This is a genomic window from Solidesulfovibrio sp. C21, assembly GCF_047785625.1.
Lineage (GTDB): Bacteria > Desulfobacterota > Desulfovibrionia > Desulfovibrionales > Desulfovibrionaceae > Solidesulfovibrio.
The window spans coordinates 1-57,374 of record NZ_JBLODY010000019.1 but is presented as its reverse complement, the minus strand read 5'-3'; the positions used below and the strand labels follow the sequence as shown (position 1 = coordinate 57,374).

The window sequence follows — 57,374 nt, the reverse complement described above, 5'->3', positions numbered from 1 at the left end:
GCAGATGGGTCTTGAGCCAGGTGGCGCACTGGGCCAGGGGCTGGGGATGGGAATAGACGGTTTCGATCGCGCCGAGGTCGGTGGCCGTGGAGAGCAGGGCGTGGCTTATGCGGCAGGAGATTTCCGCCTGGATGAAGACCTCGTGGCGCTGGAAGTGGTCGAGGCTTTGGCCGACCGTGCCTTGCAGCGAGTTTTCCAGCGGCACGATGCCGAGGTCCGCCAGCCGGCTGGCGACCGCCGCGAACACGTCGCCGATGGTGGTCTGGGGCAGGAAGTCCGGGGAATGGCCCAGGGCGGCCATGGCCGCAAAGTGGGAGAAGGTGCCCTCGGGGCCGAGGTAGGCCACGCGCTCGGGGCGCTGGAGCCGGCGCGAGGAGGACAGTATTTCCCGGTAGATGGCGAGCAAATGGGGGACGGGCAGGGGACCGGGGTTTTTCGCGGCCAGCCGTTCCAGCACCTCCTGCTCGCGGAAGGGCTTGAACACGGCGCTTTGGCGGCCGGCCTTCCGGCGGCCGACCTCGAGGCTCAGGCCCGCGCGCTTGTTGAGCAGGGTGAGTATCTGCCCGTCCACGGCGTCGATGCCGTTTCGCAGTTCGAGCAGCGCCTCTTCCAGGGTCCCCGGGGCGTTTTGAGCGGCGTTTTTTGTCGTCTCCGGGGCCATCCTAACCTTCCTTGATGTCTTCGGCGATGCGCATGCCGAAATGGCGGCCGGCCACGTCGGTGCGCACGAGCACGGCGTCGCCTTCCTTTATGGTCACGACGCTGACGGGTTTGCCCTCGGGCGTCACCAGCCGGATGGTCTCGGCGTTTTGCAAAAACACCTTGCCTTCCCTGCCGTCCACTTCCGCCGTGATGAGCAGCATGGGCCGGATTTCGGTCTTGACCCGGCCGACCACCGCCGTCTTGGTGGCCCCGGTGTGGGAGACGACCAGCACTTCCGAGCCGGCGGCCAGCTCCTCCAGGTAGCGGGTCTTGTCCCCGGGCATCTGGCAGTAGGCGTGGACCGCGCCGGCATTGATGCGGAAAGGCCGCGCCGCCACGTAGGGGTTGGACTCGGTCTCGGCGTTGACCAGGAAGGTGAAGGCCGAGGAATTGCCGACGAGCATGCCTTCGCCTGTCTTAAGGATGCTGGTCGTGTCCACGCAGACCCGGTGTCCGAGGCCGGCGTGTTCGATCCTGGTGATGGTTGCCGGCGCGAGTTCCATGGTTCCCTGGGAAAGTTTCAGTTCGTTGACGATGGTCTTGAGATCGCACACGGCCTCGGGGGCGATGAGCAGCTTGTCCGCGCCGCGCTCCAGCACCCCGGCGGCGAGCCTGGCCCGGTCCAGGCTCTCGCACTCGAGCCCGAGCCCTTCGGTGCAGGCCAGGATGTTCTCCACCGGGATGATCTCCCAGCCTTTGGCCAGAAAGACCGGCCGGCAGGCTTTGAGCGCCTCGACGGCCGTGCCTTCGTCGTCCTTGCAGCCGATGGGGATCAGGTCCATCTCCTCGGGCGTCATGACCCTGGTGCGCCCGAGCGCCAGGATCTTTTCGGCGTCCGCCGCCTCGGCCACGAACCCGTCCACGCCGGATTCGAGGCCGAGGGTGACGAGCGTTTTGTCGAACGGAATGGCTTTGAGCCAGATTTCCTTGGTCATGACTAGTCCTTGAGCAGTTCGAGGGCCTGATCGACTTCCCAGTCGAGGTGCACGATGCCGTGCAGCGCCTGGACGATGCGGGCCGGCTGCTTGTGCTGGAAGATGTTGCGGCCGATGGAGAGCCCGGAGCCCCCGGCCTGGATGGAGTCGTGGGCCATCTGGAGCAGGTCGCGGTCGTTGTCCATCTTGGGGCCGCCGGCGATGACCACCGGGATGCAGCAGGCGTCGGTGACGCGGGAGAAGGTCTTGATGTCGCCGGTGTAGGGGACCTTGACCACGTCGGCGCCGAGCTCGGTGCCGACACGGGCGCAGTGGGCCACCACATCGGGGTCGTACTCGTTTGTCACCTTGGGGCCGCGGGCGTAGACCATGGCCAAAACCGGCATGCCCCATTCGGCGGCGCGGGAAGTGGCTTCGCCGAGGTGGCCGAGCATGTCGCGTTCGGTTTCGTCGCCGAGGTTGATGTGCAGCGACACGCCGTCGGCGCCGAGCTTGATGGCGTCCTCGACCGTGGCCACCAGGGCCTTGGCGTTGGGGAAGGGGGACAGCGAGGTGGAGGCGGACAGATGGATGATGAGCCCCACGTCGCGACCCCGGCCGCGATGGGAGCAGCGGGGCAGGCCCTTGTGCATGAGCACGGCGTTGGCCCCGCCCTCGGCCACCTGGTTGACGGCGTCGCGCATGTCGATGAGACCGGCGATGGGGCCGACGGTGACGCCGTGGTCCATGGGGACGATGATGGCGCGGTGCGTGTTGCGATTGAAGATGCGTTCGAGGCGGACGGCTTTACCCAACAGCATGATGGTCTCCTTGCGGTTTGGCCTTCCCGGGGAGGGGCAACGCCGGCGTCAGGAAACAAAAAGGGCCGCCGGCGTGATGCCCGCGGCCCTGGAGTGGCTCGTTGCGGTTTCGTTAGTTCGACCGCACCCCTCCCTGACCACAGGCGTGGCTAAACCAGAACCAAAAATAAAAACCGGTGGTGAAGTTGGTGAGGGATTGCATGGGCTAGAGAGCTACGCGGGGCCGCTTAAAGTTGTCAAGTATTTTTTAAGAAGGGATCGAGGGTCGGAAGCGGGCAACGTATTCTCTTTCGGGGGGAAAACGGAATCGTGTCTGAAAAGTAACAAGCGGCAAGGGGTTGGGCGGGTAGCCGGTGGAAACGGGGAAAAGGGCTTGCGAGGGGGCAGGCGTACTGATAGAAGGTGGGGAGCCTCCAGTCTTGGCGTTGCCGCATGTTTTCTTCCGGCTTACAGCCGCGAGGGCCTGTGTGTGCGGCGTCTGGAAGGTGGACGTGAAAAAAAGAACTTTCCTCTTGACGTGCCTTGCGGCGCTTGTTAAATCGTGCACAAGCTATCCGCTGGCAGGTCTAAAACGGTAGCGGTACCGGGGAATTGCCTACCTCGATAAGGTGGGCGGGGCATTTTTCGCCCCAAGGCCCCTGGCGACTTGTTCTCGGTGTCGGCACCAAGCGACGCCGGCGCGAGGGCAGGCCTGGATACGGCGGCGCGAAAGCGGCGCGGCCGGTCTGGCCCGCGGATGTCCTGTCGCGCAACGGCGTGTAGCTGTTAATGGATTTGGGCGCTGGGTGTACAACAACTAAACGTTTGGAGGACTAACTATGCCTACCTTTGTGGATCCGAGCAAGTGTGACGGATGCAAAGGCGGTGAGAAGACCGCGTGCATGTACATTTGCCCCAATGACCTGATGATCCTGGATCCTCAGGAAATGCGCGCCTTCAATCAGGAGCCGTCCGCTTGTTGGGAATGCTACTCCTGCGTGAAGATCTGCCCCCAGGGTGCAATCTCCGCTCGTCCGTACGCCGACTTCGCTCCCATGGGCGGCACCTCGATCCCCATGCGTTCGGCCGACTCCATCATGTGGACGGTGAAGTTCCGCAATGGCAACATCAAGCGGTTCAAGTTCCCCATCCGCACCACCCCTGAAGGTTCCATCAAGCCCTACGAGGGCAAGCCCGAAGGCGCCGACCTGAACAACGAGTTGCTGTTCACCGAGACCGCCCTGGCCGCCCCGAAGGAAGCCCTTGGCAAGAAGTTCGACGTCACCGGCATGGACACCGTGCAGTGCTGGCTCGACGGCTTCTGCCAATAGTCCGGAACCAACCTCGTTCGTTATCCATCCACCATACGGAGGAACCATATTATGCCGACGATTCCCGTGAAGGACGAGCCCAAAGGCGTTGCCCTCGCCGAGCCTGAACTGATTGAAAAAGACGTTGATATCCTGATGGTCGGCGGCGGCATGGGCTGCTGCGGCGCCGCCTTCGAAGCCTGCCGCTGGGCCGACAAGATTGGTGGCGTCAGCCTCATGCTGCTTGACAAGGCCGCCCTCGAGCGCTCCGGCGCCGTGGCCCAGGGCCTGTCCGCCATCAACACCTACATAGGTGAGAACGACCCCGACGACTACGTCAAGATGGTCCGCACCGACCTGATGGGCCTCGTGCGCGAAGACCTGATCTTCGACGTCGGCCGTCACGTCGACGATTCCGTCCACCTGTTCGAAGAGTGGGGCCTGCCCTGCTGGACCAAGGACGAAAGCGGTCACAACCTGGACGGCGCCCAGTCCAAGGCCAAGGGCGTCTCCCTGCGCACCGGCGCCAAGCCCGTCCGCTCCGGCCGCTGGCAGATCATGATCAACGGCGAGTCCTACAAGTGCATCGTGGCCGAGGCTGCCAAAAACGCCCTGGGCCAGGATCGCTACATGGAGCGCATCTTCGTCGTGAAGCTGCTCCTGGACGCCAAGGAGCCCAACCGCATCGCCGGTGCGGTTGGCTTCTCCACCCGCGAAAACAAAGTCTATGTCTTCAAGGCCAACGCCATCCTGGTGGCCTGCGGCGGCGCGGTCAACGTGTACCGTCCCCGCTCCACCGGTGAAGGCATGGGTCGCGCCTGGTACCCGGTTTGGAACGCTGGTTCCACCTACACCATGTGCGCCCAGGTCGGCGCCGAGATGACCATGATGGAAAACCGGTTCGTCCCCGCCCGTTTCAAGGACGGTTACGGCCCGGTCGGCGCCTGGTTCCTGCTCTTCAAGGCCAAGGCCACCAACGCCAAGGGCGAGGACTACTGCGCGACCAACAAGGCCATGCTGAAGCCCTACGAGGATCGCGGCTACGCCAAGGGCAACATCATCCCGACCTGCCTGCGTAACCACATGATGCTCCGTGAAATGCGCGAAGGTCGCGGTCCGATCTACATGGACACCAAGACCGCCCTGCAGAACACCTTCGCCAACCTGAACGCCGAGCAGCAGAAGCACCTCGAGGCCGAAGCCTGGGAAGACTTCCTCGACATGTGCGTCGGCCAGGCCAACCTGTGGGCCTGTCAGGACATCGAGCCCGAGAAAAAGGGTTCCGAGATCATGCCGACCGAGCCGTACCTGCTCGGTTCCCACTCCGGCTGCTGCGGCATCTGGGTCTCCGGCCCGGACGAAGCCTGGGTGCCGGACGAGTACAAGATCAAAGCCGACAACGGCAAGGTCTACAACCGCATGACCTCGGTCAACGGTCTGTTCACCTGCGCTGACGGCGTTGGCGCTTCCGGCCACAAGTTCTCCTCGGGCTCCCACGCCGAGGGCCGCATCGTCGGCAAGCAGCTTGTGCGTTGGGTCGTCGACCACAAGGGCTTCAAGCCCACCCTGAACGAAAAGGGTGCCGATCTCGCCAAAGAGATCTACCAGCCCTGGGAGACCTTCAAGGCCGGCGTCGGCGCTTCCACCGACCCGATCGTCAACCCCAACTACATCAGCCCGCATAACTTCATGATGCGTCTGGTCAAGTGCACGGACGAGTACGGCGGAGGTTGCATGACCATGTACACCACCTCCAAGTCCCTGCTCAACACCGGCTTCCAGCTGCTGCAGTACCTCGAAGAGGACAGCAAGAAGCTGGCCGCCCGCGACCTGCACGAGCTGATGCGTTGCTGGGAGCAGTACCACCGCCTGTGGACCGTTCGCCTGCACATGACCCACATCATGTTCCGCGAAGAGACCCGTTACCCGGGCTTCTACTACCGCGGCGACTTCCTGGGCCTGGACGACAGCAAATGGAAGTGCTTCGTCAACTCCAAGTACGATCCGGCCACCAAGGAGACCAAGGTCTTCAAGAAGGCCTACTATCAGATCATTCCCGCGTAGGAATGACCAGAGCGGCCGCGGGTTCCATGCCCGCGGCCGCTTTTTAACGGTCTTACCCGGGCGGATGGACCGTACTCAAGCGCCTGCGGCGGGGCGGTCTATCCTCGTGGATCAGGCCGTTTTCTTGCTGGCCTTAACCATTGCCGGGAGGTTGCGATGGGAAGCAACGCGATACTGGTCGTCGGCGGCGGCTTCAGCGGCATTACCGCCGCGCTCGAAGCCGCGGAAGTCGGCCACGAAGTCTACATAGTCGAGAAAAATCCTTTTCTCGGCGGCCGGGTGATGCAGCTCAACAAGTATTTCCCCAAGCTGTGCCCCCCGTCCTGCGGCCTGGAGATTCAGTTCCAGCGCATTAAGAATAATAAGAACGTCAGATTCTTCACCCTGGCCGAAGTGACCAAGGTCTCCGGAACCGCCGGCGATTACGAAGTCACCGTGTCCATCAAGCCTCGCTACGTCGAGCCCGGCAGCGTCAATCTTTCCGAGACGGTGGCAAAGCTCTCCAAGGACGTCAAAAGCGACTTCGAATTCGGGCTTGGACAGCGCAAGGCCCTGTATATGGATGTCCCCTTCGCCTTCCCCAATCGCTACGTCCTGGACAAGGAACGTTGCACCAAGGAAGACCTGGAGGCCCTGTCCGGCGAGGACGTCATCAATCTCGACGACGCCCCCAGGGAAATCGTGCTCAAGGTAGGCTCCATCATCTACGCCACCGGTTGGAAGCCCTATGATGTGACCCGGCTCACCAACCTCGGCGCGGGCGAAATCGCCAACTGCGTCACCAACATGCAGCTTGAACGCCTGGCTGCCCCGAGCGGACCGACCTGCGGCAAGATCGTGCGCCCCTCGGACGGCAAGGCCCCGCGCTCCGTGGCCTTCGTGCAGTGCGCCGGTTCGCGCGACGAAAACCACCTCAACTACTGCTCCTACATTTGCTGCATGGCGTCGCTCAAGCAGGCGGCCTACGTGCGCGACGCCTTCCCCGACGCCCGCGTCACCATCTACTACATCGATCTGCGCACCCCGGGGCGTTACGACAACTTCGCCAAGCGCATCCTGGCCGATGACCGCGTGAACGCGGTCAAGGGCAAGGTCGCCGCCGTGGCCGAGGACGCCGGCACGGGCGACGTCATCCTCACCGTGGAAGACGCGGTCTCCGGCATCAAGTCCGACAACCGCTTCGAACTGGTGGTGCTGGCCACGGGCATGCAGCCGAGCATTGCCGGCGAGCGCCTGCCGGTGGACGTGCCCGTCGACGAGATGGGCTTTATCGTGGGCGGCGAGGAAAAGGGCATTTTCGCCGCCGGTTGCGCCGCCACGCCGCTTGACGTCATGAAGTCGGCCCAGTCCGCGACCGGTGCGGCCATGAAAGCAATTGCTCTGGTGAGAGGGAGGTAGCGGCGATGGCCGAAAAAATCGGTGTTTATATCGACGAAGCTAGCGTCGCCCCGCTTCTTATAGCCGAGGAGTTGGTCGCGTTTGTCAAGGAAAAGTGCGGCGGGGCCTGCCCCATCGTCAAATCCCACAAGCGGTTGTCGAGCGAGAGCGGCGTGGCCATGATCAAGGCTGACGTCGACGCCGGCGAGATCGACGCGGTGCTCTTGTGCGGCACCTCGCCCCGCGTGGACTGGGACGTGTTCAACTTCGGGGACAAGGTCCTCGTCGAACGCGTCAACCTGCGCGAATTCGTGGTGCTGTCCTACAAGAATCCCGACGGTTCCGCCCCGGTTCCCGGACAGCCCGTCCCGGCGGAGCTCACCTCCATCGTCCATGACTACCTGCGCATGGGCGTGGTGAAGCTCCAGAAGATGAACCGGCCCCATCCGGAACTGCCCGAGACCACCAAGACCATCCTGGTGCTCGGCGGCGGTTTCGCGGGCCTCAACGCCGCCCTGTCCGCCGCCGCCGCCGGCGCGGAAGTGGTGTTGGTCGAAAAGGAAGGCAAGCTCGGCGGCAAGGCGGCCGGGCTCTACAAGACCTTCCCCATGAGCTACCCCTACCTCGAGGCCTCGGATACCGGCATCGAGATGCTTATTGCCAAGGTGAACGGCAGCCCGAAAATTTCGGTGCGCTTAAACACCACGCTCAAGGAGCTCGCCGGCGCGCCGGCGATGTACACGGCCACCCTTACTTCCGGCGGGAAGGAAGAAACGCTTCCCATCGGCGCCGTGGTCCTGGCCGCCGGCTGGTCGCCCATGGACGGCGACGCCCTGGCCCCCTTCGGCTACGGCAAGCTGCAAAACGTCGTGACCTCGGCCGAGTTCGAGGCCATGGTCAAGGCCGGCGAGATCAAGCGGCCTTCCGACGGCAAGGCCCCGTCCTCGGTGGCTTTCATCGTGGACGTGAAAAAGCTGCTCGACGACGCCCTGGCCACCGCCGCCCCGGTCGCGGACGCCCCGGCCGAGGAAGCCAAGCCCGCGGCCAAGAAAGAGGGCGAGGCCGAGGAAGCCGTCTCGCTCTTCGAGCCGATCAAGACGCCCAAGCACCTCATCTACGCTTCCGAGCTGACGAGCCTCGTGGCGCTCAAGCAGGCTAACTACGTCCGGGAAAAGCTCCCCGACGCCGTGGCCATGATCGTCTACGACTCCATGATGGTCCCGGGCATCAACGAACGCTACTACCGCGCCGCCCAGGACAACCCCGGCATCATGCTCACCAAGGGCACGGTGACCGGCGTGACCGCGGAAGGGTCGAGCCTTGTGGTCGCGGCCAAGGACACGCTCCTTGGCGGCGAGATCACCCTTGGCGCCGATCTGGTCGTCCTGCCCACGGGCATGGTGCCGGCCACGGCCCTCGATCCGACTATCAACCTGGTCTACCGGCAGGGCCCGGCCTTCCCGGACCTGGACCTCTTCGACGGGTTCGCGGATTCCAACTACATCTGCTTCCCGTACGAGACGCGGCGCACCGGCATCTATGCCGCCGGCTGCGTGCGCCAGCCCATGACCATGGCCCAGGCCAAGGAAGATGCGGCCGGCGCGGCGCTCAAGGCCCTCCAGTGCATCGAGTCCGCCGGGCACGGCGTGGCCGTGCATCCCCGCTCGGGCGACCTGTCCTACCCGGTGTTCAACTTCGTGCGTTGCACCCAGTGCAAGCGCTGCACCGAGGAATGTCCGTTCGGCGCCCTGGACGACGACGAGAAAGGCACGCCGAAGCCCAATCCCACGCGCTGCCGCCGCTGCGGCACCTGCATGGGCGCCTGCCCCGAGCGTGTCATCTCCTTTGACAACTACAACATCGACATGATCGGCTCCATGATCCGCGAGTGCGAGATTCCGCCCAAGATCGAAGAGGGCGGCCCGCGCGTGTTGATCCTGGCCTGCGAGAACGACGCCTACCCGGCGCTCGACATGGCGGCCATGCGCGGCAAGAAATGGAGCCCCTATGTGCGCATCATCCCGGTGCGCTGCCTGGGTTCGGTCAATGCCATCTGGGTGGCCGATGCCATGAGCAAGGGCGTCGACGGTGTCATGATGCTCGGCTGCAAATACGGCGACGACTACCAGTGCCACTTCGTCAAGGGGTCCGAGATCTGCAACCGCCGCAAGGAGAACATCGCCGAGTCGCTCAAGCGCCTTGGCGTCGAGCCCGAGCGCGTCGAGCAGTATCAGGTGGCCATTGACGAATACGACAAGGTCCCCGACATGATCGACCAATTCATGCATATGGTCCTCAAGATCGGTCCGAACCCGTTCAAAGGCTATTAGGAGGAAGGGTCCATGTCATACGCCGAGCGTATTAAACCCGATCTGCAGTTCGTCAAGGACCTGCAGGCGGCTGGTGGCGATGCTTGCAAGAAGTGCTACCAATGCGCCACCTGCAGCGTGGCCTGTCCTTTGGCCCCGCCCGAGAATCCCTTCCCCCGCAAGGAGATGGTTTGGGCCCAGTGGGGTCTCAAGGATCGTTTCGAGGGCGATATCGACATCTGGCTGTGCCACAACTGCCAGACCTGCTCCGAGCTGTGCCCCCGCGGGGCCCGGCCGGGCGATCTGATCGCCGCCATCCGCAACCTCACCTACCGGGATCTGGTCGAGCCGAAACGGATCGGCACCTGGATGAGTTCGGCCAAGCACCTGCCCAAGCTCATTGCCATCCCGGCCGTGCTGTACCTGTTCATCTGGCTCTTGAGCACTGGTTGGAGCCTGCCCGAAGGTGAAATCATCTACGGCAAGCTCTTCCCCGGTGATTTCACCATCGATCCCATCTTCGGTCTGGTCGCCCTGTTCGTGGCCTTCACCTTCTACAGGGGCGTGACGAAGTTGTGGAAGAGTTTCGGTAAAACCATCCCCACCACCCTGCATATCGGGGCGCCGACCAAAAAGCCGACCATCATCGAATCGATCAAGGCCGTCGTTTTGGACGAGATCGCCACCCACGTGAAGTGGAACGAGTGCGGTAACGATAACACCGAGCGGTACAAGGGACACTTGTCGTTGTTTTACGGCTTCGTGGCCCTGGCCATTGTCACCGGCATCGTGGCCGTGGCCCACTGGGGCGGCAAGATTGTGGAATTCATCGCGCCTATCGGGCATACGCCCATGCCGCTTTGGAGCCCGGTCAAGCTGCTGGCCAACGTCGGCGCCCTGGCGCTGCTCTACGGCCTGACCATGCTGACCCGTCGCCGGCTGGCGACCGATCCCAGCAAGGCCACCTCGTCGTACTACGACTGGTACCTGCTCGGCGTGATCTGGGCCGTGGCGCTGACCGGCATCGGTGCGGAACTGTTCCGTCTGGCCGGCGTGGCCGCCCTGGCCTACCCGACCTATTACCTGCATCTCATCGCGGTCTTCATGCTGTTTGCCTACCTGCCCTGGTCCAAGCTCGGGCACTTGGTCTACAGAACGACGGCATTGGTTTACGCCCATCAGGCTGGGCGGCTTCCCCTCAAACGTGAAGAAGAAAAGATTTTCATGGTCTAATGAAGGAGGATACCATGGCTGAAGCGCGCAAGGTCTTCCCGATGAACGCGTTCGTGTCGTACCTCAAAGGCGTCGACAAGGAAGGCAACAAGAAAGCCGTGGCCGAAATGGTCGGTTACATGGCCGGCATGGAAATCGATGCGGAGCTCGCTCCCTTCGCCGCCGCCCTGGCCAAGGCCTGGATATACGAACAACACCCCGAACTGGTGCGCATGAGCAGCGGCGAGCTGTCCTCCAGCGCCCAGAACGTGTCCGTGTCCATCATGCCCCCGGATGTCGTGGCCGAGGTCAACGCCATTTTCGCCAAGCTGACCGAGACGAAGAAGGCCCATGACGAGCTGGCCGCCAAGCTCGAAAAGGTCGAGGCGGAGCTGGCCGAAAAGACCGCCATCCTGAAGGACGTCGAAGTCCGCTGCAAGGCCGCCGAAGACAAGGCCGGCAAGCTCGAAGCCTCCATGAAGGACGAGGGCGAGAAGGTCATCGTGGCTTCCGAGGCCAAGGTCACCGAGTACATCGGCAAGGTCGACGAGCTGCTGAAAATGATCGAGGATGTCAAAAAGCACGGCGTGGTCACTGTTGCCGGCGGCGGCGCCCCGGCCGGTGAGGCTTCTTCCGGTTCCGGCGAACCGGAGGTCGGCGGTGAGCCGTCCTCCGATTTCGGCTTCGGTTCCGACGCCTTCGCCACCGACAAGTGGTAGTCTCCGGCTGAAAGCCGGTTTGGGAAGGGAGGTCCTTTGGCCTCCCTTTTTTTATGGTTCGTTGTGGTGCCCTGTGACCTGCTTTGGCGTAGCGCCCGGGAGGCGATCGATGGAATGCACGCGGGAAGCCTGGAAGGGTAATCCTTCTCGGATTGCTAAAATTGATAAAATAAATAATTCCAATACTAATTTCGTTGCAAAAAAATGCCAAGAAAATTACATTTTTTTAAACAAAGTGGGACAATCCACTTTGTGGACAAAAAAGAGAGGGTGGTTGCAATGCAAAAAATTATGGTCTGTTTGTTCGTTATGGCGCTGATCCTGGCGCCCGGGGCGCTCTGGGCCCAGACCGGCAAATACAGCGAAACCCCGTCGCGTACGGTTGATCCCATGACCTTGCGGGGCATGGTCACCTCGCCCAATTATCTGGCGACCCAGGCCGGGTTGGATATTTTGCGGGCCGGGGGCAACGCCGTCGACGCGGCCATTGCCGTGGCCTCCACCCTGGCCGTGGTCTATCCCCAGATGTGCACCCTTGGCGGCGATAATTTTTGGCTGATCTACAATGCCAAGACGGGCGAGCTGCGGGCGCTCAACGCCAGCGGGCGTTCGGGGGAAAAGGCCACCATTGCCTTTTACAAAAGTAAGGGCCTGGCCAAAATCCCGGCCCGTGGCTTCCTGGCGGCCAATACCGTGCCGGGCGTGGTTTCCGGCTGGGATGCCGCCTACAAGTACGCCAAGGACTCCATGGGCGGGAACCTGCCCTGGTCGCGCCTTCTCCAATCCGCCATCGGCTATGCCCGCGACGGCTTTCCCGTCAGCCCGAGCCTGGCCCGCTGGGAGGCGATCAACGTTGACCCCAAGGATAAGGAATTTCGCGACCTGCAGCGGTTCGACGCCTTCGCCGGCCTGTACCTGAAGCCCGGGGGCAAGGCCTATGCCACCGGCGAGATCATGAAACTCGCCCCCCTGGCGGCGACCCTGGAAATCCTTGCCAAGGATGGGGCGGACGCCTTTTACAAAGGGCCCATCGCGGACCGGATCGTGGCCTATCTGCAGGCCAACGGCGGCGTGTTGACCCGTGAGGATTTCGCCAGACATACGGCGGATTGGGTCAAGCCGATCCATGTGCCGTACAGGGACCTCGTCGCCTACAATTTCCCGCCGAACACCCAGGGCATGGCATCGCTTGAGATCCTCAACATCATGAACAACTTCGATGTGAAAAAGCTCGGGGAAGGCTCGGCCGACTACTACCACCTGCTCGTGGAGGCGACCAAGCAGGCCTTTGCCGACCGCGACCGCTACCTGACCGACCCGGACTTCTCGCCCATTCCCCTGGACTTCCTGCTCTCCGCCGCGCACAGCAAGGAACAGGCCGCCCGCATCGACCTGAAAAAAGCGGCCAAGGACGTCACCCCGCTCGATCCCAAGGGCGACACCGTCTGGCTCGGCGTGGTCGACAAGGACGGCAACGCCGTTTCGCTGATCCAGAGCATCTACCACGACTTCGGTTCGGGCATCGTGGCCGGCGACACAGGGGTGCTGCTGCAAAACCGGGGCAGCTTCTTCTCCCTTGACCCCAAGCACGTCAACCATCTCGAGCCGCGAAAGCGCACCTTCCATACGCTGAACCCTGCCATGCTCCTCAAGGACGGCAAGCCCTATCTCGTCTACGGCACCATGGGCGGCGAAGGCCAGCCGCAAACCCAGGCCGCCATCGTGACCCGGGTCGTGGATTTCGGCATGATGCCCCAGGACGCCATCAACGCTCCCCGCTGGCTGCATGGCCGCACCTGGGGCGCGTCGTCCAACGATCTGAAGCTGGAAAGCCGCATGGGCGGGGAGGTGGCGGAAGAGCTGCGCCGTCGCGGCCATCCGGTCAAGGTCGTGGACGCCTATACGGATACCATGGGCCATGCCGGCGCGATCCTGATCGATCCCAAGACCGGCGTTCGCTACGGTGCGACCGATCCCCGCGGCGACGGATCGGCGGCCGGATATTAGGCGCTCCCGCAACGGAAGGGGCGGTCCGCAGGGGCCGCCCTTTTTTTTGTGTCGCGACGTCCGCAAGACGCGTAGCCACAAGGGGTTGTGCCCAGGCAGGCCTTCCAGGGACTGCGGGGATATGTGATGATGCTTCACCCGGCAACCCGGGCGGGGCGTCGGGACGCCTGGCGGGATCAATGGCGGGAACAGGCCAGTGCCCACGGCAGCCAATCGGAGAGGAACGTGATCGAGCTTGAGGACGCCGATGCGGCGCGGCTGATTTCCCTTATGCGGGCCTTGCCGCTGTGGGACGATTTTTCGCAGGCGGACCTTGCCCGGCTCGTGACGAGCGGCGCGGTGCGGCGACGCCTGTTCGGCCAGGGCGAGGTCGTGGTGGAGCAGGGCAACTATGAAAAGACCTTTTTCCTGCTTCTTTCCGGCCGGGTGCGGGTGCTGCGGGACGGTCGGGAAATCGCCGTTCTGGCCGAGCCCGGCGCGGTCTTCGGGGAAATGAGCTTCGTGCTCGGCAAGGGCCGCACGGCCACGGTCATGGCCGATGTCCCGACCGATTGCCTGGTCGTGGATATGGGCTATGTGGATTTTCTGGAAAGCCCGGAACGCGAGGATTTTCTCATCCGCATCTTCCGCCGCCTGGCCGGAGTGGTGGCCCAGCGCCTGGGATCGGCCAATGCCCGCAAGGCGGAGCTTTTCACCGCTATCCGGGAGCGGCGCGAGAACCTCAGGTCCCACATCGCGGCCGAGCGGCAAACCATCGCCACCCTGCGGCACGAACTCGAACGCCTGGATACCACCGACGACGAGGCCGTCCTGCGTCAGCTGCTCGATAGGAGATTTTGAGGGGAGAATGGGGAAGGGGAGGAGGCGAAGAGCTTCCGGGGGAGGGGTTTTTTTGAAAAAAAACTCCCTCCCCCGGACCCCCACCCTCAAAAACTTCTATAAGGGGGAGAGTTGCGGCGGGATAACTCCTTGGAAAGAGACGTGAGGAGAAGGAGAAGCCGCATTCCCCATGGGATTCCAAAGGGCGGGAGCCCGTTGGCCGCCGGAGGCATTCCCCCTGCGATCGCTAGCCCTGGCGCTTGCTGGGCAACAGTTCGTTGAGCTCGTCGATGTAGTGCTTTTCCAGCTGGTTGACCCGGTCGATGTGGGTGCGGAAAATCATGTCCATGCGCGGGTCGAAAAAGCGGTGGCTGCTGTAGCTCGAAACCGAGACAAAGCCGCGCCGGGCCTTGTGCGCCCCGCCCATGCCCGGGTCGTAGCGCGTGATGCCGTTGGCGATGCCCCAGGCGATGGGAGCGTAGTAGCACAGTTCGAAATGGAGAAACGGGATGTCCTCGAAGGCACCCCAATAGCGGCCGAACAGGATGTCGTCCTTATGCGCCAGCAGGGCCAGGGCCACCGGATCGCGCCGGCCGGCCTTGAAGGCGGCGGCAAAGGCCAGGCGATGGCGGAAGGCGGCGGGCAGACCCTCGAAAAATTCCGGGGTCAGGTAGCGGCAGCCCCAGGGACCGAACTTGGCGTTGGTCTTGTCGTAGAGCTCGCGCATGATGGGGAAAAACGTGTCCGGGATGTCCGCGCCGGAAACGACCCGCACCTCGATGCCCGCTGCGGCCAGGGCCCGGCGTTCATGCCGTATGGCCTTGCGTCGATTGGTGTTCAGCGTGGCCAGGAAGTCCTCGAAATCGCCGTACTGCCGGTTGCGCCACAAATAGCCCTGATGCCGCCAGGCCGTGAAGCCGAAGTCCTCGGACGAGGCGGCGAACTCCGGTTCGGTAAAAAGCAACGCCGCGCCCTGGACGCCGTTGCCCAGGCAGTGTTGCTCGATGGTCTCGAAAAGCCGCCGCGACAACCGCACCTGGTTGCATTGCGGGTCCATCAGGAACCGGAGTCCCGTGGCCGGGGTGAAGGGGCTGGCCCCCACCAGGCGCGGATAATAGGGCAGGCCGAGCCGGCTGGCCGCCTCGCCCCACAGCTGGTCGAAAACGAATTCCCCGTCGGAATGCCATTTGAGGTAGAGTGGAATGGCCCCCACCAGCCTGCCCGAGGCATGGGCGAGCAAATGGTTGGGATACCACCCCTTGGCCGGCGAGGCGCTGCCGGAATCCTCCAGAAGCTTGAGCCAGGCCCACTCGAAAAAAGGCGTTTCCAGGGACGCGGCCAGGGCGTCCCATTCCGGCTGCGCGGTCTCGCTCATGGAGCGGACAAAGCGCAGGGTGAGTTGGTCGGCAGGAACGGTCATGGCGAAATCATACGCCGCTCCCCGCGTTCTGTCATCATGCGGCGGGACCGGGCGACGAGGATGATCACCGGCTGCGATCCGTGCCCAGCCACGCGCCAGAAGCGGGGGGGGCGGGAGCGCACGACAGCCCTCCGGGCAGTGGGCTGATGCGCCGTGCGCCGTCGCGGCAGGCATCCCCGGCGGATCGGCCTCGGGGGGGAAAGCGGCGATCAGGCGGTCAGAGCGGCCAACGCGGCATCGGCATCGTCGAAAATGGCGAATACCTTGCCAAGGTCGGTAATGCGCAGCACCTTGGCCACGCCGTCGGCTATGGAGCATAGCGCCACGCTGCCGCCTTCGGGCAGCAGCCGGTTGCGCACTGTGATCAGGGAGCCGATGGCGCTGGAGTCCAGAAACTCCACGCCGGAAAGGTCGATGACCAGAACCTTGGGCGCGGTCTCGATATGCGGGGCCAGACACCGCTGGAAATCGGGACACACGGTGTAGTCAAAGGTTTTGGGCAGTCCGGTCACCAGCGTGACCGGGCCGTGCTGGGTAGCGATCAAATCCATGGAGCCTCCGATGCGCCAGGAAGGCGACGCTTGGCGTTTACCATGGGGCCAGGGATGGGGCAACCCGGCATAAAGTTGCAAATATTTTTCTTCCGAACAGCAGCGCTTGTGTGTATCAGAGTAGAGCCGCGCAAGAAAACGGATCGGGCCGCCCAGAAGCCCCGACAGAGCGGCCGGAGGTGCAACACACACCATGAACAAGGCCCCCGGTCAACTCAAAGGCGGGTCTCCCCCCGAGGCCTGTTCCGACTCGGTCTGCGCCATGCTCGACCGGGTCGGCGTGCCCCGCGATTCCAAATGGCGGGGGCTCATCCTCTACATGCGCAGCATCAAGAACTACGATTTCCTGGACAACGAACAAAAAGAGCAGTTGCAGGCCCTGGGCATGGAAGTGCTCAAGGCCCGGGATTTTTCCGAGGCGAAATTCCAGGAAGTCATCAAGGCCAACGAGCGCATCCTGAGCGCCCCCTGGAACCTGGCCCTCACCCGGACGCTTAAGGAAACCGCCGCCCTGGTTCAGGAATTTCAGGACACGCTCTTCAAGCACAAGGGCGGCGTGCAGAAGCTCGAAAAAGTCACCGTCGAAGCCGTGGAATCCGGCGGCGACGTGGAACGCATGCTCGGCACCATCCGTCGCGGATTCCAGGAAATGGCCACTCTCATCGAAGAGGACGCCGAAAAAATGGTGGCCATGAGCCTGACCGATTCCCTCACCGGCATCCATAACCGCCGGTCCTTCGACAACCACATCGAAAGGGTCGTGGCCAGGGCCGAGGCCGAACAACGCCCCCTGTCCCTTTTCATGTGCGACATCGACCACTTCAAAAACTTCAACGACCAGCATGGCCACCGCATCGGTGACCAGGCCCTGGTCGTGGTCGGGGCCATCCTCAAAGGCTTTGCCGAGGAAATGAAACAGCTCGAGGACCGTGATATTTTCCCCGCCCGTTACGGCGGCGAGGAATTCGCTGTGGCCCTCTCCGATATCGGCAAGGAAGAAGCCGAGGAACTGGCCGAAATCATCCGACGCAAAATCGAACGCTACAACTTCGTCATCCGGGACCCCGACGGCCAGATCCTGGCCTCGGGCATCAAAATCAACGTCAGCATTGGCGTGGCCGAACTGCTCGTGGATTGCCCCGGATGCGGCGTCGCCCACCTTGTCGACGCCGCCGACAAAGCCCTCTATCTGGCCAAATCCTCCGGCCGCAACCAGGTTCGCGTCTACGTCAGGCCGTAGCGGGCGAGCGGGCCAGCGGGGTAGGACAGGACAGGACCGGACAGGGGCTCTGCCCCTGACCCCGCCGGAGGGCTTATGCCCTCCGGACCTCCCTTTACCGGGTTGGGATGGTGGGTGGCGGGGAAGGTGGATGGGCGGGTCGGGTCGATCTTGTTGCCGCAATCGGCCCGGCGGCACGAGGCGCTTTAGCGCCTCGACGCCGGACACGATTGCGGCAACAACCGCGCCAGCGGCGAAGCGCCGCATTGAAGAAAAATAGGGCAAGTTTTCTTAAGTTCGCCCCGAAGGGGCGACGGCGTGGTGGCGGCGGAATTTGCTTGGGACGAGCTTGTCGCGGAGCGACATGCACCGTCCCGACAAATTCCGCCGCCATCTTCTCCACACTCCGCCTTCCCGCCCGCCAACCCTGCTCCCGCCCAGCCAAAGCACACCGGAAGGGGGGGCCGGGGGGCCCGTGGCCTCCCGGCGGGGGCATGGGGGCAGAGCCCCCGCTTCTTCGCCTTACTTCCCGCTACCGCTTGCCAGGTAGTACCTGCCGTCCTTGAGGGTCGCGGTGGTGGTGACGTATTTGGCCAGGTCGCGCAGAGTGACGAAGGCGATTTCCTTGTGCTTGGCCAGCATGGGCAGCAGGGCTTCCCATTGTTCGTTGGTGAATTCGTCGGGGCCGTGGGAGTAAAGGCAGCCGACGCCGCCCACTTCGTCGAGTTTTTTGAGGAAAGCTTCGAGTTTGGCTTTGAATTCGGGGCTGGCTGGGTTTGTGCCGAAGAGGTCGCGGGGTTTCTCGGCGAAGACGCGGTAGAGGTTGTAGCCGTCGGGGGAGCCGAGGGCGACGTTGCCGGCCGGGCCGACGCGGCCGATGTTCATGTTCAGTTCGCTGGTGATCTTGCGGGAGACGGCGTCGGTGACCAGGAAGGGGTAGACCATGGAGGTGCAGGCGTAGCCGGGGAGTCCGGCCTCGATGTCTTTTTTCCCGTTTTCCATCTCGTAGCGGGCATTTTGGGGAATATCGACGTAGAGCGGCACCAGGCCGTTTTTGAAGAAGATGTCGATCTTGTCGTTTTTGGACAGGAAGGCGGCGTGGATATTGGCGTAGTAGGTGTCGCCGAGTTCGGCGGTGACGCCGCGGGTGTTGTTGAGGGCTTCGACGAGCGCCTTGAGGTTGGGGGTGGGGCCTTTTTCGGACAGATCGAATTCCGCCACGGGCTCGGGCTTGTTGTCGACGAAGATGCGCAGTTTGGCGGCGGCCGGGTCGACGGCGGCGAAGGCGGATTTGGCGGCTGGGTTGTAGTAGCGCAGCCGGATGACGTCGCCGGGGGCCACCGGCACGTGGTCGCGGGTGTGGTTGGCGATCTCGTGGCCGTTGGCCACGTGTTTGGCCATGACGGCGTAGTCGTCGGCCGTGGCCTTGGCGGTATTGACGGCCAGGGTGGTTTTGATGCCGTAGGCATCGCTGTCGCTGGCGAGTTTCGACCAGAGGGCCAGGTTGGGCAGGTCGTCGATGACGATGGCGAGGTAGGCCCGGGGGCCCTTGCCGGGCAGGGGCACGCCCTTGGTGGCGCTGGTGAGGCCCTGGGCGGCGGCCTGGGGCGGGCAGGCGGCCAGCAGGATGGACGCCATAAGGAAAAAGCCGCCAAGGGCGGCGGTAATGCGCGGTCGCATGGGTATATCCTCCGGTTCTGGGTATCCTTGAAACTAATTCATAGGGGCTGTTTTTCAAAAAACAAGCCGGAAGAAAGCCTTTTAAAAAAGCTTTGTCTCCCACAACCTGTTGAAAAGTTTAGGAAGGGGAGAGCGCGAGAGGGGAGAACCCTTTTTAAAGGGTTTCCCCTCTCGCACGTTCTTCCCCTCCCCTTACTTCAAGCTTTGCAGCCAGTCGAACAGGCCCGGGGCGTTGCCGCCGAGGCGCCAGATGGCCAGACGGGAAAAACCGGCGGCGCGGGCGGCCTGCCACAGGGTGGACAGGGTTTGCGCGTCGGCGTGCCAGATTTCGTGGGATTTGCCCTCGGCGTCGCGGTATTGGCTGACGAGGTAGCCGTCGGGGGCGGAGCGTGTGGAGGGGACTTTCTTGCGGGCCACCAGAGTCGCGGCGGCGGTTTCGTCGCGTTGGACGGCGGATTTGCCTTCGGTCCAGTCGAAGCCGCCGGTGGACAGCGCCAGCCCCGTGGCGGAAAGCGCCCCGATGGCGCGAAGCGCGTTCGCCTGATCGGCCAGGAAGGCCGGGGTGGCCTTGGGGCCGGGGCCGGAGTGGGAGCCGAAGAGGTTGTAGCCCATGAGCAGGTATTGGGGGCCCACGGGAAGAGGCTTGCCGAGGTAGCGGGCCTGGGGTTGGAGCAGCACGGACAGGGCGAGTCCTTCCCGGCTGGTGCGCTGGTAAAGCTCCCGGACGAAGTCCAGGAAGGCCGGCCAGTCATCGGCGGCGATATTTTCGTAATCGATTTCGAGGCCCGCGAAACGGGAGCGTTTGGCCAGGGCGATCAGGGCGTCGCCATGGGCCGCCCGGGCGGCCGGGGTGGAGACCAGCCGCTTGACCAACTCCGGGTCCTTGAGCCTGGCGTTTTTGCCCGAAGGCGGAGTCAGGTCGTTGACCACGGTCAAAAAGGCCGGGGTGCGGCCGAAGGCGCGCCCCACGTCGCCGTGAAAGAGCGCTTCCCATTCCGGGGCCAGGTACGGCCGGTCCTTGTCGTCAAACGATGCGGCGAACACCCGCACCGTGTCGAAAATGCCGGGGTGCGCCCGCCATTCGGCCATGCCCCGGGACAGGTCCCAGTAGGCTATCCAGGCCGTGAGCCTGTCGGTTGGCCCGGTCTGCCCCATGGCCGGCCGGGCCGGCCCGGCCAGAAGGACGAGGGCCAGGGCCAGCCCGGCCAGAAGGGTCGACGCGAGGGGGATTTTCCGGCTTTCGCCGGGATGTCCCCCTAGAATATATAGCTTATGCTGGCCCATGCTTCATTGAGGTTATAGGTGGGGGTGCTGAAGTAGGAGTACTTGAGTGAGAGCTTTAACCGCTCTTTCATGGTGATGTCCATGCCGGCGTTGACGCGCCAGATGTTGCGCCAGTCGTTGTCGCGGTCGCGCGAGGGGCCGTAGCCCACGCTGCCGTTGAGGTTGTACCAGCGGGTGGGGGAGTAGCCGAAGCTGGCGTAGGCCAGGTGGGTGGCCAGGTCGAGGGGCACCCAGTACTCGATGGGGTTGCGGTCGCTGTTGGCGAACTGGAAGGCGTAGCCCACCGAAAACATCGGATATTCGAACAGGCGGCGCAGCAGGCGGCCGTCCACGGAACCGGTTTCGTTGCCGTCGGTGCGAGAGATGGCGTGGCCGCTCACGAAGAGGTCCCAGAAGTCGAGGATGCGGGTGTGGGTGAGGAGGCTTACGCGGTTGGCCATGATCTGGGCGTAGATGGCCTCCACGGTGTCGATGCGCTCATGGGCGCCCTGCAGTTCCCAGATGCCGTCGACCTTGAGGCCCTTGGGCGCGATGGGGCCGTGGAGGGTGACCTGGCCGCCCGGGAACGTGCCGGGGCCGTCCTCGGTGTTCGTGAGCTGTCCCTGGGCTTCGATCCAGTATTCGGATCGGAAGAACCAGCGCGCGCCCAGGGTGAGGTCCTCGCCGTTTAGGTACTGGGTATGCCTCGAATTGAAGACGTTGTAGGCGTCCTGGGGATCGAGATAGCCGTTGGCATAGGTGTTGTTGACGGCTTTGATCAGCTGCCCGCGGCGCTGGTAGCTGTCGATGGACCATTCGATGCGGCCGGCGCGCACGTACACCATGACGTCGTCGCGCGGATGCACCTCGCCGCTTAAGCCATACCACCAGTAGCGGCGGTTGTCGCTGTCCCACCACGTGTCCATGGAGGCCTCGGCCCTGGGTCGGGTGCGCAGTTTGGCCCGAAAGAGCTGGGTCGCGGCGCGCTCGGAATCGGGGCTCAGGTCAACGGCCTTTTCGGCCAGTCGCACGGCCACAGGGTCGTCGTGCTCGTAGTAGGCGTTGACGGCGTGGTTGTAGGTCAGATCCTCGGGGTTGGCCTTGAGGTCCTTGGCTTCCTGGAAATAGTTGTCGGCCTGGCCGAGCTGTTCCTGCCAGGAATAGACCTTGGCCAGCTCCAGGGAGACCTGGTGCATGGGGTCGGCCCGGTTGAGGTAGTTTTCGAGGCCGGCCACGTCGAGGCGCGGCGAGACGGCCTTGGCGGCGGTCAGCCGGGGATTGGCCATGGGCGTCCAGAAACCCTCGGGCGCGAGGTTGAAGGCTCGGGGAAAGTGCTGGTCGACCACGGCCGTGTAGGCGTCGCGAGCGGCGGCATCGGCCACGAGTAGTTCGTCCGGGGCGCTGCCGCCGGGGTAGAAAAAGACCGGTTGCTTTTGCCCCAAAAGCTCGCCGCTGGGGTCCAGGGCCTTCAAGCGTTCGGTGAGCCGCGCCTCCATGGCCGCCTTGTCCGTCACGCCCCTGGCCGCGCCGGCCACGCTCCAAAGCGGGACGGCATAGCCGCCGGGGCCGGTGACATAGGGCGGATTGTGGTCGGTCAGGGCCAGGGACCAGCGGCCGGTGCCCACCAGCCGGGCCACTTCGGCCGCGTCCGGCAGATAGGGTGTTGCGGGCACCAGGGATTCGCCGCCGACCACGAGTACGGCCTTGCCGCCGACCTCGGCCAGCAGGATGTCGATCTTGTCCAGCACGGCCGCGTCGGTGCGGTCGACGAGGAGGAGCACCTGGGGCGCGGTGTCCGTGTTCTTGTGTTCGCGGGCGGCCTGTCCCGTCGGGCGCTCGGCCAGTTCCGCAAGGCTCAGGAACTGCCCCTTTTGTTCGGCCAGGGCGCGCAGATGTGCGGCCATCTGGGACAGGCGCACCTTGCCCGGCGCGTCGGCGTCGCGCACGTCGCTGTAATAGAGACACAACACGCCGCTGCCCGGGCCGAACTCGCGCAGCTTTTCCAGCGTGGGGTAGGCCGGGCGAAAGCGGTGGTCGGCGGCAGCGGCGATGGCGAACTTCATGCTGGCGGCGGCGTCGTCCGGCTCGGCGGCGTGGAGCCGCTTGGCCACCTTATAGGCCTCGGCTTCCTTGCCGGTCAGCTGGTAGACGCTCAGAAGGCCGCGAAGCGACGAGAGGTGGTCGGGATTCTTGGCCAGCATGGCCTCGAACTGTTCCTTGGCCTCGGGGAATTTCTCCTGGTCGAGGAGCACCCGGCCGAGCAGGTTTTGCAGGTTCAGGGAATCTGGGTCGATGGCCAGGCCGCGGCGGGCATAGTCCTCGCAGGCCGGCAGGTCCCGGGTGAATTCCGTGGCCTCGGCGGCGTAGCGCAGAAGCTCCCGGTCCTTGGGGTGGGCGGCGAGGCCGAGGGCCGCTTCGGTCGCCGCGTCCTCGTAGCGGCCAAGGCCCATGAGCGCCTCGCACACGATGGCCCCGAGCACCGGGGACTTGTTGGCGGCGTAGGCCTTGCCCAGGGCGTCCACGGTTTCCTGGTAGCGCGTCTGGCGGCTCAACGCCCGGCCGAGGCCGGCCAGATAGTCCGAGGAATTCGGCTCGCGGGCGAGCAGATCGCGATACAGCGATTCGGACCCGGCTGGATCGCCCATTTCCAGGCGCACTGCGGCCGCCGTGCCGAAGACGGCGCGGTCGCCCTTGGCCAGTCTGGCCTCGTACCAGGCGGCATACTCCCGGGCGGCGGTGAAATTGTTCCCGGCGGCGAGCAGGGAGATGACGCGCTGGCGCATGCGGTCGTCGTTGGGGGCCAGGGTCAGGGCCTGGCGGAAATGGACCAGGGCCTCCTTTTCCTTGCCGTCGAGGAACGCGAATTCACCCAGGGCGTATTCCCGGTCGAAGGGCGAGGCCTTGGCGATGGCCTCGGCCAGGAGACGGTCGGCGTCGTCGGAGCGCCCCTGGCGCTTGCGGGCCAGGGCCAGGTAGAGCCGGGCCTCGTTCTGGCCGGAATCGTCGGCCAGGGCGGCTTCCAGGAAGGTGGCGGCCTCCTCGATGCGGCCCACGTCCCACAGCACCTTGCCGGCGTCGGCCAAAATGGCGCCCATGGCTTTGGGCGGCAGGTTTTTGGCCCAGGCCGGGGGCGTCAGGAAGAAAAAGCCGTCCCCGAACTGGGCGTCGACCAGGGCGCGGCCGATGCGCAGATAGAGCTTGCCGGCAAGCTGGGGGGAGAGCGCCACGCGCACGAGCTTGCCGTCGGCATTGAACCCGGTCACGGCGGACTGGCCGAGCCCGTCCGCCGGCAGGACGGCCAGGGCGTGGAGTTTTTCGAGGGCCAGGTCTCCCTGGCCGTTGCGCAGGGCGGCAAGCCCCGCGAGCAATTCGCCGTACGGACCGTAATTTTTGCCCTGAAGCACGTTGCCGACCAGATCCCAGCGGTTGACCGCGCCGAGCGTCCAGGCCAGGCCCAGGGGCGAAATCTCGGGCGCATAGGTTTTGAGCAGGGCCATGGCGGCGTCCTGCTTGCCGCTTTCAAGCAGCAGCGGCACCACCCGGGCCAGGAGCGGATCGCCGGCGGGCAGCCCTTCCTTCAGGGAGACTTTCCAGAGGCCGAGGGCCGCGTCGGGGCGGTTGGCGGCCCACAGCCGCCAGCCCACGTCGCGCAGGATGGAGGCCCGGGTGTCGAGTCCTTCGGTTAGGGCCTCGACCTCCCTGACGGTCTTCTCCGCGTCGCCGGTCTTGCCGATGGTGGAGGTCATGGCGTCGGCCAGGTCGATGAACTGGCCGCGGAAGGGCCGGCGGTTCTTGATGCGCCGCATCTCTTCGGAGGCGACGGAAAGGTCGCCCTTGTTCCAGGCGGTCAGGGCCAGGCCGAAATGGAGTCCGTCCTGGTCGGGCCCGTCCCGCAGCTTGTCTTCGAAGGCGGTGGCGGCATCCGTCTGGTCCGAGGCGCGCAGGGCCATGATGTAGCGGCCCTGGAGCACGGGATTTTTGGGGTCGAACTGCAGGCTTGTGGCCAGAAACGCGCTGGCCTTTTTATACTCCTTGGCCGTCAGCCGGGCGTCGGCGATCCAGCTGGCCCACCGGCCCACATCCGGGGCGTTGCGCCAGTCCTTCTCCCACAGGTCGGCGGCCTTGGCCGGTTCGCCCCGGTCGAGAAACACCCAGCCCAGTTCGCCGGTAACGGCCACCTGGTCGTAGCCGCCGGCCAGGGCCTTTTCGAGCAGGGTTTGGGCCAGGGGGAGGTCGTTTTCCCCGAGCATCCGCTTTCCGGCGTAAAACTGGAGCGCGGCCAGGACGTCCTTTCGCGGCCCCGCATCGTCGGCCGCGGCCAGTTCGCCCATGGCCGTCGCGTCCCCGGCGGCGTAGCCGGCGGCGAGCCGCGCCACCTGCCTGTCCCGGTTCGTGGTCGGCTTCCAGGCGGCGAGAAAGCGCGTCAGGTCGGCCTTGGCATCTGGCCTGGACAGCAGGTCGAGGATGAGCGCGCCGCTGGTCTTTTCACTGACGCCGGCCAGGTAGCGGGCCAAATCCGTGTCCTTGCCCCCGGACTGCTCGTCCAGGCGCAGAAGCGCCGTCAACGTCAGGGTGTTGGCCATGACGTTGTCCGGCTCCACCTTGCGCGCCACGGCCAGGGTGTCGACGGCCCCGGCATAGTCCTTCCCGGCGATCTGCAACGAGGCTTTCTGGGTCCACAGGGGCGGATAGGCCGGGTCCTGGGACAAGGCCTTTTCCACGAGCTGCAAGGCCTGCTCGAACTGTCCACGGGCCTGGGCCTGCTGGGATTGCTGCAGCAGGGTCACCACCGAGGCGTCGGCGGCCAGGGCCGGGGTCGGGGCGGAGAGAAACAACGCCAGGAAGAGGAGAAACCGGATATGCATGGCCTTATCCCTTCACATCGTAATAGACGGCCCCTTTCGGATCCGGACCGGGGGTTCGAAAAAGCATCCGCGATTTGTCGAAGCGGTTGGCGAGCCGGGTCATGTTTTCGGCGTCGGAAAGCGGCGGCATGTCGAAGAGCAGCCAGTCCGGCCGCGGCAGATTCTCGGCGGCAAGCAGACGCTCCCTGGCCGGAGGCGTCACGCGCAGGGCCACGGCAAAACCCTTTTCGCGCAGCCGCTTTTCCAGGCGGAAAAGCACGGCGTCATCCGGAAAATCCTCCAGGGACAACACGAACCCGCCCAGCAGTTTGGCGATGATCAACGAGGCCGGGGCCGAGGCCACGGAGGTGGCGATGGCTTCGACTTTGGCCGGATCGGCTTCGTGCAGGTCCAGAAACGGGATCACGCCGCTTGCGGCCACGGTCACCAGGGCGGCGGCATTGGCCACCGGATCGGCGGTCAGGGTCGTCGCCGGCAGCACCATGGCGGTCAGGGTGCGCACGTTGTCCAGGGACGCGTCGGCCAGGGACGGGGCCGCAAGCCAGCGCGGCGGGAAGGTGGTCAGGCGCAGGTCGCTGAAGGCCGCCTTGTACTCGCCCTTTTCGCCGAGCGCGCCCAGGGCGAAGCTGCCCCGCTCGGTGCCGGCGGTCAGGGGGATGGGGTAGGGGCTTATGTCCGTGCCGCCGACGCGCATGAGCAGGCGGTTGTTTTTCACGCAGCAGTCGAGGTCCACCGGGCCGGTCTGGTCCACGGGCAGGACGTAGTTGACGAGGGTGTTTAAGGCATGGTCGTTTTTTTCGCGCACGATGACCTGGTCGGCGGTCACCTGGATGCGGACGTAGGAGCCGCTGTTGCGGTAGCGCAGGTAGATGAGCGCCGCGCCGCCCCGGGCGGGCGCGACCTTGACCCGGCACAGGAAGTTCTCGAACCCTTCGGTGCCGCGAAGCAGGGCGAAGCCGTCCTTGCCGGCCGGGCTGGCCAGCGTCAACCCCTGGCCGTTCGCCGTAATGGCACCGGCGCCGACCTGCCACAGGCCGCGCAGGACCGAGTTGGAAAAATCCAGGAAGCTGCTTTTGGGCAGGCGCGATTCGATCTCGAGCAACAGGCGGTCGGGGCTCCAGGTCGGGTCGACCTGCAACCGGGTCAGCCGGCGGGGATCGGCCTGCCGGGAATTGTACGATTCGCCCATCCGGGTGAAGGCGACCGGAAAGTACCGGGCGAGGCCCGCATCATTGGGCTTGGCGATGGCCGGCGGCAGGCTCACGCCGAGCGTGTTGGCCGGCATGAAGAGGTAGCCGAGGGGCGGCTTGCCCGTTTCGTCGAGGATGGCGGCGTAGGCCTGCTTGTAATCGGCGGCCACCCGGGCGTCGAAGGCTTCCGGCGTCTCCACGGGCCTGCCGTCCCGGGCGTCGAGGCGGGCGGTCAGGTAGTAGGCGTACCCGCCCTTGGGCGTTTCGTTGATGAGCTTCGAATGGAACCCCATGGAGCCCACGTCCCAGAAGGGATTGGCCGCCACCTTGCGCAGCTCGTCCGAGCGCACGAAAAAGCGGTTCCACCCCGTCACCACGTCGCCGTAAAGATAGAGCGAGGCGTTGAATCCCGTATGGACCAGGATGGGCTGGCTGAAAAGGACGCTGTCTTTGCGGCCGCCCTCGAACATCAGGTAGAGGGGCTTGTCGGGCAGCGGCCCGTCGGCGTCGTAGAAGTTTTTTACGTCCTTTGTGGTGATGGTCTGGTAGCCGGCCTTGGCCAGGGCGGAAAGCTGCTCGCGCAGCCGGGTTTTGCTGGTGAGCGTTTCGGACTTCTCGTCGAGGCTCAAGCCTCCGTAGGAGATGGCCATGAAGCCCTCGCGCTGGGTCCATTGGTCGCGGTGGTGCTGCGGCGGCGCGTCCCGCTTGAAGGCCGTCTGGTAGATGAGGACGCCGGCGACGGCCAGGATGGCGTACTGGAAGAGGTAGCGCAGGAATTTTCTCATGACGTCGCCCCCGCGTCATGGGTGTCATGGGAGGAAGGCCGGGTGCCCCAGTTGGATTGCCAGAAGGTGAGCAGGGCCCACAGGATCTGCCACAACAGCACCGTGAGGTAGAAAAAGCAGAACGGCACGCCGTAGAGCCACAGGTTCGAGCGCTTGAGGAAGAGGTACGAGGTGCACATGAGCATGCTCATGAAAAAAACGCCCGCGATGTAGGTGATGGGCCACACGCCGTAGGCGGCGGGCACGAAGATGAAGGCCCGCAGCACCACGAACGGGGCCAGCACCGGCAACAGCAGGCCCAGGTAGAAGGAGATGGCCATGAAAGGCTCCCTTCGCCACATGAACAGGCTGGCCTTGAGGCTCTCGCGCAGCCAGGAGCGTTTCCAGCGCATCTGCTGGGTGTAAAACGTGTGGTAGGTGGAGGGCACGATGGTGTGGGTCACGGCCGAGTGCTGGTAGACGGCGTAATGGCTGGTAAGCACGAAGTTGGTGAGGCTGCGGTCGTCGCCGAAGGTGGCCGGCTGGCCCAGGTAGGTCTGGTGCTCCCAGGCGTCGAGGTAGCGCATGAGCACGTCGCGGCGGTAGCAGGCCAGGGGGCCGGACAGGCAGGTGACGGTGTCGAAGATGCTCTCGGCGGCCTTGAAGATGCGAAAGCCCACGAAGTAGCGCACGGCCTGCATCTTGGTCAGCAGGTTGGTCCACTTGTTTTCCACTTCGCAGCGGCCGGTGGAGGCCCCGATTTTGGGGTCTTTGAGGGGCTGGACCACGTTTAAGATGGACAGGGGCTGCAGGAAGCTGTCGGAGTCGACGAAGACCACCATGTCGCCGGTGGCCATGCGCGCGCCGGCGGCCATGGCGTGGCGCTTGCCCCGGTTTTTGGGAAAGGCGTGGATGGTGAAGCGTTCGCCGACCTCGTCGTAGATCTTGGCCTGGACCTCTTGCAGCACGGCCAGGGTGCCATCCGAACTGCCGTCGTCGACCACGATCAACTGCAAACGGTCCTCGGGATACTGCTGGTTGAGGCAGCCGCGCACGGTCTTTTCGATCCACTCCTCCTCGTTGAAGCAGGGAATGACGATGGTGACCGAGGGGGTGAACTGCGGGTCCACGGGATAGGGCCGGTACAGGGCGGCGAAGAAAAACCGCGAGAGCAGGTAGAAAAGCGCGCACAGGCCGTAGAGAAATATCGGCACGTCGAACCAGAAGTAGAAGATGCTTTCCTTTTTGATGAACCACACCCCGGTAAGGGTGAGCATGATGCCGAGCAGCGAGGCGGCTTCGAAGTAGCGCCAGCGGCGGCGGCGCAGGTATTCGGTGATGTTTTTTTCGAAGGCGAAGGCCGCGCCTCCCATGGAAGCGTCGAGACGGACCACCCGGGCCGGCAGCCTGACGAAGGACTCGTAGCCTTCGGGCATGGTCCCGGCGGCCAGAAAAAAGCGCAGCACCACCTTGTCGCCCACGCGCAGCTTGCGGTCGGGCTCGATGAGCATGCCGCTTTCGGACAGGTTGATGATGCGGCCCGAGCAATAGCGGTACTTGCCGTTGCCGGAGTAGACGTCGACCTTTCCCTCGGAGAAATAGCGGGCGTCGGCGTTTCGCCGGGAAGCACTTTTGGAGGGGATGTCCGGCAAAAAGCGTCTGTCCGGTTTTTCTCGAGGAAACACTTCCACTTGCGACATTTGCTCTCTCCCAGGGGCGGACGCGGGTCCGCTGGCCGTGCATGACGGGATGCACCCGGTCTGGCGTTTCACTTTTTAAAATTTGCATTCGCGGGGTCTGCCGCCGCGATGGTTGCCGCCTCCGGCCATCGTTTTCCGGACACCCCTTTCCCGCAATTCCAGGCAGGGGAGAATCACTTTATATCCAAGGGCGTTGTTTGCGACGCCAAGACCTTGGTCATCCCTTTTTCTGGTTTCCCCAAAGGGCGTTTGCCGTCTGTGCGCGGGCCGTGGGAAGCGGCTTGCCCTTACGGAAATGCAATACCGGGACCAGCCGCGATCCTTGGGCGGCGGGCATTCCCGGGGGATATGGAAAGGCTGGGGAAAGGCTGCAATCGCCGTCAGGGTGCCGTGGCGGCCGGACGGCTTGCGGAAAAAGAGAGGGGTGCCAACGGGTAGTCGTGACCGGGCGGGGGGCCCGTCCGTCCGGTCACGGCTTGGGGAGGGAGTGTATAAGTCCGTTAATCGGCGTGTTTGTTATTCATGAACATGTCGGCCAGCCAGGAAAGGGCCAAACAGCAGGCAACCACGGTCGATGCAAGGATGATTTTATCGATGAACATAATGGCAACCTCCGATTGCCCTTATGCCTTGCATTCGCCGTGCCATGCGGGGTCAGGCGCTGTCGCGGTCGGGAGCCTTCCGGCGTCTGGGATGGGGCAGCAGGAAATTGAGCAGCACGCCGGCGACGCCGGCCAGGCCGATCCCTTCCAGGTGCATGCCGCCAAGCGAAAACGTCATCTTGCCCATACCGAGGACGATAATGAGCGCCACGATGACCATGTTGCGGGGCTCCATCAGATCGGCGCCCTCGCGCACCAGGGAATTGAGGCCGACCACCATGATGGTGCCGAACAAAAGCAACATGATGCCGCCCATGACCGGGGTGGGGATGGTCTGGAGCAGGGCGCCGAGCTTGCCGACGAAGGCCAGACAGATGGCGGTCAGGGCGGCCCAGGTCATGAGCGCCGGGTTGTAGATCTTGGTCAGGGCCACGGCCCCGGTGACCTCGGCGTAGGTGGTCAGCGGCGGCCCGCCGAGAAACCCGGCCAACGCGGTGGCCACGCCGTCGCCCATGAGCGAACGGTGCACGCCCGGGTTCTCCAGGTAGTTGCGGTCCGTCACCTGGCCGATGGCCAGGATGCCGCCGAAGTGTTCGATGATGGGGGCGATGGCCACGGGCACCACGATGACCATGGCGTCGAGGCTGAAGGTGGGGCCGACGAAGTGCGGCACGGCGAACCAGGGGGCGTTTATGACCGGGGTGAAGTCCACGATGCCGAGGATGAGGCTTAAAAGGTAGCCGGCGGCGATGCCGCACAGGATTGGCACCAGCCGTATCATGCCCCGGCCGTAGATGGCCACGAGCACGGTGACGGCCAGGGAGAAGAAGGACACGGTCATGGCGGTCGGTTCGGGGAAGAGCGCCGCCGCGCCGTCGCCGGTCTTGCCCATGGCCATGTAGACGCCGACCGGGGCCAGGATCAGCCCGATGACCATGATGACCGGGCCGGTGACGATGGTCGGCAAAAGGCGCGACAGGATGCCCACGCCGCGCAGGCGGATGAGCACGGCCACCACGGCGTAGACCGCGCCCACGGCGGCGAGTGCCCCCATGGTCGCCGGCACGCCGTAGGTTTTGACGCAAAACATGATGGGCGCGATAAAGGCGAAGGAAGAGCCCAGGAAGATGGGAATGCGGCCCTTGGTCAGGAGCTGGTAGATGAGCGTGCCCACACCGGCGCAGAAAAGGGCCACGTTGGGGTTGAGCCCGGTCAGAAGCGGCACCAGCACCAGGGCGCCAAAGGCCACGAACAGCATCTGCGCGCCCACGGGGATGTCCCGCGCTCGCAAATTGTAATCACTACCCGGCCGAATCGGGGCCATTACCTTCTCCTTTTGGCCGTGGGGCCGCTATTTGGTGCCGAAAATCTTGTCCCCGGCATCGCCGAGGCCGGGCAGGATGTAGCCGTGCTCGTTTAAGCGCTCGTCGATGGCGGCGGTGTAGACGGCCACGTCCGGGTGTTCGCGTTCGAGCCTGGCCAGGCCTTCCGGGGCGCAGACCAGAAACAGCCCCAGGATGCTGCGGCAGCCGGCTTCCTTGAGCAGGTTGATGGTGGCGATGAGCGTGCCGCCGGTGGCCAGCATGGGGTCGAGGATCATGGCCCGGCGCTTGTGGATCTTCTTGGCCAGTTTGACGTAGTAGCGCACGGGTTCCAGGGTGTCCTCGTTGCGGTACATGCCGACCACGCTGACCTTGGCCCCGGGGATCATGTCGAGCACGCCGTCCATCATGCCGACTCCGGCCCGCAGCACGGGCACCACGGTGATTTTCTTGCCGGCGATGCGGTCCACCTCGACCGGGCCGGCCCAGCCGTTGATGGTGACTTTTTCCGTGGGCAGGGACTTGGTGGCTTCGTAGGTGAGAAGCCGGGCGATTTCTCCGGCCAGCTCGCGGAAGTCCTTGGTGCTGATGCCGTTTTCACGCAACAGGCCAAGTTTGTGGCGCACCAGGGGATGATCGACGATGGTGACGGGCATGGCGCACTCCTCGGTTGGGGGTGGATGGCGGCGGGGGAATTCCGCCGTAATTTGACAGCGTCTTATAAAAAAGCGGGCCGCACCGCCATGCAAACGACACGAACGGTGTCTTGCGGCGGGTGGGACCATGGCTTTGCGGCAACATCCCGGGCGGCAGCGCGTTCGCCAAACCCCGTGCGCAACGTTTCACGAAGGACAATGGGGTTGAAGGCCCTTTCGCAAGCGCGGCCCGCATCGTTTACGGATTTTTGGGCGAAGGGCAAGGCCTGACCGCTCCCCGGGTGCCCGATTTCGGCTGCGGCGACGGTCTTATCCCCTGGTGGGCCGGCGCGATTCTGGCGCGGTGTTGGGCCGGGGGGGGCGTCCGGCTGCCGCGTCCGCTGCCGGGAAACTCCCACTTTTTTTCCGCTGTCCTTTCCGTTGCGGTAAGGTCCCCCTGCATCCCGTCATGTTGCCACAGTATTCCGGGTGGAAACAAAAAAGATGTGCTGGATTTACCGCATGGATGGCACGGATTGCATTTATTGCCGTATGTCATCTGTGACGTTTCAGGTTATTCCAGGCTATTGTTTTGAAAAAACATAAGGGTTGTTCGAATTTGTCGAGGGATTTTATCTGCAACAGTCAATGCTTCCCCATGTTGTTTGCCTACCATATGTCTTCCTGGCGCTATCTTCCCCGGGCGTGCCGCATGGTGTTCTTCGGACACAGCCGCCTTGCTTGCACTCCCCCACGGGGCGTTATAGTTAGGCGAAAAATGATCCGTTCGAGGAGGGTACCCATGAAAAAGATCATCGTTTTGGTTGCCGCGCTCACCCTGGCCCTGTCCGCCGCTCCGGCTTTCGCCAAAAAGGGCAAGGCCCACAAAAAGGCCGCTCCCCAGTCCTGGGAATGCAACGTCGGCGGTCAGACCATGATGACGGCTTCGGTTGGCGAGTGCATGAAGCTCGGCGGCATGGTCACCAACTACCCCGGCCCGGACAAGGCCGCCCCGGTCAAGGCCAAGAAGGCCCACAAGAAGGCCAAGAAAGCCAAAAAGTAAGCGCGGCTGCTTTTGTGTGAGGGGAAAGCGCCGCCGGCCGGATGCATCAGACGCGTCCGGCCGGCGGCGTTTTGCGTTGGCGGGCCGTTTAGCCCAAGGTGTCGATGAGCAGCATGATGTTGAGGGCGATCACCACCGCCGCCACCAGGATCAGGACGGCGTTGGTGAAGGGCCGGTTGGCGTATTCGCCCATGACCGAACGCCGCGAGGTCAGGCCGATTTGCAGCAGGATGGTGATGGGCAGCTGGATGGACAGGGCGATCTGGGACCAGATGAGCCCCTTTAACGGGTCGCCCACGAACAGGATGGCCACGGCCGCGCCGACCAGGGTGATGACCACGCCCAGGCGCGAGTGGCTGTCGCGGATGTCGTAGGGCTCGCCGAAGATGCCGGCGAAGATGCTGCCCCCGGCCATGCCGGCCGTCACCGACGAGGCCACGCCGGCCAGCAGCAGGCTTATGGCGAAGATGAGGCCGGCCGATGGGCCCAGAAGCGGCGTGAGCAGGGACTGGGCCTGCTCCAGTTCGCCGACCGAGGTGCCATGGGTGAAAAACACGGCCGCCGCGAGCAGGATCATGGCGCTGTTGATGCAAAAACCGACCAGCATGGAAAAAAGGGTGTCCAGGTACTCGTATTTGAGCTGGCGCTTGATCATCTCCGGCTTGTCCAGGTTCCACTGCCGGCTCTGGATGACTTCCGAGTGCAAAAAAAGGTTGTGGGGCATGACCACCGCGCCGAGCACGCTCATGACGATGGGCAGCGACCCGGCCGGCAGGCTCGGCACCACCCAGCCCGTAACCGCCGCGCCCCAGTCGAGGTGCACCAGCGACAGTTCGAAAATAAACGACAGCCCGATCAGCGACACGAAGCCGATGATGTAGCGCTCGAGCCGGCGGTAGGACTTGGAAAAAAGCATCCACAGCACGACGACGAGGGTCAGCAGCGTGCCGAGGGCCAGCGGCAGGCCGAAGAGCATGCGCAAGGCGATGGCCCCGCCCAAAAGCTCGGCCAGGGCCGTGGAGACGGCGGCGGCCACGGCCGTGCCCAGGGCCGAGACCGCGACCGGGCGCGGCATGTGCTTGACCGCCGCCTCGGACAGGCAAAGGCCGGTTGCGATGCCGAGGTGCGCGGCGTTGTGCTGGAGCACGATCAGCATGATGGTGGACAGCGTCACCATCCACAAAAGCGAGTAGCCGAAGTCCGAGCCGGCGGCCACGTTGGAGGCCCAGTTCCCCGGGTCGATGAAGCCGACCGTGACGAGAAGCCCCGGCCCCACGTATTTGAAGATCTCAAGGGCCGTGAGCCTCGGGCGTACCCGGTCGCGAAAACGGGCCATGTCGCCGATGGCCCGGATGAGTTGCCTGAACGGATGCATCGTTACGTCTCCCCATGGTGGTAAAATCCACGGCAAACTCTGACAGAAGCGGCAGGCCGGGGCAAGAAAGGCCGGGAGTTTTTCTTGACGGCAATAGTTGTCATAGATATTGTCCGCGCGACAACTATATGGACAGTCGCCATGGATGACACCTTCTTCTTCGATATGGACAACGCCGTGGGCTATGCCATCGGCCATGCCGCCGCCAGGCTCAAGATAGGGCTCAAACGGCGGTTTCTGGCTTCCGGCTTCGACGTGACCCCGGAACAGTGGGTGGTGCTTTATCGCCTGCTCGAGTCCCAGGGCCTGACCCAGTGCGGTCTGGGCGAGCGCACGGTCAAGGACAAGACCACCATCACCCGCATTCTGGACCGGCTGGAGGCGAAAAAGCTGCTCGTGCGCCGCCGTGACAGCCGGGATCGCCGCAGCCAGCGCATTTTCCTGACCCCGGCCGGCGAGACGCTCGTGCAAAGCCTCGTGCCGCTGGTGCGCGGCTTCGCCGCCGAGGTCTTCGCCGAGGTGACCGCCGCCGAGGAGCGCAGCCTCAAATCCGCTCTCGGCAGCATCGAGGCGCGCCTGGACGCCATCCTCGACGCAAAGGACAAACCATGAAGTTTTCTTTCCGCCCCAAGCACAAACCCGATGGGACGCCGGGCAAGCGCAAGCGCATCCTGATCGCGGCCGTGGCCGTGGTCGTCATCGGCAGCTTCGGCTACTACCTGTACGTGCGGGGGCTGGTGTCCACGGACGATGCGTTTATCGACGGCAAGGTCCATCCCATCACGCCGCGTGTGGCCGGCTACGTCGAGACGGTGCCGGTGGAGGACAACCAGCTGGTGGCCCCCGGCGACGTGCTGGTCACCCTCGATCCCACCGACTACAAGGTCGCCCTGGCCCAGGCCAGGGCGGATCTGGCCGCGGCCGAGGCTTCGCTTGCCGCCCTCGATCTCGGCGTGCCGTTGCAGCGTTCCCAGACCTCCTCCAAGGTGGCCTCGGCCCAGGCCGATCTGGAAGGGCAGCAGCGCAGCCTCGACCAGGCCGTCAAGGAACGCGACGCGGCCGAGGAGGCCGTGGCCCAGATCCAGGCCCAGGTGGACCAGGACAAGCTGGACTACACCCGTATCAGCCGGTTGCGCCACCAGGACGTGGTGTCCCAGTCCGACCTGGACGCCATCGAGAACAAGCGCCGGGGCCACGAGGCCGAACTGCGGGCGCTTCGGGCCAAGGCCGCGGCGGCCGGGCGGGGCGTGGAATCGATCCAGGCCAGCATCAAGCGGCTGCGCTCCCAGATCGTCCTGGCCAAAACCGGCGAGGAGCAGGCCGTCATCCAGACCAAGGAGGCGGCGGCCCAGCGGGCCAAGGTGGATCTGGCCAGGGAGAAGGTCCGGCAGGCCGAGCTCAATCTCAAGTACACCAGGATAGTGGCCCCGGTGGCCGGCCACGTGACCAAGAAGCAGATCGAATCCGGGCGGCTGGTGGCGGCCGGACAGGCGCTGATGACCGTCGTGCCCCTGGACCCGGAAGAGCTGTGGGTCACGGCCAACTACAAGGAAACCCAGCTCAAGCGCGTGCATCCTGGCCAGAAGGCGACCCTTGAGGTCGACACCTACCCCGGGCGCGAGATCACGGGCCATGTACAGTCCATCATGGCCGGCACCGGCGCGGTCTTTTCGCTTTTCCCCTCGGAAAACGCCACGGGCAATTACGTGAAGGTGGTGCAGCGCATTCCCGTCAAGATCGTCTTCGACAAGGAAAACGGAGCCCTGCCCAAGCTGCGCCTGGGCATGAGCGTCGTGCCCACCATCCATACCGACTAGTGTCGCGGTCCGTATTTCCTCAACTGTTTTTCAAGGACACGGCACGAGGCCATGGCAGAGCGCGCCCCCAGCAAATGGCTCATCACCCTCGCGGTGATGGTGCCGACCCTGATCGAGATTCTCGACACCTCCATCGCCAACGTGGCCTTGCAGCATATCCAGGGGAGTCTTTCGGCCGGCCAGGACGAGGTGACCTGGGTGCTCACGTCCTACCTCGTCTCCAACGCCATCGTCATCCCCATAAGCGGCTACCTTTCCAAGGTCTTCGGCCGGCGCAACTATCTGTTGCTCTCGGTCGTGGTCTTCACTGTCGCCTCCATGATGTGCGGGCTGGCCACGAGCCTCGGCATGCTCATTTTCTTCCGCATCGTCCAGGGTATCGGCGGCGGCGGGCTCCAGCCCATGTCCCAGGCCATCCTGCTCGAGGCCTATCCGCCCAAGGAACGGGGGCTGGCCATGGCCATTTTCGCCATGGGCGCGGTGCTCGGCCCGATCCTCGGCCCGCTTCTCGGCGGCTACATCACGGACAACTATTCCTGGCGCTGGATTTTCAACATCAACGTGCCCGTCGGCATGCTGGCCATGGTGCTCATCTGGCTCTACATCAAGGACCCGGACTACCTGGAGCGGCGGAAAAGCGGCGACACCGTGGATTATATCGGCCTGGCCCTTTTGAGCCTGGGCCTTGGCAGCCTGCAGGTGGTGCTCGACAAGGGGCAGCAGGACGACTGGTTCAACAACGACTTCATCCTGACGCTTTCGGTGGTCGCCACGCTGTGTCTGACGTCCTTCGTGGTCTGGGAACTGATGCGCAAGGAGCCTATCGTCGACCTCAAGGTGTTTCGGGACCGGAGCTTCGCCACGGGTAACGTGGTCATGTTCTTCGGCTATTTCGCCTTTTTCGGGGCCATCGTGCTGTTGCCGCTCTACCTGCAGAACCTCATGGGCTACACGGCCTTTCTGTCGGGCGTGGTGCTCGGCCCGGGCGGGCTGATCATGCTCGTCGTCCTGCCGGTGGTCGGCAAGCTCACCCAGCGCATCGACGCCCGTTTCATCCTGTTCGTCGGGCTGCTCGTCAGCGCCTATTCCCTCTTCACCATGGCCGGATTTTCCCTGGACATCGACCTCGGCACCGCCATCACCGCCCGCAACATCCAGGCCGTGGGCATCGCCTTTTTCTTCGTGCCGCTTTCCTACCTGACCATGGCCTTCATTCCCAAAAAAGGCATGAACAACGCCTCGGCCGTGTTCAATCTGCTGCGCAACCTGGGCGGTTCCTTCGGCGTGGCTTTCGTCACCACGCTGCTCGCCCGCCGGGCCCAGTTCCACCAGGCCCGGCTGATCGAGAACATGACGCCCTACAACCTGACCTACCAGTCGACCTTCGCGCAGATCAAAGACTACCTGGCTGCCAAGGCGCTGGGGCTCTACGACGCCTCGCAGATGGCCGGGGCGGCCCTTTACAAGCTCATGCTCCAGCAGGCCAACGCCATGGCCTTTTGCGACGTTTTCCACGCCCAGGCCATGATGTTCATGGGGCTGGCCGTGCTGATGTGGATCATGAAAAAGCCGCCCATGGGCGCCAAGCTGGACGAGGGCACACACTGAGGCCGAATCGACGACATTTCGGCAATACGCCGGTTCTTCAAGGCCGCCTTCGGGCGGCCTTTCTTGTGCCCGGGCGGAAATGGGACCCATGGCCGCGTCTGGGGCGGGTAAGGCCTGGCACGATCCTGGCTAGTAGGGTAACAGGACAGCATGGAGCACCGCGCGCCGTCGGCGCGCACCTTTTGCAACCAAGCCGTGCCAACAACAAGGAGCGCTCTCATGAACGCCATCCGCCTTGTCGCCCTGGTCGTTTTGTTCATCGGCCTGATGTTGATCGAATCCGGAAACGGCCATGCCTTCCGGCGCAAGAGTTCGGCGACCGGTCCCCGCGGTCGCACCGTGACCAACGAGGCCACCACCGTGCGTACTCCCGGCGGCTATGGTCGCAGCGCCACCACCACCGGCCCCGGCGGCCAGACCTCCACCCGCAACTCCACCGGCCAGTGGAACCCGGCCACCCGGACCTGGAGCACGGGCAGCACGACCACCGGTCCCGGTGGCCAGAGTGTCAACCGCAATGCCACCACCACCCGCACCCCGGGTGGCTATACCCATAGCGGCACCGCCACCGGCCCCGGCGGCGCCAGCGTCAACCGCACGTCGCAAGGGCAGTGGGACCCGGTCACCAAGACCTGGACCAACACCACCACCTCGACCGGACCGCAGGGGCAAAGCGGCACCGTGACCCGTTCCACCACCGTGGCGCCGTAGGGATTTCCGCCGGCGGACGCGGTCCGGCCCGGGCCGGACCGCACCGTCGGCCGTGCGCCGAAAGGACGCCGCGGCTTCGTCGCAACAGGCGAAGCTGTGGCGTTTTTTGTGGAATAGGTTTCCTTGTGGGGAAAATGAGTCATTAATTCCCAGGTGCGGCAGGGGGGTGTTTCCTCCTTACCCATGGGCGCGAACCCCCGGCTGGCGGCTGTTGGCGCGCGCGCAAGAGGGGCTGGCGGGGTCCTGGCCGGGCGTTCCGGGAAGGGTTGTCTTGGCCTGCTGCGATACGTTTTGGATAACATAGCGCAATAATGGGTGAATCGTGATGGCACGGGAATTGATGCAAAGAAATCCGGCCTGCCGCGCCAGGCATGGCCGGACCCGAACCGGCGAGGCGGATCATGGGCGGCTGGGAAGGAAAAATCGATATCCACAAAGTTTTTGTGCTGCGGCCGACGGCGCCGAGGATCACCTGCGGTGTCGGGGCGCTTGCGGGCCTGGACGGCATTTTGGCCGACATGGCCGCCTCGGGTCGGGACAAGGTGCTCGTGGTCACGGACGCCACGGCCTACACGGCCAGCGGGGCCTGGAAGACGATCCAACCCATGCTCGAGCGCCATGTGGCCTTCGAGCATTTCGAAGGGGTGCGGCTCAACCCCACCTTCGCCAGCTGCGAGGCGGCGGCGCGGCGCGGCCGGGACATGCAGGCCAAGGCCGTGCTGGCCATCGGCGGCGGCAGCGTCATCGACACGGCCAAGGTCGTGGCCGTGCTGCTGCGCCATCCCATCCGGGGCGCGGCGGATTTCTGGGAGAAGGGCGTGCCGGTCACAGCCGCCGCTCCCATCGTCGCGATCAATACCGCCCATGGCGGCGGTTCGGAATGCACCGCCCTGGCCATGGCCCCAACCGACGGCGAGCACCGGCCGGCTTTGCGCTCGCCCCTGCTCTATCCCGCCTACGCCATCGAGGACCCGGCGCTGACGATTTCGCTGCCGGCCAGGCATACCGTCTCGTCGACCATCGACGCCATGACCCACGCCCTTGAGGCGGCCACGGCCATCGGGGCCTCGCCCTATTCCGTGGCTCTGGCCCGGGAAGCGGTGCGGCTCATTGCCGCCTGCCTGCCCACGGCCATTGCCCAGCCCGGCAACCTGGCCGCCCGCTACTGGCTCATGTACGCCTCGGCCATCGCCGGCATGGGCTTCGACGGCGGCATGCCGCATCTGCCCCATGCCCTGGAACATGCCATGGCCGCGCTTTGCGCCGACATCCCCCACGGCGAGGGCCTGGGCATGCTGCTGCCGGCGGTGCTGCGCGCCCTGTATCCCGCCGCGCCGGAAATCCTGGCCGATATCCTGGCCCCCATCGCCCCGGAACTGACCGGCGTGCCCGGTGAGGCCCGCCTGGCCGTGGACAGACTCAAGGAATTCTTCGTGGCCGTGGGTCAGCCTACGGGCATCGGGGCCTATTTCACCGGAGCCGACGTGCCGGCGCTTTCCCGGCTGGTGCTCAAGTCGTCGCTGGCGCGCATGCTGCTGCCCTATTCCCCGATCCGGGCCGACGCCGACCTGGTGGCCCGCCTGTTCCACCAGGCGCTCGAATCGTAGCCGTCTCCCGCTGTCGCTTCGGGCGGTGTGCCCTCGAAACGCTCCCCTGCATTCGGGGGGAAGGGCTTGCGGCCGGGCGTCTACCTGGGGATGTTGGCCAATCCCACCCAGATGAAGGAATAAAACGAGAGGAGGAGCATGCCCACGGCCAACGGCAGGCTCACGGGCAGGGTGCGGTCGGCGGCCTTGGCGAAGCGGGCCAGCATCATGCCGGCCATGGCCCCGATGGGGAAGAGGTAGCGCCCCTGGGCCTGGAAATCCGCGACCCACGAGTGCCAGGTGGACTGGAAGATGGTCAGGCCGGCGAAGACCAGAAAGGTCATCACGGCCGCGATGCCGCCCGGGCCGCCGCGCATGATGAGCGCCAACGCCAGGGCCCCCATAAGCGCCCACAGCAGATAGGCGATGTAGCGGTAGAAGATGAAGGGCGCGTAAATCTTCATGTAGTCGTACACGCCAAACGACGTGCGAAAGGACCAGATGTGCCAGGTCCAGATGGTGAAAAGCTGGGGATAGGTCAGGCCCTGGTCGCGCATGCGCAGGCCCCAGAACTGGGTGCCCGCCTCCTGGGACGAGGGTTTGTAGTCATCCCGGGCGTATTTTTCGGCGTTTTGCGTGGGCACCTCGGGCCGCACCGTGCGGTTGACGTAGACGTTGTAGCCCCAGCGCGCCCCGAAAAGCGCTCCGGCCAGGAGGAACACCACGGCGGCGTTTTTGGCCGCGGCGCGGAAGTTGCCGGCGGCCCGGCCGCACACGCCGAAATAGGCCAGCAGAAAAGCGGCGAAGACGTAATAGTTCTGCTTGGAGATGCACACCATGCCGAGCAACGCCCCCAGCCCCAAAAGCCGCCGGAAGTCGCGATCATGCACGTCGAGTGTCAGGGGAGAGACCGGCGGGTCGAACCCGGCCGCTAAGAAAACCATGCAGAACGTCAGGAAAAAAGGAAAGGCGTCACCATTGAAATAGCTGAAAAGATACCATATTTGTGGCGTTATGAAAAGCGGCACAAAGGCAATCTTGCGCTTGTCCGGGAGCCGTAAAAAAAGCGCCATCAGGATGGCGAAAAGGAAGATGTTGAAAAAGCGCAGGGCCAGATAGTCCTTCCCCACCAGGGGCAGGACGAGATGAGCGAATTTGCCGGCGAAAAAATACACGACATCGAGCTGCTGGAGGTAGGTGACGCCGTAGTTGCTGAAGGAGTGGGCCAGGCGCGGGTCGTCCAGGGCCGGAAAATCCCAGTACTGGATGAAATAGCGCCCGGCGTTGATGTGGTCCAGCTCGTCGGGGTGGGCGTTCAGGCGGCTCTGGACCGCCATGGTGCACATGCAGGCCAGGATGGCGGCGCACACCAGGGCGAACAAACCGTTCTTGAGAGCTGATCTGCCCATGCTCAGGATACGGTTTTGTATACGGCGTCCAGGATGGCCCGCGCGCCCATGGCCAGCACGGAGTCCGCCAGCCGCTTGCCCAGTTCCACCGCGTCGTCGCGGGTGCCGGTGGCCACGTCGCGAAAGGTGCGCCCGGTCTCCGGATCGGCCACCAGCCCGTCCAGGGAGAGCAGCTTGCCGTCGATGACGGCATGAGCGGCGATGGGGACCTGGCAGCCGCCTTCCAGACGGCCCAGAAAGGCCCGTTCGGCGGCCACGGCATCGCGGCTTTCCGGGTGGTCGAAGAAGCCCAGCATGGAGGCTGTTTCGCGGTCGTCGTGGCGGTACTCGATGCCGAGCGCCCCCTGGGCGGCGGCGGGCAGAAAGCGCGGCGGGCACAGGCGCTCGGATTTGGGCGCGGTAATCCCCAGCCGGTTGAGCCCCGCCCGGGCCACCACGATGGCGTCGAACAGGCCGTCCATGAGCTTGCTCACGCGCGTATCCAGGTTGCCGCGCAAATCGGCGATAACGAGGTCCGGGCGCAGGGCGGTGAGCTGGGCCTTGCGGCGCAGGCTGCTGGTGCCGACCCTGGCCCCTTTGGGCAGGGCGTCGAGATTATCGTAGGCCACGGAGAGCAGCATGTCGCAGGGATCCTCGCGCTTGGGCGTGATGCCGACCACGAGCCCGGCCGGCTGTTCGGCCGGCACGTCCTTCATGGAATGCACGGCCAGATCGGCCCGGCCGTCGAGGAGCGCCTCCTCGATTTCCTTTACGAAAAGGCCCTTGCCGCCCACCTTGGCCAGCGGCACGTCGAGGATCTTGTCCCCCTTGGTCTTGATGGGGAGCAGGTCCACGGCCAGGCCGGGATAGGTCTCCCGGAGCCTTGCCGCGACGTGATTGGCCTGCCACAGGGCGAGCTTGCTGCCGCGTGTGGCGATGACGAGTTTATCGCGCATGCGCTGTCCGGACGCCTTGGAAAGCGTCGGTTGGGCCGGCCCTGGCGGACGTGTCGGGTCCTGTCAGGGCCGGCCTGGTTGCCTGTCGGGGATCGCCTCAGTGGCGCAATCGCAAAAACACTAGTGGCAGGTGGCGCAGCTGCCGCCGGAGCAGCCGGCACAGCCGCCGCCCGAGGAGGCGGACGTGGCCGTGCGCGCGCCGGTCTGGCCGGCGCCGGTGCGGGTGCGGCAGGTGGACATGAGTTTCTGGGTGTCGGTCGAGGCGCACTTGGGGCAGGGCGGACATTCGGTGGCCGTGCTGGAGACGATCTCCTCGAACTGGTTCCCGCACTTCTGGCAGGTGTATTCGTAAATGGGCATAGGCTAAGGCTCCTTGAACTGTGAGGCGGGTGTCGGCCCGGGATTATCCCGCGTCGAGGTAGGGGCCGAGTTCCACCACAGCCTCGAAAAGATAATGGTCGGTCAACTTGCAAAGCAGATGGCCGATGGCGATATGGACTTCTTGTATCAGCGCCGTGCGTTCGTGGGGCACGAGCAGGGCCATGTCGCAAAGCGGCACGATGGCCCCGTTGCGGCCGGCGAGCCCCACGGTGACGCAGCCTTTTTCCCGGGCGGCCCGAAGCGCCGCCAGCACGTTGGGGCTGTTGCCGGAGGTGGAGATGCCGACCACCACGTCGCCGGGCTGGGCCAGGGCCTGGACCTGTTTGGCGAAGACCAGGTCGAAGCCGTAATCGTTGCCTATAGCGGTAAGTATGGATGTGTCCGTGGTCAAGGCCAGGGCCGGCAGGGGCGGGCGCTCCAGCTCGAAGCGGTTGACGAATTCGGCGGCCAGATGCTGGGCGTCGGCGGCCGAACCGCCGTTGCCGCAAAAAAGAATTTTGCCGCCCCGGGCCAGGGCCACGGCCATGGTGCGGGCCGCCTTGTCGACAAGGACCGCGTTTTCGGAAAAAAAGCGCGCGCGCAGGGCGTTTGCTTCCTCGGTATAGGCGGCGATCAGCCGCAGGGTCGTTTCCGACATGGATTCCCCCCTGGTCGGCGACGTCGGAAAACGTCGCGCCCGCACCTTCTTAGCCAAAGGCCGCCTCCCTGACAACGTTGGCGTCGACGGCAAAGGCCGGCTTTGAAATCGGCGGGAAAAAGGCTAGGGTCCCTTTCGCCGCAACGGCGGCCGACGCGGACCCATGCAACCACCTTTGTTTAGCCGCATATCGGATGAGCGCTGCATAAGCCTCATCGGCATGGCCGGGGCGGGCAAGACCACCCTGGCGACGCTGCTTGCCCGACGTCTGGGCTGGGCCAGCCTTGATACCGACCGGCTCATCGAGGCCACCACCGGCGAGCGTCTGGCCGATCTGCTTGCGCGCCTGGGGCTTGCCGGCTTCCTGCGCCTGGAAGAGGACGTGGTGGCCGGGCTTGGCGTCAAGCGTTGCGTGGTGGCCACGGGCGGCTCCGTGGTGTACTGCCCCCGGGCCGTGGCCCGGCTGCGGGCGAGCGGGCCGGTGGTCTACCTTTCCATCGATCTGCCCACGTTTCTTTCCCGGGTGGGCGACCCCGGGGCCCGCGCCTTCGTGGTACCGGAGGGATTGACCCTGCCCGACGTCTATGCCGAACGCCAGCCGCTCTACGCGGCGGCAGCCGATGTGACCGTGACCAGCTGCGGCGTCACGCCCGAGGCGTGCGTCGAGGAAATCCTCAAAGGAATAGCTTCGTGACCGTATCGTTTCCCGCTTCCCGTCAGCGGACCGTTTTGGCCAAGTTGGCCACGCTGTATGCCGACATGGACGCGGCCTACGCCGGCGCGGCGGCTGCCGCCGGCCTGTCCTGCGAGGGCTGCGCCGAAAATTGCTGCGTGAGTTTTTTCCAGCACCACACGCTCGTGGAGTGGCTCTACCTGCACAAGGGGCTGGCCGCTTTGTCGGCCGAGCGCCGGGAGCGCTATCTGGCCCGGGCCAGGGATTATGTGGCGTCCGCCCGGGAGGCGCTTTCCCGCGGCGAAACGCCGCGCATCATGTGTCCGCTCAACGATGACGGGCTGTGCGGAATCTACGGGCAGCGGCTCATGATCTGCCGGCTGCACGGGGTGCCCAATGTGCTCATCGGCGGCATGGGCGTGCGGGAATTTCCGGGCTGCGAGCCGTGCCAGCGGCTGGCGGCGGGAAATCCGAACATCAAGGCCATGGACCGCACACCGCTGTTGCGCCGTCTGGCCGGGCTGGAGATGGAGCTGTGGGGCAGCAAGGCCGGCCGGCCACCCAAGGTGGACATGACCCTGGCCGAGATGCTGTTGCGCCGACCGGGGGAGTAAGGCTTAAACCGGAAAGGGAGGAAATATGACGTCTCCACGCCGCTTGGCGGCTGCGCCGCGCGTATTGGCCGCGATGATTCTCGCCGTGGCGATGCTTACCGGCTGCTCCAGCCTTTCCGTGTCGCACCTCGAGTCGCGCCCGGTCATCGCCACCGCGCCGACCGGCATCACCATGAAATTTTGGCGCTTCGAATTTACCGGCGCGCTCTCCGGCGACGCCTACGTCATCCACGGCCGGGCCACGCCCATAACCTCCAGCCTGCCGCCCTGGGTCGACCGGCTGGAAGAACTGACGCTGACCGCCTATCTGCGCGATCCGGCCGGCAAGGTCCTGGCCAGCGCGGAAAAAACCTTCAAGGCTATGCCGCTTGGCCCGGACGCGGTCATTCCCTTCGCCTTCACCCTGGCCCCGGCCGGACAGGCCGCGGGCAATTACGGCATCTCCTTCGGCTACAAGGCCCTCTACGGATCGAGTTCCGCCCGCAACGCCCTGGGCGCGTCCGTGCCGCCGCCGGCCGGCAGCGTGTTCTTCGCCGGCGAAGGCGCGGTGCTCAAGGAGTAGAGGAGAGGAGCAGGAGAAGGAGAAGGGAAGAGTAGGAGGGAAGAGGGTGCGAGAGGGGAAACCCTTTTGCAAAGGGTTCTCCCCTCTCGCGCTCTCCCCTTCCTAAACCTTTTATTGGAACAAATGTGTGCGGCCAACAGGCTGTTACTATTGAAAGTCTTTGGGAAGGGGGTCCGGGGGAAACCCTTTCTACAGAAAGGGTTTCCCCCGGCTCCTTTTTCGACTTACCTTATTATGAAACGATTCCTTCGCATCGGCGGCATCGTGCTGCTTGTGGCTGTGCAGGTGCTGCTGGCGTGTTATATCGTCGACTTCGTGTTTCGCGATTATGAAAAGGAACACGTCTACTCGTATGCCTCCAGGGATGCCGCCAGCTATTCCCTGGAAAAAATGCTGCTCAACGACGTCCACGGCGTTGTCGCCAAGCGCAAGCCGGCCGGCGAGTACCGCATCCTGGTCTTCGGCGACTCCTACACCTACGCCGTGACCAAGCCGGAATACGGCTTTTGCGCGGTGCTGGAAAAAAAGCTCAACGCCATGGGCCTTGGCCGCACGTTCCGCGTGGTCAACCTCGGCTTCCCCTCCATCTCCTTTCCCGACTACCTGGAGCGCTTCGCCTTCTGGAGTCAGGCCCTGGACTATGACGCGATCATCTTCAACATTTATTTCGGCAACGACTTCAACGACGTGCGCAATACGCCCTATGACTCGGCCGTCTTTGCCGCGCATCTGGCCGACACCTGCCGCCGCGGCATGGCCTACGGCCCCTACACCCTGGTGCCGCATCAGTACCCGTTTCGGTTCATGGATTTCGTCAAGGCGCAGGTGCTGTTCAAGTTGCAAAGCGACAAGGCGCTGCGCCGGATGCTCTTTTTGCCCGACCTCGACGCGCTGGGCGTGATGCCGGACGGTGCGGACCCGCGTTACAGCTCGCTTTTGCCCCTCACCCCGGACCAGATGGCCTCGGAAATGCGTTCCAGCATGAAGCCGTATTATAAAGACACCATGTTCGCCTACAAAAACGACCTGCCCTGGTATGCGCTCTTTCTGGCCACGGCGGCCAAGGCGGCCGGCACGGGAAAACCGGTCATGGTCATGCTGTCCCCGCCGGAATGCGCCGTCTCGCCGGAAGTCGGGGCCAAGGCGGCCCGCGCCCTGGGCGAAGACCCGGCCAAGGCGGATATCGGCCTGCCCACCCGCGTCACCCGCGAGCTGGCCCGGCAGGTCGGCCTGCCCCAGGACGACATCTATGACCTGACTCCCTGTCTGGCCGGCGTCACGCCCGGGGGCAAGCGGACCTACACCGGCCGCGACACCCATTGGAGCCCGGAAGGCAACGCCTGGGTGGCCGAGCTTTTGGCCCGTCGCGTCGCCGCAAGCTGGTTCGGCCGCAAGGCGGACCCCGCCGTCTGTGCGCAAGGGCAGCCGGCCTTCGAGCCCATCCCGGCCGGCGAATTGCCGCCTCCGGCCAAGATCGAGGGGCTCGCCGCATCCATCGTGGCCGGTTGCCCGCGTTGAGCCGGCAGGAAGCGCCTTGCCGCCTGCCCCATCGCCCGGGGCGTCCCCCCGTCTGACGGCCTGTGGCCTTCCAGGCGGGGGAAGGGCAGAGTTTACCTACCAAATTGTCATTGTTGGTACGAAAACGTGGGGAAACGTGTTTCCTGGAGGGGCGGCGACAGGGGAAATCGATCAGATCCGGCCATGTTCCTGGGGAAACGTATTTTGGCACGGAGCTTGTAATAACCCGTGCGACCCCAGTTTCCAGGGAAACGGCCGGATGGGGCGTCCTCCTCCTGGCCGGCCGGCATCCCGCTCCATTTTCAGCGTTGGCTTTTGGGTTCCGCGTTTGGTGGCAAGAACGACGTTGCACGGAGCAGCGTCGTTTTTGTTTTTCTGTAACAACGGAATGTTCGTGGTGCCCAAGCCCATGTCCATCAGCGAGTTGGAAAAGCTGCTCATCGACTTCGGCATCGCCAACTGACGCCGCAACAGGCTCCAGTGTGTTTCGCGCCGGGGGGCGGGCCGCCTCCTTCGTCCTCCGGCCGCCTTTTCGCCGATCCGTTCCGCCCCTTTACGGGGCCGGCATGATGGGGTAGCCCCCAAAAAGCCGGAAAAGAACTCCCATGCCCGGCCACATCCGCGCATCGTCGCCGATGGAGGCGCTTCCCCATGCTGCAACGCCTGCTCCTGCTGCTTGCCGCCGCCGCCATGATCTTCACCGGAGTCTGGTGGCTCTATACCGGCGGCCATATCCCACGGCGCGCCAGCCCGCCGTCCCCCGCCGTCGTGGCTCCGGCCATGCCGCCAGCCCCTTCGCCGGCCCGGCCCGCCCCCGGCTCTCCGGCTGCCTGGATCGCCGCGCCCGGCCAAGTGGAACCCTGGTCCGGGGAAATTCGTCTGGGCTTCGCCATGGAAGGCATCATCGGCGCGGTTGGCGTGGCGGAGGGCGACACCGTGCGACAAGGACAGATTCTGGCCCGACTGGCCGGGGAGGAATTTCAGGCTCGGGTCGCGGCGGCCGGACAGGCCCTGGCCGCAAGCGAGGCCCGGCTCGACGACCTTCCGTCATCCGCTGGCAAGAAAGAGCGACAGGACGCCAAAACCGCTGTCGACGCCGCCAGGGCCGCATTGGCCGCCGCCCAGGCCCAGGCCGAAAAAGCCGTGCTGCGTTCGCCCATAAACGGCCGTGTGCTGCGCAGCTTCCGCCGGCCCGGCGAGGTCGTCTCCCCTTCCCGCGATACCCCGGTCCTGACCGTCGGCGACACGAGCCGGCTTCGCGTGCGCGTCGCCGTGCCCGAATGCGACATCGCCCGTCTGGCTGTGGGCCAGCGCGCCGTTCTCATCCCCCCAGCCTTCGCGGGACGCCGCTTTACCGGTAGCGTCTCCCATCTTGCCCCCAGCCTGCGCGGCCCCAAAAACGCCCGCTCCCTCGACGTCGTCATCGCCCTCGACGGCACGCCGCACCTTCCCATCGGCCTGGCCGTGCAGGCCTACATCATCGTTGGCCCAGGCGGAGAAAAGGAGCTGGAGCAGGGGATGCCGCGAGGGGAGAAGGAGAAGGAGAAGCGGGGCTCCGCCCCTGGACCCCGCCGGGGGACTTGATGTCCCCCGGACCCCCTTTTACCGGGTTGGGTTGCTGGGGTGTGGGAGAGGCTGGGGGGTGAGGGTTGTGATGTCTTTGGGTGATGGGACGCCGTATGTTTGTTGCCGCAATCGGCCCGGCGACACGAGGCGCTTCGCGCCTCGACGCCAGACACGATTGCGGCAACAACCGCGCCAGCGGCGAAGCGCCGCATTTTAAGAAGAAGAGTTTTTTTTTGAATGTCGCCCCAACGGGGCGACCGGCGTGGTGGAAGCGGAATTTGTTCGGGACGAGCCTGCCGCGTAAGCGGCGGCACCGTCCCGGCAAATTCCGCTTCCATCTTCATCCAACCGTTTCCCGACAAGCCATCCCTCCCCCGCCCGACCAGAGCCGAGAAGGGGGGACCGGGGGGCCCGTGGCCTCCCGGCGGGGTCCGGGGCAGCGCCCCGGCGAGCCTTCGCCTTAACCTTGGCCCTAGCCTTCGCTGACGCCGGCGGCGGCGAAGGTGGCCATGTTGTTGTAGATGTTGGCGCTGGCGCGCATGAGGAAGATGGCCAGGGCCGCGCCGGTGCCTTCGCCGAGGCGCAGGCCGAGGTCGAGGAGCGGCTTGTGGTCCAGGGCGTTCATGATGGGGGCGTAGCCGGGCTCGGCCGAGGCGTGGCTGACGACGGCGTAGTCGGCCACGTCGGGCGCGATGGCCCGGGCGGCGACGTAGGCGGCGGTGGAGATGAAGCCGTCCACGGCGATGGGGAGTTTGTTGGCGGCGGCGCCGAGGACGAGTCCGGCCAGGCAGGCGATTTCCAGGCCCCCGAGGGCCGCCAGGATGGCCACGGGGTCGCCGGAGTCGATGACCTCTTGGTGCAGTTCGAGGGCCTTGGCCACGACCGCGGCCTTGCGTTGCACGCCGGAGCTGTCGAGCCCCGTGCCGGGGCCGGTGACGGTTTCCGGGTCGAGGAACAGGTAGGCGCAGAATAGGGCGGTGGACGGGGTGGTATTGGCGATGCCCATGTCGCCGGTGCCCAGACATTTGACGCCTTCGGCGGCGGCCTGGGCGGCCAGGGACGCGCCGAGGAGCAGGGCCCTGGTGCAGGTCTCGATGGTCATGGCCGGGCCGGTGGCCAGGTTGGCGGTGCCGGAGGCGACACGTGAGCCGGCGAAGAGGGGATTGGGCGGAAACGGGTCGCCCAGGCATCCGGCGTCGACGACGCGGATATCGATGCCGGCGGTATCGGCCAGGACGTTGATGCCCGCGCCGCCGGCCAGGAAGTTGGCCACCATCTGGCGGGTGACTTCCTGGGGAAACAGGCTCACGCCTTCGGCGGCCACGCCGTGGTCGCCGGCGCAGACGTAGATGCGGGCCGGGTCCACGGTCGGGGGATTGCCGCCGGTCATGGCGAAGAGGCGCTGGGCCAGTTCTTCCAGGCGGCCGAGGCTGCCCCGGGGCTTGGTCAGGTTGTCGAGGTGGGCCTTTGCGACATCGAAAAGGGCCGGGTCCACCGGCCGGATGGCGGCCAGGACCTCGGGCAGGGTCAGCGGCATGAGGGCTCCTTCAGGGTTGGTCGGTCTGGGCGGCGAAGCGCGGCTGGCCCGTGGAATCCAGCACGGCCTGCCAGTATTCGGAGTTGATGTCGATGTGCTTGCGTTCACGGGTGACGAGCGACAGCGGGACGTGGACGTAGTGGTCGTTGACCGATCCGATCATGATGCCGGTCTTGCCGGCCATGCCGGCGTGGACGGCCAGACGGCCGAGGAAGCCGCAGTAGACGGCATCGGCGGTATTGGCCGGCACGGCGCGCACGATATAGCTCGGGTCGATGGACTTGAGCGTGATGGGGAGCTTTTGTTCCTTGAAATGGCGTTTGATTTCGCGGGCGAAGAGGCCGCAGAAATCGCCGAGCACCGGGTTGCCCGAGGGGTCGAAGCGGCCGGTCCGGGGGATCAGGTGCTGGCCCGCGCCTTCGGCGGCCACGATGACCGCATGGCCTCGCGAGCGCAGGCGTTTTTCCAGCACGTCGAGCACGCCGCCCGGGCCGGTGAGGGAGAAGGGCTCCTCGGGCACGAGCACCATGTTGACGTGTTTGAGCCCCATGCTGGCCTCGGCGGCGATAAATCCCGACTGCCGGCCCATGAGCTTGACCAGCCCGATGCCATAGGGCGCGCCGAGGGCTTCGACGTGGGCGCAGGCGATGGACTCGGTGGCCTGTTCGGCGGCGGTTAAAAAGCCGAAGGTGCGCGAGACGAAGTGGATGTCGTTGTCCACGGTCTTGGGGATGCACACGATGCCGATGGCGAGGTTTCGGGAGGCGATTTCCGTTTGTATGGCCAGGGCGGCCCGCATGGTGCCGACGCCGCCGATGAAGATGCAAAAGCCGATGCCGAGGCGTTCCATGGCGTCGACGATTTCGTCCACGGGCTGGGGGCCGCGCGAGGAGCCGAGCACCGTGCCGCCGAACTGGTGGATTTCGGGCACGTTGTCCGGGGAGAATTCCAGCACGTCGTGGCGGCAGGCCGGGATGAAGCCGCGAAGGCCGTAGCGGATGCCGAGGGTGGCGGCCGCGCCGTACTGGTGGTGGGCCTCCATGACGATGGAACGGATGACGTCGTTGATGCCGGGGCAGATGCCGCCGCAGGTGACGATGGCGACCTTGGTCTTGTGGGGCGAAAAGAAGATTTTCTGTCGCGGCCCGGCGTCCTCGAAGAAAACCGGGGTCGACCCGGCGCAGGACACGGAGCCCCGGGTGATGCCGACCAGCACGGCCGCGTCGTCGGGCACGAACGTGCCCACATGCTTGGGGCTGTCGCAGGCGGGCTCGCCGAGGGTTGTCACGGCGGTATCCTCCGGGGTCAGCGCCAGGTCGGGTATGGCATCCTTGTTGTTGCGCATGGCGACTCCTTGCGGCATCACGGCTGCATAACGCAGCCGCTTGTGGTGTTAGCCTTTTGAAACCGGGCCGGCAACCATGCGCCGGCATTCAAGGATAGACCTCGTGGGACGCACATTCGTTTTTTTGCCGCCGTTGCGCACCGTTTCCGGCGGGCTGGCGGTGCTGCTCGATGTGGCCGTGGCGCTTTCGGCCATGGGCCGCGAGGTCAGGCTCGTGTTGCGCGAGGCCGGGGCCACGCCGCTTGCGCTGCCGGCCGATATCCCGGTGGTTCCCCTGGCCGAGGCCGGCATGGGGCCGGGGGACGTGTACCTCGTGCCCGAGGGCTGGCCCAACGCCCTGGCCCCGGGGCTTTCGGCCGGGGCGCGCTGCGTGGTCTACTGCCAGAACTGGGCCTATCTTTTCAACGGACTGCCCGAGGGCGTGACCTGGGACAGGCTGCCGGTGACGTTTCTGGCCGTGTCCGATCCGGTGGCGCGCTATATCGAGCGGGCGCTCGGCGTCCTGCCGCCGGTCTTGCGCCCGGTCATCGACCCGGCCCGGTTTTATCCGCCCGAAGCCAAGCCCGTGCCCGCGCTGGTGCGGGTGGGGTACATGCCGCGCAAAAACAAGGGGCTCGCCGCTATGATCCGGCGGATGGTCGAAGCGCGTGCGCCGCGTACCGGCATGGCCCCCGAATTCGTGCCCATCGACGGCTTGGCGCCGGACGGGGTGGCCGAGGCGATGCGCTCCTGCCATGTCTTTCTGGCCACCGGGTTTCCCGAGGGCTGTCCGCTGCCGCCGATCGAGGCCATGGCCTGCGGCTGCGTCGTGGCCGGGTTCGCCGGGTTCGGCGGCTTCGACTACATGCGCCAGGCAGGTGAGGGCGGCTACGTGCCGAGCCTGCCGCTTCGCGACGTCCCCTGGGGCGGGAACGGATTTTACGCGGCGGACAATGACGTTTTCGGGGCAACGGCGTGTCTGGAGGCGGCCTGCTTGCTGTGGCTCAAGGGCGGCGGGAAGCTGGCGACAGTGCTGGAAGATGCGCGGCTGACGGTGGCGGCGTATGGGGAGTCGTCGCGGCGGGAGGCGCTTTTGGGGATAGGGGAGGGCCTTGGCGCGGCTACAAAAAATTCTTGTACTCCGTCTTGAAAAATTCTCCCAATCTCCGGGCCATGGCTCCGCTGACCGGCCGCCGGCCGGTCTCCAGATCGCTGACCACCGAACGGGTGGCCCCGATGCCCCGGGCCAGCGCCGCCTGGGTCAGCCCCTCGCGCAACCGGTAGGCCCGGACCGCCGCTCCCGGCGTCCAGGAGCCGAAGACCTCATCCGGGGAATACAGGGCGTCATCGTCCAAATCCTCGTCAGCGACCGGAGCCGTTTCGGACGCTTCCGGCAAAAGCGCCACAATGGCCCGAAGCGCCGCGCCAACCCGCTTGGCCTGGGATTCGGGCACGCGAAGTGAAAATTCAACAAAGCCGTCCGTAGTCCGCGCCTTCATGCGTTCCGACATAGGTTACCTCCACCTCCCGCCCTTCGCCGGTTTCCTTCCACACCGCCACATATGTCGGCCGTCCGCGCCGGATATGGCAGTGGTGGCATCCCGGCCGCCCCGTGATCTTGCCATAGTGTGGCCAACCCTGGCGCACAGGGCCGGATGTCTCGATTTCATGGACGAGTTGGCGGGCGATGGCCCGCACCGGCTCGGGCAGCCGTCGTATCTGTTTGGCCACGCGGCCGGAGATGCCAACCCTCCATGACATGACGCAAAATGTACGTATTTATTGCGTCATGTCAAACGGCAGGCCGGGCAGACCGATGTTATTGCTTTAATCTTTTCCGACTCCGGTCTAGTATACCGCGACCGGCCGCGTCTGGCGGCCCGTCGCTCCGCCTTTTTTCCGCCAGACGAGGCCTCCACTTGTACGCAGGAGGTCCTACCAGTGCCCGCTTTCGCCAAACGCATGTCCCAGGTGCGCCGTTCGTTCATCCGGGAAATCCTCAAGGTCACCGCCGATCCGTCCATCATCTCCTTTGCCGGCGGACTTCCGAAGCCCGACCTTTTTCCCATCGGCCCCATGGCCGCCGCCGCCGCCCGCGTATTGGCCGAGAACGGTCCCGCCGCCCTGCAATACTCCGTCACCGAAGGCGAGCCGGAACTACGGGAATGGATCGCCGCCCGCTACAAGGCCCGCAAGGGCATGGACGTCGATCCGGCCAATATTCTCGTCACCACCGGTTCCCAGCAAAGCCTGGATCTCATCGGCAAGGTCTTTCTCGATCCGGGCGACCTGCTCGCCGTGGAGCTGCCCGGTTACATCGGGGCCATACAGGCCTTTTCGCTGTTCGAACCGGAGTTCGCCGGCGTGCCGCTGACATCCCAGGGCCCGGACATCGACCGGCTGACGGAACTGCTCGTTTCCCGAAAAGCCAAGATGTTTTACGCCGTGCCCAATTTCCAGAACCCCTCGGGCATGACCTACAGCCTGGCCGCAAGGCGGGCCGTGGCCGAGGCGCTGCGCGTCTCCGACGCGGTTTTCGTGGAGGACGATCCCTACGGCGAGCTGCGTTTCGCCGGCGAGCCCATGCCGCCGGTGTCGTCGTTTTTGCCCGGCGGGGACGCCTTCCTGCTCGGCACGTTCTCCAAGATCGTCGCGCCAGGGCTGCGCCTGGGCTGGGTGGTGGCCACACCGGAAGCCCTGCCCAAGCTCGTCACCGCCAAGCAGGCCTCCGACCTGCACAGCTCCACCTTCGTGCAGCGGGTGCTCATCCGCTACCTGGCCGACAACGACATCGACGCCCATATCGCCACGATCAGGTCCGCCTACGGCGCGCAACGAGACCTCATGCTCGAGCGCATCCGGGCGGAATTTCCCGAAGGCGTCACCTGCACCGAGCCCGAAGGCGGCATGTTCCTGTGGGTGACGTTGCCCGAGGGCTGCTCGGCCTTTGCCCTGTTCGACCTGTGCATCAAGGAAAAGGTGGCTTTCGTGCCGGGCGGGCCGTTTTTCGTCGATGGCGGGGGGGAGCGGGCCATGCGGCTCAACTTCTCCAATGCCGATCCGGAGCGCATCGTGGAGGGCATCGCCCGCATGGGGCGCGGGATAAAGGCGCTTCTGGCCAAGGCCAGCTGTGCCGCCGTCGCGTAGGGAAAGCGTCGCCATGCCCGCCAGCCGCCTTCCGGGCGACACCATCGCCGCCATCGCCACCCCGCCGGGACGCGGCGGAGTCGGCATCGTGCGGATAAGCGGCCTGCTGGCCAAGGCCGTCGCGACAAAGCTCTTCACCTCGGCCCGGCCGGATTTCGCGGGGCTTCGGCCCTACCGGCTGCACCACGGGACCGTGCGCGACGCTTCGGGCCGGGTGCTCGACGAGGTCATGGCGGCCTTCATGCCCGGTCCCGGGAGCTACACCGGCGAGGACACGGCGGAAATCTTCTGCCATGGCGCGCCGGTGGTGCTGGCCGCCGTCCTGGCCGCCGCCTGCGCGGCCGGGGCGCGGCCGGCCGGGCCCGGGGAATTCACCAAGCGGGCCTATCTCAATGGCCGGCTCGACCTGTCCCAGGCCGAGGCCGTGGCCGAACTGATCGCCGCGCGTGGCGAGGTGGACGCGGCCCTTGCCCTAACCCGCCTTTCCGGCGGCATGGGCGAGGCCGCCCGGGAACTGGGCCGGGCGCTTGGCGAGCTTCGGGCCGGGGTCTGTCTGGCCGTGGATTTTCCCGACGAAGAGGTGGAGTGCCAGCCCAAGGAGGCCTTTGCCGACGGGGTGGCCGCCGTCATGGACCGCATCGACGCCCTGCTTGCCGCCGGACGCCGGGCCAAGCCCTTTCGCGAAGGGGCGGTCGTGGCGCTTTTCGGCAAGGTCAACGCCGGTAAATCCAGCCTGTTCAACGCCTTTCTGGGCACGGACCGGGCGCTGGTGGCCGATCAGCCGGGCACGACCCGGGATTATCTGGAAGAGGGACTCGACCTCGACGGGTTGCCCGTGCGCCTGACGGACACGGCCGGACTGCGCGAGACGCCGGACGCCGTGGAGGCGGCCGGCAAGAAGCGCGGCCGGGACAGGGCCGGCCGCGCGGACCTGGGGCTTTATGTCGTGGACGGCGCGGCCCCGTACGCCCCGGACCCCGAGGCCGAGGAACTGTTGGCGCTCCTTGGGCCAAGGTGCCTGCTGGTCGTGGTCAACAAGGCCGATCTGCCGGCGGCCGAGCCGGGCGCGGCCGAGGCGCTTCGGGCGCGTGGGCTGGAGACGGTGGCCGTCTCGGCCCGCACGGGTTTCGGCCTGACCGGGCTTTTCACCGCCATGCGCGAACGGCTGACCGCGACCGACGGCCTGCCCGAGCCGGGGGCCACGGCCCCCAATGCGCGCGAGGCGGCAAGCCTCGAGGCGGCCCGGCTGGAGCTGGCGGGACTTGCGGCCGATATCCGGGCGGGCGTGCCCTACGATCTGCTGGGGGTGCGCCTCGAAACCGCCGCGGCGCTTCTTTCGGACATCACCGGCGAGACCACGCCCGATGATGTCTTAAATGCCGTCTTCTCGAAGTTCTGCATCGGCAAGTAGGCAGCCCTACCGGTCCAGCTTGTCGCGTATTTCCCTGGCTTCGGCCATATCCGGGTCCTGGTCCAGGGCGCGGCTGGCGTAGTCGTAGGCGTCGTCCTTGCGGTTCCACTTGAGGTAGAATTTGGCGATGTTGAGAAAAGTCTTGGGGTGGCCGCCGAAATTCTTGATCGCCCCCAGATAGAGCTCCTCGGCCTTCTTGAATTCGCCCATCGAATCCCAGGCGTCGATGCTGAGCCGCCAGGCCTGCTGGTCGTTGGGAAAACGTGCGATGGCCAGGGAAAACATCTCCGCCGCTTCGGTCAAAAGCCCGGCTTCCATAAACAGCGCCCCCACGTCGCGTATGACGCCTTCTTCCGCGCCGAACGTCTCCGCCACCCGCCGCAGATAGACCTTGCCCTTGGGAAAACTTTGTTGGGCCAGATGCTCGCGGCCCAGCCGCAGCCACTCTTCCTTCTGGGTGTCGTGGCGCTTGGTGATGCGTTCCTGGTCGCGCCGCTCGGCTTCCTCCATCTTGAGGCGCAGGGCGGTCAGCTTCTTGACCAGGATGATCTCGTCGCCGGCTTTGTAGCGCAGAAAAGGGGAGGTGGTAATGCCGATGCGTTGCAGAAACGCCAGCACCCGGGGGTGGCGGCTGAAATCGTCACACATTTCCGCGAAAAGCAGGTCCACCTCGGAGCGGCCAAGCCCCAGGGCCGCGCCGGAACTCTTGATGCCCAGGGCGTCGTTGGCCGCGTCGATGCAGCGATACAGATCGTCGCGCCGCAGATAGCCCCGGGCGCGGCTGATGTTTTCACGGATAGTACGCGCATCCGCCAGCATGCGCGTACGATCGACCTTGCGATGCATCATGGAGCCTCCCCTTGGCCGTAGCGCGCCTCGAGGAGGCCGCCGTGCTACAACCCTGCCAACGTCTTCAGGCTTGCTTCTTGCTCGCGGACCCAGGCCAGCAGGTCACGCAGGATGGTTGCCGCGTCCCGTTTCGGCTGCCAGCCGAAATCGGCGGTCACGCGCCGGTTGTCGCCGATGTAGATGGCCAGATCGGCCGGGCGGTTGACGGGGTCCTTACGGATGGCGATGGCGTTGCCCGTCATTTCCTCGCACAGGCGCGTGGTTTCCAACAGCGACAGACTGGAAAATGTCCCGCCGCCGACGTTGTACACCTTCCCCTTGGCCTTCTCAAGGTCGCCAAGCTGTATGTCGAGCAGGTCAAAGAGGTCGTCGACGTGCAGCAGGTCGCGCACCTGCTTGCCCAGCCCGCCAAAGCCGATGTAGGACAGGCTGCGCTTGAAGTGATGCGCCTGCACCCACAGAGAAAAGACGCCCTGGTCCACCTTGCCGAACTGCCAGGGGCCGGCGATCACGCCGCAGCGGTTGATTACCGCCCGCACGCCGTACATGGCCTCGTATTCGCGTAACACGAATTCCGAGCACAGCTTGGTGGCGCCATACATCGACTTGGGACCGTTGAGGTCGAAATCGATGTCCAAACCGGCCGAGGACCAGCCGCGCGGGCCGTCGGCGCAGTCCCAGACAAACCGCGACTCCTCTTCACGCACCGGGATGGCATTGATCGGATCGTAGGGATAGACGCGGCTGGTGGAAAGAAACACCACGTCGGCCGCATTCCTGCGCGCCACCTCCAGGCAGTTGATCGTGCCCGTCAGGTTGGTGTTGATGAGGTACTTGGGCGAGCCGCCAAAACCGGCCAGCACCGAAGGCTCGGCCGAACACTCGAGCAGAATGTCGATCTTGTCCGTAAACTCCATGTCCTCGGGATTGCGGATGTCGCCGTGCACGAACCGGATGCCCTCGGCCGCCAGACGCGGCACGTTGAACTCCGAGCCCCGGCGCTTCAAATTGTCCAGCACGATGACCGTAAGCTCCGGATACCGGCGCTTGAAGGACACGGCCAAATTGCTGCCGACAAACCCGGCCCCGCCGGTGACAAGCATCGTCTGGTACTTGGACATGGACATGGAATGGAGACTCCTTTTGGGGATCGAGGAACCGGGGGAGGGAACCTTTTTTTGCAAAAAAAGGTTCCCTCCCCCGGTTC

The 57,374-nt window shown here is 65.0% G+C and carries 45 protein-coding genes (1 of these 45 running past the window's edge); 23 read left to right on the top strand and 22 right to left on the bottom strand.

Annotation, left to right across the window (positions count from 1 at the left end):
• The 3 genes in view from pheA to ACMZ6R_RS08210 are tightly spaced (at most 2 nt apart) and all read right to left on the bottom strand, a layout consistent with a single transcriptional unit that may run on beyond the window.
• Positions 1–661 carry the 5' portion of a prephenate dehydratase gene (gene pheA / locus ACMZ6R_RS08220; protein WP_416110440.1) on the bottom strand. Its footprint begins 500 nt before the window's first position, so the window shows 661 of its 1,161 coding nt (coding positions 1–661); its start codon is at positions 659–661; the stop codon falls past the left edge of the window.
• Position 662: 1 nt separating this feature from the next.
• Positions 663–1,637 carry a 3-dehydroquinate synthase II family protein gene (locus ACMZ6R_RS08215; RefSeq protein ID WP_416110439.1) on the bottom strand — a complete coding sequence of 325 codons (975 nt, stop codon included), beginning with the start codon at positions 1,635–1,637 and terminating at the stop codon, positions 663–665.
• A 2-nt stretch (positions 1,638–1,639) separates the two neighbouring features.
• Positions 1,640–2,437: a 2-amino-3,7-dideoxy-D-threo-hept-6-ulosonate synthase gene (locus tag ACMZ6R_RS08210; RefSeq protein ID WP_416110438.1), complete on the bottom strand. Its 798-nt coding sequence runs from the start codon at positions 2,435–2,437 to the stop codon at positions 1,640–1,642.
• An 818-nt stretch (positions 2,438–3,255) separates the two neighbouring features.
• Here ACMZ6R_RS08210 and aprB point away from each other — a divergent pair.
• From aprB to ACMZ6R_RS08170, 8 genes are all read left to right on the top strand, one after another.
• On the top strand, positions 3,256–3,747 hold the full coding sequence (aprB, locus tag ACMZ6R_RS08205) for an adenylyl-sulfate reductase subunit beta (RefSeq protein ID WP_416110437.1): 492 nt from the start codon (positions 3,256–3,258) through the stop codon (positions 3,745–3,747).
• Positions 3,748–3,798: 51 nt separating this feature from the next.
• Entirely contained in the window at positions 3,799–5,790 is a 1,992-nt protein-coding gene (aprA, locus tag ACMZ6R_RS08200) for an adenylyl-sulfate reductase subunit alpha (protein WP_416110436.1), read from the top strand.
• Positions 5,791–5,946: 156 nt separating this feature from the next.
• Positions 5,947–7,188, top strand: coding sequence for a CoB--CoM heterodisulfide reductase iron-sulfur subunit A family protein (locus ACMZ6R_RS08195; protein WP_416110435.1), 1,242 nt, complete (start codon positions 5,947–5,949; stop codon positions 7,186–7,188).
• Positions 7,189–7,193: 5 nt separating this feature from the next.
• The gene (locus ACMZ6R_RS08190; RefSeq protein WP_416110434.1) at positions 7,194–9,497 is read left to right on the top strand and encodes a hydrogenase iron-sulfur subunit; all 2,304 of its coding nucleotides are present in this window, start codon (positions 7,194–7,196) and stop codon (positions 9,495–9,497) included.
• A gap of 12 nt (positions 9,498–9,509) precedes the next feature.
• The gene (gene qmoC, locus ACMZ6R_RS08185; protein WP_416110433.1) at positions 9,510–10,709 is read left to right on the top strand and encodes a quinone-interacting membrane-bound oxidoreductase complex subunit QmoC; all 1,200 of its coding nucleotides are present in this window, start codon (positions 9,510–9,512) and stop codon (positions 10,707–10,709) included.
• Positions 10,710–10,723: 14 nt separating this feature from the next.
• Entirely contained in the window at positions 10,724–11,407 is a 684-nt protein-coding gene (locus tag ACMZ6R_RS08180) for a hypothetical protein (RefSeq protein ID WP_416110432.1), read from the top strand.
• Positions 11,408–11,686: 279 nt separating this feature from the next.
• Positions 11,687–13,414: a gamma-glutamyltransferase gene (ggt, locus tag ACMZ6R_RS08175; RefSeq protein WP_416110431.1), complete on the top strand. Its 1,728-nt coding sequence runs from the start codon at positions 11,687–11,689 to the stop codon at positions 13,412–13,414.
• Between the two features lie 225 nt (positions 13,415–13,639).
• Positions 13,640–14,254, top strand: a complete 615-nt coding sequence (locus ACMZ6R_RS08170; RefSeq protein WP_416110430.1) for a Crp/Fnr family transcriptional regulator — start codon at positions 13,640–13,642, stop codon at positions 14,252–14,254.
• 226 nt (positions 14,255–14,480) lie between these two features.
• Here the strand turns inward: ACMZ6R_RS08170 and ACMZ6R_RS08165 are convergent, their stop codons facing one another.
• Positions 14,481–15,653, bottom strand: a complete 1,173-nt coding sequence (locus tag ACMZ6R_RS08165; RefSeq protein ID WP_416110429.1) for a GNAT family N-acetyltransferase — start codon at positions 15,651–15,653, stop codon at positions 14,481–14,483.
• Positions 15,654–15,862: 209 nt separating this feature from the next.
• Positions 15,863–16,204, bottom strand: coding sequence for an STAS domain-containing protein (locus tag ACMZ6R_RS08160; RefSeq protein WP_416110428.1), 342 nt, complete (start codon positions 16,202–16,204; stop codon positions 15,863–15,865).
• Between the two features lie 193 nt (positions 16,205–16,397).
• On the opposite strand from ACMZ6R_RS08160, the gene ACMZ6R_RS08155 reads away from it, so the two are divergent.
• A complete protein-coding gene (locus ACMZ6R_RS08155) occupies positions 16,398–17,444 on the top strand; it encodes a GGDEF domain-containing protein (RefSeq protein WP_416110427.1) in 1,047 nt (348 codons plus the stop codon).
• 501 nt (positions 17,445–17,945) lie between these two features.
• On the opposite strand, the gene ACMZ6R_RS08150 is transcribed toward ACMZ6R_RS08155, so the two are convergent.
• The 7 genes from ACMZ6R_RS08150 to upp all read right to left on the bottom strand — a co-directional run bounded on the left by ACMZ6R_RS08150 (position 17,946) and on the right by upp (position 31,465).
• Positions 17,946–19,103 (bottom strand): polysaccharide deacetylase family protein, encoded by a 1,158-nt coding sequence (locus ACMZ6R_RS08150; RefSeq protein WP_416110426.1) that lies wholly within the window; start codon positions 19,101–19,103, stop codon positions 17,946–17,948.
• Positions 19,104–19,295: 192 nt separating this feature from the next.
• Positions 19,296–20,387 carry a glycosyl hydrolase gene (locus tag ACMZ6R_RS08145; RefSeq protein ID WP_416110425.1) on the bottom strand — a complete coding sequence of 364 codons (1,092 nt, stop codon included), beginning with the start codon at positions 20,385–20,387 and terminating at the stop codon, positions 19,296–19,298.
• Positions 20,360–25,231, bottom strand: a complete 4,872-nt coding sequence (locus ACMZ6R_RS08140) for a tetratricopeptide repeat protein (protein WP_416110424.1) — start codon at positions 25,229–25,231, stop codon at positions 20,360–20,362. Before ACMZ6R_RS08140 ends, ACMZ6R_RS08145 begins: the two co-directional genes overlap by 28 nt.
• Before the next feature lie 4 nt (positions 25,232–25,235).
• Complete coding sequence (locus ACMZ6R_RS08135) at positions 25,236–27,206, bottom strand: hypothetical protein (protein ID WP_416110423.1); 1,971 nt, start codon at positions 27,204–27,206, stop codon at positions 25,236–25,238.
• Complete coding sequence (locus ACMZ6R_RS08130; RefSeq protein WP_416110422.1) at positions 27,203–28,885, bottom strand: glycosyltransferase; 1,683 nt, start codon at positions 28,883–28,885, stop codon at positions 27,203–27,205. Before ACMZ6R_RS08130 ends, ACMZ6R_RS08135 begins: the two co-directional genes overlap by 4 nt.
• Before the next feature lie 654 nt (positions 28,886–29,539).
• The gene (locus tag ACMZ6R_RS08125; protein ID WP_416110421.1) at positions 29,540–30,811 is read right to left on the bottom strand and encodes a uracil-xanthine permease family protein; all 1,272 of its coding nucleotides are present in this window, start codon (positions 30,809–30,811) and stop codon (positions 29,540–29,542) included.
• A gap of 27 nt (positions 30,812–30,838) precedes the next feature.
• Positions 30,839–31,465, bottom strand: coding sequence for a uracil phosphoribosyltransferase (upp, locus tag ACMZ6R_RS08120; RefSeq protein WP_416110420.1), 627 nt, complete (start codon positions 31,463–31,465; stop codon positions 30,839–30,841).
• Positions 31,466–32,246: 781 nt separating this feature from the next.
• On the opposite strand from upp, the gene ACMZ6R_RS08115 reads away from it, so the two are divergent.
• Positions 32,247–32,507, top strand: a complete 261-nt coding sequence (locus tag ACMZ6R_RS08115; protein ID WP_416110419.1) for a hypothetical protein — start codon at positions 32,247–32,249, stop codon at positions 32,505–32,507.
• 88 nt (positions 32,508–32,595) lie between these two features.
• On the opposite strand, the gene ACMZ6R_RS08110 is transcribed toward ACMZ6R_RS08115, so the two are convergent.
• Positions 32,596–33,882: an Nramp family divalent metal transporter gene (locus ACMZ6R_RS08110; RefSeq protein ID WP_416110418.1), complete on the bottom strand. Its 1,287-nt coding sequence runs from the start codon at positions 33,880–33,882 to the stop codon at positions 32,596–32,598.
• Positions 33,883–34,023: 141 nt separating this feature from the next.
• On the opposite strand from ACMZ6R_RS08110, the gene ACMZ6R_RS08105 reads away from it, so the two are divergent.
• The 5 genes from ACMZ6R_RS08105 to ACMZ6R_RS08085 all read left to right on the top strand — a co-directional run bounded on the left by ACMZ6R_RS08105 (position 34,024) and on the right by ACMZ6R_RS08085 (position 39,625).
• Complete coding sequence (locus ACMZ6R_RS08105; protein WP_416110417.1) at positions 34,024–34,494, top strand: MarR family winged helix-turn-helix transcriptional regulator; 471 nt, start codon at positions 34,024–34,026, stop codon at positions 34,492–34,494.
• Complete coding sequence (locus tag ACMZ6R_RS08100) at positions 34,491–35,699, top strand: HlyD family secretion protein (RefSeq protein WP_416110416.1); 1,209 nt, start codon at positions 34,491–34,493, stop codon at positions 35,697–35,699. The genes ACMZ6R_RS08105 and ACMZ6R_RS08100 overlap by 4 nt, the downstream gene beginning before the upstream one ends.
• A 51-nt stretch (positions 35,700–35,750) precedes the next feature.
• Positions 35,751–37,307 carry a DHA2 family efflux MFS transporter permease subunit gene (locus ACMZ6R_RS08095; RefSeq protein ID WP_416110415.1) on the top strand — a complete coding sequence of 519 codons (1,557 nt, stop codon included), beginning with the start codon at positions 35,751–35,753 and terminating at the stop codon, positions 37,305–37,307.
• A gap of 195 nt (positions 37,308–37,502) precedes the next feature.
• Entirely contained in the window at positions 37,503–38,018 is a 516-nt protein-coding gene (locus ACMZ6R_RS08090; protein ID WP_416110414.1) for a hypothetical protein, read from the top strand.
• Between the two features lie 371 nt (positions 38,019–38,389).
• Entirely contained in the window at positions 38,390–39,625 is a 1,236-nt protein-coding gene (locus ACMZ6R_RS08085) for an iron-containing alcohol dehydrogenase (RefSeq protein ID WP_416110413.1), read from the top strand.
• An 80-nt stretch (positions 39,626–39,705) separates the two neighbouring features.
• Here the strand turns inward: ACMZ6R_RS08085 and ACMZ6R_RS08080 are convergent, their stop codons facing one another.
• From ACMZ6R_RS08080 to ACMZ6R_RS08065, 4 genes are all read right to left on the bottom strand, one after another.
• Positions 39,706–41,013 (bottom strand): hypothetical protein, encoded by a 1,308-nt coding sequence (locus ACMZ6R_RS08080; protein ID WP_416110412.1) that lies wholly within the window; start codon positions 41,011–41,013, stop codon positions 39,706–39,708.
• A gap of 2 nt (positions 41,014–41,015) precedes the next feature.
• The gene (hemC, locus tag ACMZ6R_RS08075) at positions 41,016–41,948 is read right to left on the bottom strand and encodes a hydroxymethylbilane synthase (RefSeq protein WP_416110411.1); all 933 of its coding nucleotides are present in this window, start codon (positions 41,946–41,948) and stop codon (positions 41,016–41,018) included.
• A gap of 120 nt (positions 41,949–42,068) precedes the next feature.
• A complete protein-coding gene (locus ACMZ6R_RS08070; protein WP_416110410.1) occupies positions 42,069–42,308 on the bottom strand; it encodes an FmdB family zinc ribbon protein in 240 nt (79 codons plus the stop codon).
• Positions 42,309–42,351: 43 nt separating this feature from the next.
• Complete coding sequence (locus ACMZ6R_RS08065) at positions 42,352–42,966, bottom strand: D-sedoheptulose 7-phosphate isomerase (protein WP_416110409.1); 615 nt, start codon at positions 42,964–42,966, stop codon at positions 42,352–42,354.
• 163 nt (positions 42,967–43,129) lie between these two features.
• On the opposite strand from ACMZ6R_RS08065, the gene thrB reads away from it, so the two are divergent.
• The 5 genes from thrB (at position 43,130) to ACMZ6R_RS08040 (ending at position 47,917) form a co-directional block, all read left to right on the top strand.
• A complete protein-coding gene (gene thrB, locus ACMZ6R_RS08060; RefSeq protein ID WP_416110408.1) occupies positions 43,130–43,660 on the top strand; it encodes a homoserine kinase in 531 nt (176 codons plus the stop codon).
• Positions 43,657–44,253 carry a hypothetical protein gene (locus ACMZ6R_RS08055; protein WP_416110407.1) on the top strand — a complete coding sequence of 199 codons (597 nt, stop codon included), beginning with the start codon at positions 43,657–43,659 and terminating at the stop codon, positions 44,251–44,253. The genes thrB and ACMZ6R_RS08055 overlap by 4 nt, the downstream gene beginning before the upstream one ends.
• Before the next feature lie 25 nt (positions 44,254–44,278).
• Positions 44,279–44,815, top strand: a complete 537-nt coding sequence (locus ACMZ6R_RS08050; RefSeq protein WP_416110406.1) for a hypothetical protein — start codon at positions 44,279–44,281, stop codon at positions 44,813–44,815.
• A 234-nt stretch (positions 44,816–45,049) separates the two neighbouring features.
• On the top strand, positions 45,050–46,333 hold the full coding sequence (locus tag ACMZ6R_RS08045) for a hypothetical protein (protein WP_416110405.1): 1,284 nt from the start codon (positions 45,050–45,052) through the stop codon (positions 46,331–46,333).
• A 651-nt stretch (positions 46,334–46,984) separates the two neighbouring features.
• Positions 46,985–47,917, top strand: a complete 933-nt coding sequence (locus ACMZ6R_RS08040; protein WP_416110404.1) for an efflux RND transporter periplasmic adaptor subunit — start codon at positions 46,985–46,987, stop codon at positions 47,915–47,917.
• Between the two features lie 454 nt (positions 47,918–48,371).
• Here the strand turns inward: ACMZ6R_RS08040 and cobT are convergent, their stop codons facing one another.
• Both cobT and ACMZ6R_RS08030 read right to left on the bottom strand, forming a co-directional pair.
• On the bottom strand, positions 48,372–49,436 hold the full coding sequence (gene cobT, locus ACMZ6R_RS08035) for a nicotinate-nucleotide--dimethylbenzimidazole phosphoribosyltransferase (RefSeq protein ID WP_416110403.1): 1,065 nt from the start codon (positions 49,434–49,436) through the stop codon (positions 48,372–48,374).
• A gap of 10 nt (positions 49,437–49,446) precedes the next feature.
• A complete protein-coding gene (locus ACMZ6R_RS08030) occupies positions 49,447–50,781 on the bottom strand; it encodes an ATP-dependent 6-phosphofructokinase (protein WP_416110402.1) in 1,335 nt (444 codons plus the stop codon).
• A gap of 103 nt (positions 50,782–50,884) precedes the next feature.
• Between ACMZ6R_RS08030 and ACMZ6R_RS08025 the strand changes: the two genes are divergently transcribed.
• Positions 50,885–51,910, top strand: a complete 1,026-nt coding sequence (locus tag ACMZ6R_RS08025; RefSeq protein ID WP_416110401.1) for a glycosyltransferase family 1 protein — start codon at positions 50,885–50,887, stop codon at positions 51,908–51,910.
• Here ACMZ6R_RS08025 and ACMZ6R_RS08020 read toward each other — a convergent pair.
• The gene (locus tag ACMZ6R_RS08020; RefSeq protein WP_416110400.1) at positions 51,882–52,271 is read right to left on the bottom strand and encodes a helix-turn-helix transcriptional regulator; all 390 of its coding nucleotides are present in this window, start codon (positions 52,269–52,271) and stop codon (positions 51,882–51,884) included. The two genes, ACMZ6R_RS08025 and ACMZ6R_RS08020, sit on opposite strands and share 29 nt — an antisense overlap.
• A 430-nt stretch (positions 52,272–52,701) precedes the next feature.
• Between ACMZ6R_RS08020 and ACMZ6R_RS08015 the strand changes: the two genes are divergently transcribed.
• Together ACMZ6R_RS08015 and mnmE are read left to right on the top strand one after the other, a co-directional pair.
• On the top strand, positions 52,702–53,907 hold the full coding sequence (locus ACMZ6R_RS08015) for a PLP-dependent aminotransferase family protein (RefSeq protein WP_416110399.1): 1,206 nt from the start codon (positions 52,702–52,704) through the stop codon (positions 53,905–53,907).
• 13 nt (positions 53,908–53,920) lie between these two features.
• Positions 53,921–55,318 (top strand): tRNA uridine-5-carboxymethylaminomethyl(34) synthesis GTPase MnmE, encoded by a 1,398-nt coding sequence (gene mnmE, locus ACMZ6R_RS08010; protein ID WP_416110398.1) that lies wholly within the window; start codon positions 53,921–53,923, stop codon positions 55,316–55,318.
• 6 nt (positions 55,319–55,324) lie between these two features.
• Here the strand turns inward: mnmE and ACMZ6R_RS08005 are convergent, their stop codons facing one another.
• Both ACMZ6R_RS08005 and ACMZ6R_RS08000 read right to left on the bottom strand, forming a co-directional pair.
• Positions 55,325–56,167 carry a tetratricopeptide repeat protein gene (locus ACMZ6R_RS08005; protein WP_416110397.1) on the bottom strand — a complete coding sequence of 281 codons (843 nt, stop codon included), beginning with the start codon at positions 56,165–56,167 and terminating at the stop codon, positions 55,325–55,327.
• Positions 56,168–56,211: 44 nt separating this feature from the next.
• A complete protein-coding gene (locus ACMZ6R_RS08000; RefSeq protein ID WP_416110396.1) occupies positions 56,212–57,294 on the bottom strand; it encodes an NAD-dependent epimerase/dehydratase family protein in 1,083 nt (360 codons plus the stop codon).
• Positions 57,295–57,374: the final 80 nt, after the last annotated feature.

What these genes read in the sequence shown, in the direction of transcription:
- ACMZ6R_RS08215 (WP_416110439.1), bottom strand. Translation starts at nt 1,637, where the DNA reads ATGACCAAGGAAATCTGGCTCAAAGCCATTCCGTTCGACAAAACGCTC.
- ACMZ6R_RS08125 (WP_416110421.1), bottom strand. Translation starts at nt 30,811, where the DNA reads ATGGCCCCGATTCGGCCGGGTAGTGATTACAATTTGCGAGCGCGGGAC.
- ACMZ6R_RS08115 (WP_416110419.1), top strand. Translation starts at nt 32,247, where the DNA reads ATGAAAAAGATCATCGTTTTGGTTGCCGCGCTCACCCTGGCCCTGTCC.
- mnmE (WP_416110398.1), top strand. Translation starts at nt 53,921, where the DNA reads ATGCCCGCCAGCCGCCTTCCGGGCGACACCATCGCCGCCATCGCCACC.
- hemC (WP_416110411.1), bottom strand. Translation starts at nt 41,948, where the DNA reads ATGCGCGATAAACTCGTCATCGCCACACGCGGCAGCAAGCTCGCCCTG.
- cobT (WP_416110403.1), bottom strand. Translation starts at nt 49,436, where the DNA reads ATGCCGCTGACCCTGCCCGAGGTCCTGGCCGCCATCCGGCCGGTGGAC.
- ACMZ6R_RS08165 (WP_416110429.1), bottom strand. Translation starts at nt 15,653, where the DNA reads ATGACCGTTCCTGCCGACCAACTCACCCTGCGCTTTGTCCGCTCCATG.
- ACMZ6R_RS08070 (WP_416110410.1), bottom strand. Translation starts at nt 42,308, where the DNA reads ATGCCCATTTACGAATACACCTGCCAGAAGTGCGGGAACCAGTTCGAG.
- ACMZ6R_RS08100 (WP_416110416.1), top strand. Translation starts at nt 34,491, where the DNA reads ATGAAGTTTTCTTTCCGCCCCAAGCACAAACCCGATGGGACGCCGGGC.
- ACMZ6R_RS08150 (WP_416110426.1), bottom strand. Translation starts at nt 19,103, where the DNA reads ATGCGACCGCGCATTACCGCCGCCCTTGGCGGCTTTTTCCTTATGGCG.
- ACMZ6R_RS08045 (WP_416110405.1), top strand. Translation starts at nt 45,050, where the DNA reads ATGAAACGATTCCTTCGCATCGGCGGCATCGTGCTGCTTGTGGCTGTG.
- aprA (WP_416110436.1), top strand. Translation starts at nt 3,799, where the DNA reads ATGCCGACGATTCCCGTGAAGGACGAGCCCAAAGGCGTTGCCCTCGCC.
- ACMZ6R_RS08160 (WP_416110428.1), bottom strand. Translation starts at nt 16,204, where the DNA reads ATGGATTTGATCGCTACCCAGCACGGCCCGGTCACGCTGGTGACCGGA.
- ACMZ6R_RS08085 (WP_416110413.1), top strand. Translation starts at nt 38,390, where the DNA reads ATGGCCGGACCCGAACCGGCGAGGCGGATCATGGGCGGCTGGGAAGGA.
- ACMZ6R_RS08065 (WP_416110409.1), bottom strand. Translation starts at nt 42,966, where the DNA reads ATGTCGGAAACGACCCTGCGGCTGATCGCCGCCTATACCGAGGAAGCA.
- ACMZ6R_RS08110 (WP_416110418.1), bottom strand. Translation starts at nt 33,882, where the DNA reads ATGCATCCGTTCAGGCAACTCATCCGGGCCATCGGCGACATGGCCCGT.
- ACMZ6R_RS08020 (WP_416110400.1), bottom strand. Translation starts at nt 52,271, where the DNA reads ATGTCGGAACGCATGAAGGCGCGGACTACGGACGGCTTTGTTGAATTT.
- ACMZ6R_RS08000 (WP_416110396.1), bottom strand. Translation starts at nt 57,294, where the DNA reads ATGTCCATGTCCAAGTACCAGACGATGCTTGTCACCGGCGGGGCCGGG.
- qmoC (WP_416110433.1), top strand. Translation starts at nt 9,510, where the DNA reads ATGTCATACGCCGAGCGTATTAAACCCGATCTGCAGTTCGTCAAGGAC.
- ACMZ6R_RS08140 (WP_416110424.1), bottom strand. Translation starts at nt 25,231, where the DNA reads ATGCATATCCGGTTTCTCCTCTTCCTGGCGTTGTTTCTCTCCGCCCCG.
- ACMZ6R_RS08095 (WP_416110415.1), top strand. Translation starts at nt 35,751, where the DNA reads ATGGCAGAGCGCGCCCCCAGCAAATGGCTCATCACCCTCGCGGTGATG.
- ACMZ6R_RS08130 (WP_416110422.1), bottom strand. Translation starts at nt 28,885, where the DNA reads ATGTCGCAAGTGGAAGTGTTTCCTCGAGAAAAACCGGACAGACGCTTT.
- ACMZ6R_RS08155 (WP_416110427.1), top strand. Translation starts at nt 16,398, where the DNA reads ATGAACAAGGCCCCCGGTCAACTCAAAGGCGGGTCTCCCCCCGAGGCC.
- ACMZ6R_RS08040 (WP_416110404.1), top strand. Translation starts at nt 46,985, where the DNA reads ATGCTGCAACGCCTGCTCCTGCTGCTTGCCGCCGCCGCCATGATCTTC.
- ACMZ6R_RS08135 (WP_416110423.1), bottom strand. Translation starts at nt 27,206, where the DNA reads ATGAGAAAATTCCTGCGCTACCTCTTCCAGTACGCCATCCTGGCCGTC.
- ACMZ6R_RS08180 (WP_416110432.1), top strand. Translation starts at nt 10,724, where the DNA reads ATGGCTGAAGCGCGCAAGGTCTTCCCGATGAACGCGTTCGTGTCGTAC.
- ACMZ6R_RS08105 (WP_416110417.1), top strand. Translation starts at nt 34,024, where the DNA reads ATGGATGACACCTTCTTCTTCGATATGGACAACGCCGTGGGCTATGCC.
- ACMZ6R_RS08210 (WP_416110438.1), bottom strand. Translation starts at nt 2,437, where the DNA reads ATGCTGTTGGGTAAAGCCGTCCGCCTCGAACGCATCTTCAATCGCAAC.
- thrB (WP_416110408.1), top strand. Translation starts at nt 43,130, where the DNA reads ATGCAACCACCTTTGTTTAGCCGCATATCGGATGAGCGCTGCATAAGC.
- ACMZ6R_RS08050 (WP_416110406.1), top strand. Translation starts at nt 44,279, where the DNA reads ATGACGTCTCCACGCCGCTTGGCGGCTGCGCCGCGCGTATTGGCCGCG.
- ACMZ6R_RS08080 (WP_416110412.1), bottom strand. Translation starts at nt 41,013, where the DNA reads ATGGGCAGATCAGCTCTCAAGAACGGTTTGTTCGCCCTGGTGTGCGCC.
- ggt (WP_416110431.1), top strand. Translation starts at nt 11,687, where the DNA reads ATGCAAAAAATTATGGTCTGTTTGTTCGTTATGGCGCTGATCCTGGCG.
- aprB (WP_416110437.1), top strand. Translation starts at nt 3,256, where the DNA reads ATGCCTACCTTTGTGGATCCGAGCAAGTGTGACGGATGCAAAGGCGGT.
- ACMZ6R_RS08195 (WP_416110435.1), top strand. Translation starts at nt 5,947, where the DNA reads ATGGGAAGCAACGCGATACTGGTCGTCGGCGGCGGCTTCAGCGGCATT.
- ACMZ6R_RS08190 (WP_416110434.1), top strand. Translation starts at nt 7,194, where the DNA reads ATGGCCGAAAAAATCGGTGTTTATATCGACGAAGCTAGCGTCGCCCCG.
- ACMZ6R_RS08030 (WP_416110402.1), bottom strand. Translation starts at nt 50,781, where the DNA reads ATGCGCAACAACAAGGATGCCATACCCGACCTGGCGCTGACCCCGGAG.
- ACMZ6R_RS08145 (WP_416110425.1), bottom strand. Translation starts at nt 20,387, where the DNA reads ATGGGCCAGCATAAGCTATATATTCTAGGGGGACATCCCGGCGAAAGC.
- ACMZ6R_RS08005 (WP_416110397.1), bottom strand. Translation starts at nt 56,167, where the DNA reads ATGATGCATCGCAAGGTCGATCGTACGCGCATGCTGGCGGATGCGCGT.
- upp (WP_416110420.1), bottom strand. Translation starts at nt 31,465, where the DNA reads ATGCCCGTCACCATCGTCGATCATCCCCTGGTGCGCCACAAACTTGGC.